Raw genomic sequence first — 55,644 nt, 5'->3', positions numbered from 1 at the left:
GGTCGGGAAGAGGGCCAGGTTGGCGGCCGGCAGCCAATCCTCATAGCTGCGCTTGATCGTGACCGGGATGCCGCCATTGAGGCCGGTCGAGCGCTGGTCGGTCTTGGCATAGCGCATGCCCGCGTTCAGCGCATATTCGAGGCCGAACAGGTCGCCCTTGGCATCGAACTGGAAATAGCCGCCGGTCACTTCCTCGCGCACCGACCGGTTGTTGCCGACGTCCAGCGCCAGCGCGCGGTCATAGAGTTTGGTATAGGCGGTCGCCGCGTCCAGATTGGGGATCAGCCACTGGGTGGTAGTGCCTGACGGCTGGCCCGCCTTGCCCAGGGTGAAGAGTTCGCTCAATTCCGGCGTGGCCTGGAAACCATAGACGGCGCTCGGGCCGAACAGGCTGGTCGGCGAGCAGGTGATGGTGCCCAGCACCAGATCCTTGCCGCCATTGCCGCAGACGGCGGTATCGCGCTGATAGCCGACGGTCTTGAAGTCGAACCGGCGCCACATCGAACCGACCTTCACGGTCAGGCCCTCGGCCGCGTCCCATTCGGTGCGCAACTGCGCAGTCTTGAACCGGTTGGTGGTGTTGGACGGACGGTCGCGGATTTCGGCGAGCTGGAAATTGGCCGGATCGATCACGCTGGTGCCGAAGGTCAGCTTGGGATGCTTCATGTCGCTATAGTCATAGCTATAGCCCTGGGCATCGCGATCATCGAAGACCACCGTGGTTTCGACCGGAATGTCGGCGTTGGACTTGGACAGGCCGCCCAGCAGGGTGAAGCGGAACTTGTCCGTCACATCCTGGTCCCAGGTGCCGCCGACCTGATAGAATTCGGTGCTCGACTTGCGCAGATAATGTTCGGTGCGGACCCAGGCGTCGTTGAGCGTGGCCGAGATCATGTTGCCATTATCGTCATAGACCGGATTGACGACATTGATCGACCGCTCGTTGGAGCGCAGCAGCACCTCGCCCCATTTCTCTTCGCGGGTTTCCTTGAAGCGCGAATAGAGGCCATCGATCGAGATCTTGGTCGCGTCGGTCGGGGCGAACTGTACCGATCCGGTCAGGCCGAGCCGCTCGCGATCATGACGCACCTCGCCATAGCGCGGAATGCGGGGATGGAAGGACAGCGCGGCATCGTTACAGGCTGCGCTCGGAATATAGGAACCGCCCGAATTGGGCTGGGTGAAGCAGGCGGTGCCATTGACATTGTCGAAGCGGGCCTGGGCCCAGCGCACGCTGTTATTGCCCAGTTCCTTGGTATCGAGCGTCGAATAGGCCGCCGACAGGGCAACGCCGAAACGGCCGTCGGCCGATTTCCAGGACGCTATGCCGGCCAGGCGCGGCCCCCAATTCTTGGCCAGGTCATTATAGGAGGCAGTCGCCGAACCGACGAGGGTCAACCCTTCCTTGCCACCAAGCGGGTTGCCGGTGTTGAGATCGACCACGGCGCCGAGCGAGCCTTCGTCCAGCGAGGCCTCGGCGGTCTTGTGTACGACCAGCGAGCTGAACAGTTCGGACGCGAAGACGTTAAAATCGAAGGAGCGATCGCGGTTCGAGCTGGCACCATCGGTCGAGGTGGCGACCGTTTCCAGCCCGTTGACGCGCACGCGGGTGAACTGCGCTCCCAGGCCGCGCACGGTGATCGCGCGCCCTTCGCCGCCGTCACGCTGGATCGAGATGCCGGGGATGCGCTGCAGGGATTCGGCGAGATTCTGGTCGGGGAACTTGGCTATATCCTCCGCCACGATCGCATCGACCGAACTGACCGACTGACGCTTGAGGTTGATCGCCGCGCCCAGCGACTGGCGGAAACCGGTGACGATGATGTCGGATTCCTGGGCTGCGGCATCCGCCTGCCCCTGATCCGGCGCAACCGCGGCATCGCCCTGCACGGACTGAGCCTGTGCCTGAGCGGCGGAAACGCAGGCGATGGCGCATGCCAGGGTCGAGGCTGCGGACAGCCATTTCCGGGCGGACGAAGCCTGTACGAACGCAATCATAGAAACATCCCTCCATATTTCCGCCACGCCTCTTTGGGGGTGCGGCCCGATGTTGTCCCCTTGAAGACACCGGTGTCAGAAACTTGTGACCCGACTGCGGATCAATGTCAATGATCATTGCGGCAATTATGTCTGAAGCTGCCAGGCCAGCGCTCGCGGCGATTTTCCGCACCCTCCTGTAGGAAAAGCGTCCATATCGAGCCATTTTGCACCGCAATATGGGCCACATGACGTAGAATGACGGAGCGCAGCCCGCGCCTTCGCCTCGCTGCCACAATGATTGCAAACAGATTCGACACCGGTGTCAAATTGCTTGCATCATCGCCGTCACGGTGCAAGTCTGGCCAGGAGAGGAGCTTTCGGAAGCATGAAAATAACCGCCAGACTGATCGCCCTGCCGCTTGCCGGCCTTGCCCTGATCCCCCTGCCCGCAACCCTATCCGCCGCCCCGACCAGGACCAGCGCATCCAGCGCAACGACCGCGTTTCCGGGCGCCGTCGGCTGGGCATCGACCACGCCCGGCGGCCGAGGGGGCCGCGTCATCCGCGTGACCACGCTGGCGGCCGATGGCCCCGGCAGCCTGAAGGCGGCACTGGAGGCGAAGGGCCCGCGCATCGTCGTGTTCGAGGTGGGCGGCGTCATCGACATGGCGCGCCAGACCATCACCATCCGCGAACCCTATCTGACCATTGCCGGCCAGACCGCCCCCTCCCCCGGCATCACCCTGATCCGGTCGGGCATCGACATCGCCACCCATGACGTCATCATGCGCCACATCCGCGTGCGCACCGGGGTGGACGACCAGCCGCTGCTGAGCGGATGGGAGGCGGATGCCATGTCGGTGGTCGGCGGCCATGACATCATCGTCGACCATTGCAGCTTCACCTGGGCGATCGACGAGAATATGTCGGCGTCCGGCCCGCGCTTCAACGGCAAGACGCCCGACGAATGGCGCACCAACACGGCGCACAACATCACCTTTTCCTATAATCTGGCGGCCGAGGGCCTGGCCAATGCCAGCCATCCCAAGGGCGAGCATAGCAAGGGGACGTTGATCCACGACAACGCGACCAACATCCTGATTTATCGCAACGTCTACGCCCATAATGTCGAGCGCAACCCGCTGCTGAAGGGCGGCGTCCATGCCGCCGTGGTCAATAATATCATCTATGATCCGGGCGAGCGCGGCGTGCATTACAACCTGATGGCGCTGGAATGGGGCGAACATCCCTATCAGAATGGCAAGCTGGCGGCGGTCGGCAATGTCATGCGCGGCGGCGTATCGACGGCGACCGGCCTGCCCTTCCTGACCTTGGGCGGCGATGGCGACCTGGAATATTATGGCAAGGACAATCTGGCCGTCGACAAGTTCGGCAAGCCATTGCCGATGTTCGGCCGCTATGGCGAAACCAAGGCCAAGCTGATCGAGACGCAGACGCCGCCGACCTGGTGGCAGGGGCTGGACGTTCTGCCGGTCCGCGATGTCGAGACCCATGTGCTGTGGCGTGCGGGCGCCCGCCCCTGGGACCGGGATGCCGATGATCTGCGTGTACTGTTCTTCGTGGCGGAAGGGCGCGGCGAGATCATCGACAATGAGAAGCAGGTGGGCGGCTATCCCAAGTTCGCGCAGACCCGCGCGCCCTTTGTCGAGGGCGACTGGAACCTCGGCACGATGGAGCCGAAATCGGGGCGCTATCCCGGCCAGAAGGACGAAACGACCGAGCATCTGTCGGACCGCGACAAGATGATGCGACAGGAGCCAAAGCCATGAGCCTGGTGCTGTTGCTGGTGGCCGCCGCCGCGCCGCCGATGGTGGTCGTCGACGAGCGCGAGGTGATGCGGAACGAGCCGCCGCCCCATGGCGAGATCGGCATGTCGACCGCCTATCGCATCAGCGACGCCGTGCCGCAGCCGCGCAGCATGGAATTCCGCAAGCGCGTGCTGCATGTCGGCGCGGCGATCGGCGTCCATCCAATCGCCCATGACGAGGTCTATTATGTCCTGTCGGGCGAAGGGGTGGTGACGTCCGACGGCGTGGAAAAGCCGCTGACGCCGGGCATGGCTGCCTATCTCTACAAGGATGCCAAGGTCGGCATCCGGCAGGTCGGCAAGGAACCGCTAGCGCTGATCATCAGCTATCCGGTCGCCCACTGACCCGACATGTTACCAGGCGCGCGGCACATTGCCGATGCGCTTGGCGACATCCGCCTCGATCGCGTTGAGTTCGGCCTGACTGAGCACGCCCGACAGCATCAGCCGGCGCATCAGTTCATCGACCAGGGCAGCGAGAAAATGCAGCTCGCCGCGTTCCGAGACATAATCCACATCCTGCGTATCCATGCGGTTCCTCCAACTGCATGGGCGGACTCAACGCGCCCGCCCCCTTTTGGTTGCGGCCCGGCAACGAACAGCGTTCAGCTACCCGGCTGGATATAGGGGACGCGGGCGAAGAGTTCCCGCTCCCAGCCGCGCGGATCGCTTTCCACATGGCTGTCGACATCGACGATCATCGTCTGGCGCCGGTCCAGCCGATATTGCGGCCAGGGCGCCATTCCGCTGCCATTGGGATCACCGCGCCGGGCGAAGGCCAGGAAGCGCTGCATCAGCGCGCGCGAGGCGGCCTGGGCACCTGTGCCCGTGCCGGTGAAGCTGCCCTGCGCCTCCAGCGTGCCGAAGGCGAGCGCGATGTCCATAGTGTGCGGCGCGCCGCGTTCGGGCTGGGTCGGCGAGGCAAAGTCGACCTGATAGACCCAGGTCGGCGCATCGGCGCGGGCGCGTGCCTCCGCCTCCAGCACCTGCCCCGGCCAGCTGCGCCCGGCCGTGGTCGCGGCGTAGAAGATGCGCTCCGCCGACCAGTCGGGATAGCGCGCGCGATATTGGGCGACGATCCATTCGGGTGACAGGTCCATGCGCAGTTCCGGGGCGATCCGGGCGGCGAGGTTGGACCAATCCAGCCCCTGGAGCTTGGGGCCATGAGGATCGATGAAGGCACGGGTCTCGTCATGGGTGTTGCCCAGCATCATCGGGATCGCCTGTGACTGGGGCGGCGCATCGGGCCAGAAGGGATGGCGCGCAAGATGCGTCATGTCGAGCACCGGGCCCATATAGAGACCGCCACCCAAGATCGGGTCTTGCGCTGCCAGCCCCTCCACCAGTTGCGCGGTCGAAAGTGACAGCAAGGATGACAGGTCATCGGCCTTCACGCCCAGTCGGGCGAGATAGGCCTGCGCCCGCTTCGTCGCGTTGAGCGGGCCGGAAGCCGTCACCTGCTGCCCGCTCATGGTGATGGCGCGATGGAACAGGCCGATAGCGGCCGGCATTGCCATCATCGTCGCGATCTTGGCGCCGCCGCCCGACTGACCGAAGACCAGGATATTGCCGGGGTCGCCGCCAAAGGCCGCGATATTGTCGCGCACCCATTGCAGCGCGAGGATAAGGTCGAGTTGGCCTGCATTGCCGCTGTCGGCGAAGCGCGGATCGAGCCGGGCGAGATAGAGATAGCCGAAGATATTGAGCCGGTGGTTGACGGTCACCACCACGACATCGCCCTGCGCCGCGAGCCGGTCGCCATAGGTCAGTGGATCCACCACAGAGCCGTTGGAATAGGCGCCGCCATGGATATAGAGCATCACCGGCCGCCTGGCGCGCGGGTCCGGACCGGGGGTCCAGATATTGAGGAACAGGCAATCCTCGCTCTCCGGCTCCTGCTTGCCCTGTTGTGGGCAGGAGGGCGCGAAGGCGCCGGCATCGGCCGTCCCGGTCCAGCTATCGGGCGCAAGCGGTGCCTGAAAGCGGCGGGACGCGGTATCCTGGCCGTAGCGCAGGCCGCGAAAGACATGGAGGCCGCCCTCGCGGATGCCGGCAACCCGGCCCTTGCGGGTCGTCACGATGCAGGCGGTGGCGGCATGGGCCGGGCGAGCGAGACTGGCGCCCAACAGGGCCGCAGCCCCCGTCAACGCGCTCCGCCGGTCGATATCGGGCATCCGTCCTCCTGTGGTGAAACGGGAGGCTGAGCCCTCCTCTTTGGTCAAGGTTGTCCTGCACCCACCCGCTGGCAGGCGCAGGACGGGATATCAGCGGGCCAGCCAGCCGCCATCGACGGCGAGGACATGGCCATGGATATAGTTGGCCGCCGGCGACGACAGGAACACGGCCGCGCCGCCAATGTCGCTCGGGTCGCCCCAGCGGCCGGCCGGGATGCGTTCCTGGATCTGGCGGTTGCGGGTCTCGTCGGCCTGCAGCGCGGCGGTGTTGTTGGTGGCGATATAGCCCGGCGCGATCGCGTTGACGTTGACGCCCCTGGCCGCCCATTCGTTCGCCAGCAGCTTGGTGAGGCCGGGGACGCCGCTCTTCGACGCGGTATAGCTCGGCACCCGGATGCCGCCCTGGAAGGACAGCAAGGAGGCGATGTTGACGATCTTGCCGCTGCCCTGTGCCAGCATGTGCCGCCCGGCCGCCTGCGCGAGGAAGAAGGTGGACTTCAAATTGGTGTCGATCACCGCGTCCCAGTCTTCCTCGGTGAAGTCGACGCTGTCGGCGCGGCGGATGATGCCGGCATTGTTGATGAAGATGTCGAGGCCGCCCAGTTTCGCGATCGTCTCGTCGACGACGCGCTGCACCGGTTCGATGCTGGAAAGATCGGCCGAGACGATCTCCGCCTCGCGGCCGAGCGCCCGGACCTTCTCGACGGTTTCCTCCGCCGGGGTGCGGCCGACCGCCGCAATGTCGGCGCCGGCCGCCGCGAGCGACAGCGCGATCGCCTGGCCGATGCCGGTATTGGCGCCGGTGACGATGGCGACCTTGCCGCCAAGATCGAAGATAGTGCTCATATAAGCTCCAAATCCCCCTCCCTTCAGGGAGGGGTTAGGGGAGGGCATGTGAGGGGAGAGGGCGTGACAGCCTCTCCCCCTTCTGGCTTAGGCCAGCTGGCAGATGTCCAGCACGTTCATGTCGGTATAGTCCTGGTTCTCGCCCGCCATCGCCCAGATGAAGGCATAGGCCTTGGTGCCCGAGCCCATATGGATCGACCAGGGCGGCGAGATCACGGCTTCCTCATTGGCCATGACGATGTGACGCATCGCGTCGCCCTCACCCATATAGTGGAAGACGCGGTCGGCATCGCCATCCAGCTCGAAATAGAAATAAATCTCGCTGCGGCGCTCATGGATGTGCGGCGGCATGGTGTTCCACACCGAACCGGGCTTCAGGACCGTGAGGCCCATGACCAGCTGCGCGCTGTCGCAGATGCCGGGGATGACGAGCTGGAAGATGGTGCGTTCGTTGGACTCTTCCAGCGAACCACGTTCCAGCGCATTGGCGTCGGCGATGCCAAGCTTGCGGGTGGTGAACGCCTTGTGGGCCGGGCAGGAGGCGAGATAGAAACGCGCGCCGGCGCCGGCGAACTCCACGTCCTTGGCGCCCATGGTGACATAGAGGCAATCCTTGTTGCCGAGCGTGAAGACTTCGCCATCGACGGTCACACTGCCTTCCACGCCCGAGACATTGACGATCGCCAGTTCGCGCCGCTCCAGGAACGGATGGCCCGCCGCCGAGGCCGGCTCGGTCTGCGCCGGCAGCTTCACCGGTGCGTCAGCCACCGCCACGCCGCCGATCACGAAGCGTTCGGCATGGGTGTAGTTCAGCACGCATTCGCCGTCACGGAACAGCCCGCCGATCAGATAGCGATCCCGCAGCTCCTCGTTCGACACGCACTCCATCATGTCGGGGTGGGTCGCATAATAGGTCTTGTCGAACATCGGGAATCTCCATCTAAACTTTGGCCAAGCTTATAACGGCGCAGGCGGCGAATGTAAGCCTGTTTTCCCGGAATGTGGACTATTGTTCCGACATATGAGGGAAATCGCCGCGCAGCAGGATGACATGCAGGAAGCGGGGACCATGGGCGCCGCGCACATAGGTGCCCTCGATATCGGTCGTGCCCGACACGCCGGTGATCCAGTAATGGGCGCGCGGTTGCGGCCCGGCCAGTGGCGCTTCCTCCAGCCAGGGGGCGATGTCGGCCACGCGCAGCAGCACCAAATGATGCAGCGTCAGGAAATTGGGCAGCATCGGCGCCTGCGGGCTGGTCTCGAATATCAGCGACCCGGTCTCGGCAATGCCCTTGCGCGCAATCGCCAGCGTCGCTGCCTCATCGGGTGCGGCATCCTGATGCAGGGCAAAGCCGCTCCAGTCGCAGCCCGACAGGCGCGGGTCGGGCGGCAGACACAGCGCGCGCGCCTCGCCCTGCGCATCCAGATAGCGCGCGACGGCGGCGGGCAGGTCCGATATCGTTTCGATAACGTCATGACTGGCGCTGACGCTGGGCAGGGCCAGCCGCGCCACAAACTCCGCCTCGACCTGGGCGCCATCGACCGCCGGCCGCTCCGGCGTGCCGAGCAGCGCCGCAGCCTCCGCCGCTATGTCAATGTCGCTGTCATCTTTCAGCCGACCAAGGATGGCCTCGCGCGCATTCATCGGCCGTTTTCCTTGCGATATTGGTCCATGAAGGTCTGGGCCGCGGGCTTGGGCATGTCGCGATAGCGGGTCCAGCCGCCCGCCAGCGGCAGCGTGCGGACCCAGCCCTTGCTGCCCAGCAACCGCATCGCCCGCACCGCCATGCTGGTGCCGATCCGATAGAGGCGCGGCCGGGTCGCGACCCAGGCCCATAGGCCCAGCCCCGCGCGCAAGGATTGCGGCTCCAGCCCCTCGCGCCAGCTCTTCTCGCGCCAGCCGCGCAGCAGCGTCGGCAGCGGAATGCGCACCGGGCACACTTCCTGGCACTTGCCGTTCATGGTGCAGGCATTGGGCAGATCGCGGCTCTGCTTCAGCCCGTCCAGCACCGGGGTCAGCACCGCGCCCATCGGCCCCGGATAGGTGCCGCCATAGGCATGGCCGCCAATCTGGCGGAACACGACGCAATGGTTCATGCAGGCGCCACAGCGGATGCAGCGGAGCATCTCGGCCAGCCCCTCCTCGCGCATCCAGGTGCGGCCATTGTCGACCAGCACGATATGCATCTCTTCCGGCCCGTCCCGGTCGCCGGGGCGCTTGGGGCCGGTGTAGAAGGTCGTATATTGGGTCAGCGCCGCGCCGGTCGCCGATCGCGCCAGCATCCGCAGCATATGCACGGCATGCGGCATGCTCGGCACGATCTTCTCGATCCCGGCGGTCACGATATGGACGCGCGGCGGGACGAGCGACAGCTCGGCATTGCCCTCATTGGTGACGGTGCAGATCGCGCCGGTGTCGGCGATCAGGAAATTGGCGCCGGAAATGCCGACATCCGCGCCCAGCATCTGGGTGCGCAGCTCGCGCCGCGCGCTTTCCGCCATGGCGGCGATCGTCTCTTCCTCATGCGGGGTGCGATGCTTCGCCTTGAACAGGGCGGACACCTGTTCGCGGGTCTTGTGCATTGCCGGCCAGATGATGTGCGAGGGCCGCTCGTCGGCCAGCTGGATGATATGTTCGGCAAGGTCGGTCTCGACCCGGCCGATGCCCGCTTCGGCCAGCGCATGGGGCAGGCCGATCTCCTCGCCCAGCATCGACTTGGACCGGGCGACGCTCTTGGCCTTGGCCGTCTTGCACAGGGCGATGACGATGTCGCAGGCCTCGTCGGCGGTGCGCGCCCAATGGACCTTCGCCCCGGCCGCGGTCGCGTTCGCCTCGAACTGCTCCAGATAATGGCCCAGATGGGCGACGACATGGTCCTTGATCGCCGCCGCGCGGGTGCGCGCTGCCTGGAAATCGGGAAAGGCGTCGACCGCGACCGCGCGCTTGGCCTCGGCCGTGCCTGCCGTTCGTTCGACCGCGACCTTCAGGATGCGGTCGGCCAGCGCCGCGTCGGCGCGGTCCTTGAAACTGGTCGCTTCGGCCGGTGCGCCGCTCATGCCTCTTCCCCGATCGCCGGGCCATCGCCCATGCCGGCGATCAGCTCGATCGCGTGGAAGGCGCGCACCTTGCTGCCCTGCCGGTTGAGCTTGCCCGCCATGTTCATCAGGCAGCCCAGGTCGCCGGCCAGCAGCAGGTCGGCGCCGGTCGCCTCGATCGCGTCCGCCTTCTCGCCGACGATCGCGTTGGAAATGGCCGGATATTTGACGCAGAAAGTGCCGCCAAAGCCGCAACAGGTCTCCTCGCCCGCCAGCGGCGTCAGCTCCAGCCCGGCGATGGGTTTCAGCAACCGGCGCGGCTGCGCCTTGACGCCCAGCTCGCGCAGCCCCGAGCAGCTGTCATGATAGGTCGCCTTGGCCGTGACCTCCACGCCCTCGGGTTTCCACCCGCATATCTCGTCCAGATAGGCCATGATCTCCCATGTTTTGCCCGCCACCGCCTGCGCGCGCGGCAGCCATGCGGGATCATGCTCGAACAGCTCGGGATAATGGCAACGGATCGTGCCGCCGCACGACCCCGACGGCACCACCACCGCCTCATAGGGTTCCAGCGCGACGATCGTCTGCTTGGCCAGCGCGATCGCATGTTCGGTATCGCCGCTGTTGAGCGCCGGCTGACCGCAACAGGTCTGGCCCTCGGGCACGACCACGTCGCAACCAGCCGCCTCCAGCGCGCGGATCGCGGCAAAGCCGATGCGCGGGCGCATCATGTCGACCAGGCAGGTGACGAACAGGGCAACCTTATGCTGGGTCACACGCCATGCCTCTTGGCAAAGGCCAGGAACAGGTCGGGCCAGGGCGCGGCCGACTGGGCCTGCGCCGTAATGCCGAAACCATGGCCGCCATTTTCGAACAAATGGCATTCGGTCGGAATCTTCTGCGCCCGCAGCGCCGCCAGCATGGCGATGCTGTTGTCGACCGGCACTGCCGGATCGTCGATCGCATGGGCCAGGAACACCGGCGGCGTCTGCGCGCTCACATCCTGGTCCAGCGAATAGGCGCGTATCCGCTCGGGCGACGGATTCTCGCCCAGCAATTGCGTGCGCGATCCCTTGTGGACGAAAGGCCCCTCCATCTGGATCACCGGATACATATAGGCGGCGACGGCGGCCTTGATCGGCTCGCGATCGGCGGCATCGACCGGCTTGTAACTTTCCACCGGCGTCCGGCTGGTCAGCCAGGCGGCCAGGTGCCCGCCGGCGGAAAAGCCGATCACGCCCACCCGATTGGCGTCGAACTTCTCCTTGCCCGCCAGGCTGCGCACCAGCCGCAGCGCGCGCTGCGCATCCTGCAGCGGCGCTTCGGCCCCGGCGGCCCAGCCATCGGCCGGCAGGCGATAGAGCAGCACGAAGCAGACATAGCCCGCCTCGGCAAAGCGGCGCGCGATCGAATAGCCCTCATGGCCGATCGCCACCCGGCTGTATCCGCCGCCGGGGATCAGCATGATCGCCGCGCCATTGGGCTTTGCCGGCCGCAACAGGGTCAGGGTCGGGGTGACGATATGGGCGAACACGCCATCGTCCGGCCCGCTGTCGGGCCGGCGCAGCGTCTCCACTTCCTTCACCGTCACATGCTCGCTGCCCGGCGCCTTGCCCGGCCAGATCGGAAAGCGGACAAACCCCTGGGGCAGCGGAAAGCTCTGCGCCAGCGCGTCGCCCATCGGCGCAAGGGCGGCAGCAACGGCAGCACCGGTCAACAGGCCGCGACGGTCAAGCATGGTCATTGGCATTCGGTCCTTCCCAGCGGCGTGGTCCGATTGAGCGCCGGCCGGCTCGTCAGCACTTTGGCCGAAATCGGCAGGTTCAGCGCCTTGAGGCCGCCGGCGACCAGATCGGCGACATTGCGCGCGCCCAGTTCGCTGAAATGGGTATCGTCGTCGATCCCCTTGGGGAAGCCGGGCATCTTGTCCTCCGCCTTGTAGTGGAGGAAATAGGCTTTCGCCTTGTCCGGCCCGGCCCGGTCGACCCAGGCACGCGACAGCGCTTCCAGGTCGATGATCGGCACATGGGCGCTCGCCGCCAGTTCGCGCATCACGGCGGAATATTCGGCGAAGTCGGCCTTGGCCTTGCCATCGGCGCCAAAGCTGCGCCGCGTCACCGGCGTCACCAGCACCGGCGTGCCGCCCGCGCCGCGCACGTCCCAGATGAAGCGCAGCAGATTGTTGCGATAGTCGGTCTGCGCCGGCGCCCAGCGCTGCGGCTTGGCGCGATAGGCGTCATTATGGCCGAACTGGATCAGCACCGTGTCGCCGGGCATCAACTCGCTCATCAATTTCGTCCAGCGCCCTTCCTCGATGAAGGTACGGGTCGATCGGCCGCCCATCGCATGGTTGGACACCCGCACCTCGGGCGACAGGCCGCAACCCAGCATCATGCCCCAGCCGGTCTGGGGATAATTGCCCTTCTTGTAATTGGCCGCGGTCGAATCGCTGGCGATCAGGATCGTGTCGCCCGGCTGCGTCGCCAGCGCCGGCAGGGGCGTGGCCAGCAGGGCGAGGGCGGCGGCGGCTTTGGTGGCGATCCTCATCGGCGATGTCCTGATTCCTCAATACCGTCATCCCCGCTTTCGCGGGAATGACGGCGCTCAATATCTTATTGCAGGTTCACATACATGCCGCCGTCGACCAGCAGTGCCGCGCCGGTGACATAGGCGGCCATGTCCGACGCCAGGAAGACGATCGGCCCGGCCAGGTCTTCGGGCGCGCCGAGGCGGCCGAGCGGCGTGCGCTTTTCCATATATTCGCGCTTCTCGACATCGGCCAGGTCATCCTTGTTGATCTCGGTCAGGATGGTGCCGGGCAGCACGCTGTTGCAGCGGATGCCATATTTGCCGAGCGCAATCGCCGTCGACTGCATCAGCGAATGCACGCCGGCCTTGGTCGGGGTGTAGTGCGTCTGAAATTCGCCGCCGACCAGCGCCGAGATGGAGGAGACCGCGACGATCGACCCGCCATGGCCCTGCTTCACCATCTGCTGCGCGGCCGCCTGCACCATGAAATAGGCGCCGTGCAGATTGACCTTGAAGGTGCGCTCCACCACGTCGACCGGCATGTCGAGGAAGCCGTGGAACGGGCAGATGCCGGCATTGCTGACCATCACGTCGACCTTGCCGAACGCCTCGACCGCCTTGGCGACGAAGTCCTGCGCGGTCTGCGGATCGGCGACATCGCCCTTCACCGCGATCGCGCGCTGGCCCAGCGCCTCGATCTCGGCGACACAGCTGGCGGCCGGGCCGTCGCTATGGGCATAGTTGATGACGACGTCGGCGCCATGCTGGGCGGCGCCGATGGCGGCCGCCCGGCCGATGCCGGTCGATGCGCCGGTGACGAGGACGGTCTTGCCTTCAAGCAGCTTCATGGGAGCATTTCCTTGGATTAGCGCCGCACCGGGCGGCGGGGGGATTTGACGCCGGGGGTCCAGCCCAGGTCGGCGCTGACCTTCTGCGCGGCGGCGCGGACCTCGTCGCTCAGCGATGCCATGCGCTCATCGTCCATATATTGGGCGGCGCTCGACAGGCTGATGGCGGCGACGATCGCGCCCGACGCATCGCGGATCGGCGCGGCAACGCAGCGTATCTGGTCCTCATTCTCTTCCAGGTCGAACGCGCGGCCGGCCGCAACATAGCCGCGCATCCGCTCCAGCCATGTGGCCGGGTCGGCATCATGGGTGCCGTTCTCCCGCTCGCTTTCCAGCAGCCGGGTCCAGCCCGCCTCGGGATCGTCCAGCATCAGCGCCTTGCCAAGGCCCGTCGACGTCAGCGGATGGCGATCGCCGATGCGGCTTGAAATCTCGACCCGGCGGCGGCCGGGAATCTTGTCCAGATAGAGCGCCTGGTCGCCGTCCAGCCGGCCCAGATGCACCACATCCTCGCTCGCGGCGGCCAGCGCTTCCAGATGGGGGCGGGCAATCTGCACCACGTCGGCCTGACTCTGCGCCAGGAAGCCGAGCTGCAGCAGCTTGGGGCCAAGCTGATAGCCCTCGCGCGGCAGGAAGGTCAGGAAACCGCGCTCGACCAGCGCATTGGCCAGGCGATGGGTGGTGGAGCGCGTCAGGCCCATGCGCTCGGACAGGTCGGCGAGCTTCACCGGCCCGTCGATCACCTGGTCGAGCAGGTCCAGCCCGCGCTGAAGGGTCTGCGACCCCTGCGTCTTCGACTTTTCCTCTCGCGGACCCGATTCCGGGTTTGACGTATTTTGTCTCATCTACTAACACTCTATCCCACAAAATGAGAAAAACAAGGGTGTAGGAGAGGCCGGACGCGATTCTTCCCCTCAATTGCCCCACGTTGTGCGCATTTTGTCCATATGGTGGAAGTGTTATTGCCCATCCCCTTGCGATGGGTCTGGCCCAAGGGAGTTTCAGCGTGCCCATCGTGACGTTGCCGAAGATCAAGCATGTCCGCGCCTTCACCGTGCGCGGCGGCGGTGCCGATTATCATGACCAGGGCGAAGGCCACTGGATCGACGATCACATCGCGACGCCGATGTCGAAATATCCCGAATATCGCCAGTCGCGGCAGAGCTTCGGCATCAATGTGCTCGGCACCTTGGTGGTGGAGATCGAGGCGGAAGACGGCACCGTCGGTTTCGCCGTGACGACGGGTGGCGAGCCCGCCGCCTATATCGTCGAAAAGCATCTCGCCCGCTTCCTCGAAGGCCGGTCGCCGACCGACTATGAGAAGATCTGGGACCAGATGTATTTCTCGACCCAATATTATGGCCGCAAGGGCCTGGTCATCAACGCCATCTCCGGCGTCGACCTCGCGCTCTGGGATCTGCTTGGCAAGCTGCGCCAGGAACCGGTCTATCATCTGCTCGGCGGCGCCGTGCGCGACGAACTGCAATTCTACGCCACCGGCGCGCGCCCGGACAAGGCGAAGGAATTCGGCTTCATCGGCGGCAAGATGGCGCTGCACCACGGCCCGGCCGAGGGTATCGAGGGCCTCAAGAAGAATATCGCCGAACTGGCCGACATGCGCTCGAAGGTCGGCGATGATTTCTGGCTGATGTGGGACTGCTGGATGGCGCTCGACGTCGACTATGCCACCCGCCTTGCCATCGCCGCGCATGAGCTGGGTCTCAAGTGGATCGAGGAAGCGATCAGCCCGGATGATTATTGGGGCTACCAGCAGCTCAAGCGCAACGTGCCCAAGGGCATGCTGGTCACCACCGGCGAGCATGAAGCGACCCGCTGGGGCTTCCGCATGCTGATGGAAATGGACTGCTGCGATATCATCCAGCCCGATGTCGGCTGGTGCGGCGGCGTGACCGAATTGCTCAAGATCAGCGCGCTGGCCGACGCCCATGGCAAGATGGTCGTGCCGCATGGCTCGTCGGTCTACAGCTATCATTTCGTCATCACCCGCCACAACTCGCCCTTCGCCGAGTTCCTGATGATGCATCCGGGGCCGACGGAAGTGGTGCCGATGTTCCACCCGCAATTGCTGGGCGAACCGGTGCCGGAAAATGGTCGCATGAAGGTGACCGCGCTCGACAAGCCGGGCTTCGGCGTCGACCTCAACCCCGACATCGCGATGCACCGCCCCTATACCCACTGATCGCCTGAACAGAGAAAGACTGATCCCATGAAATTTGTTCGTTTCGGCCAGCGTGGCCAGGAAAAGCCCGGCGTGATCGATGCCGAAGGCAAGATTCGCGACCTGTCCGGCGTCGTCGCCGACCTGACGATCGAGAGCCTTGCCGCCGCCAGGGGCGTCGACATCGCATCGCTCCCCGTCGTCGATGGCGACCCGCGCTATGGCGTGCCGGTCAAGGGCATTGGCAAGATCGTCGCCATCGGCCTCAACTATGAGGACCATGCGATCGAATCCAACCTGCCGATCCCGACCGAGCCGATGATGTTCATGAAGGCGCTGTCGTCGCTCAATGGTCCCAATGACGAAGTGATGCTGCCCAAGGGCGCGACCCATGGCGACTGGGAAGTCGAACTGGGCGTCGTCATCGGCGAAACCTGCCGCTTCGTGTCGGAGGAAGACGCGCTGTCGAAGGTCGCGGGCTATGTCCTCGTCAACGACGTGTCGGAACGCTTCAACCAGAAGCAGCGCGGCACCCAGTGGAGCAAGGGCAAGGGCCATGACACCTTCTGCCCGGTCGGCCCCTGGCTGGTGACCGCCGACGAAATCGGCAACCCGCAGGATCTCGACATGTATCTCGACGTCAATGGCGATCGGATGCAGACCGGCAACACCAGGACGATGATCTTCAACGTCGCCCAGCTCATCTCCTATGTCAGCGAATATATCACCCTCTACCCGGGTGACCTGATGATCACCGGCACCCCTCCGGGCGTGGGCGAGGGCAAGAAGCCCGAAGCCGTCTATTTGAAGGCCGGCGACGTCATGGAGCTGGGCATCGCCAAGCTCGGCAGCCAGAAGCAGAATGTCGTGGAATGGCGCCACCTTGGCGACGAGGTGCTCGGATGAGCGTCTTTTCCGGACGCTATGCAGGTCGCTGCGCTATCGTCACCGGTGGCGCCTCCGGCCTGGGCAAGCTGGTTGCCAAGCGCATCGTCGAAGAAGGCGGCAAGGTGGTCCTGTGGGATCTGAATGCCGACGCCCTCGCCGCTGCAAAGGATGAAGTCGGCGCGACCGATGTGGTGGCGCTCGACGTCTCCGATCAGGCCGCCGTCGCCGCCGCCGCCAAGGCCAGCGCGGATGCGCTGGGCAAGATCGACGTCCTCGTCTGCTCGGCCGGCATCACCGGCGCGACCGCCACGGTGTGGGACTATCCGGTCGACAGCTGGCAGCGGGTGATCGACATCAACTTGAACGGCCTCTTCTACTGCAACCGTGAAGTCGTGCCCTTCATGCTCGAAAACGGCTATGGCCGGATCGTCAACCTTGCCTCGGTCGCAGGCAAGGAAGGCAATCCCAACGCCAGCGCCTATTCGGCCAGCAAGGCGGGCGTCATCGGCTTTACCAAGAGCCTGGGCAAGGAACTGGCGGGCAAGGGCGTGATCGCCAATGCCCTGACCCCGGCGACCTTCGAAAGCCCGATCCTGGAACAGCTGCCGCAGAGCCAGGTCGACTATATGCGCTCGAAGATCCCGATGGGCCGGCTTGGCCTGGTCGAGGAATCGGCCGCCATGGTCTGCTTCATGGCCAGCGAGGAATGCAGCTTCACCACGGCGTCGACCTTCGACACCTCGGGCGGCCGCACCACCTTCTGACCCAAGCCTATCCGCGGCGCGACCGGCCATTCAAGAGCCCGGCGCGCCGCGATTTACGCCAGTCTCCCCCGTTCGCCCTGAGCCTGTCGAAGGGCAGGCTGAGCGAAGTCGAAGCCTTCGCCACGCTCGGCCCAAACGGAAAAGAGGCTGCTGAACTGTTCATGGGAGAGGACGCATGATCCCCTTTGTCGACGCCCATATCCATCTGTGGGATCTCCACCATATCCGCTACGACTGGCTGAGCCCGCCCTTTTCGGACGATGGCCCCAATGGCAGTGTCGAGCCGATCGCCCGCAATTATGGCGTCGCCCAATATCGCGAAGACCTTGCCCGTTGGAACGTCATCGGCGCCGTCCATGTCGATGCCGGCGCGGCGGCGGAAAGCGCGCTGCGCGAGACCCAGTGGCTCGACACGCTCGCCGCCGTGGATGGCCTCCCCACCGGTTTCGTCGCCTTCGCCGCCCTCAATGACCCGGATGTCGATGCGCTGCTGGCCGCGCAGGCCGCCCATCCCCGCGTCAAGGGCATCCGCCATATCGTCAACTGGCATGCCGATCCCCAGCGCACCTATGGGCCGGTCGACCTCACCGTCGATCCGCAATGGCAGGCGGGCTATGGCCTGCTCGCAAAGCATGGCCTCTCCTTCGACCTGCAATGCTATCCGGGGCAGATGCCCGGCCTCGTCCCGCTGATCGAGCGGCATCCCGACATCCCGGTCATCATCAACCATATGGGCATGCCGGTGCTGACCGACCCGGATGGCCTCAACGACTGGCGCCGGGGCATGAAGGCGCTCGCCGCGCTGCCCCATGTCGCGGTCAAGCTGTCGGGCATGGGCTTCATCCGCCGCGACTGGACCATGGCTGGCATCGCGCCGCTGGTGCATGAGGCGATCGACATGTTCGGGGTCGATCGTTGCGCCTTCGCCAGCGACACGCCGACCGACAAGCTGTTCGGCCCGATCGACCGTTACATGGAATCCTATCACGCCATCGTGTCGGATTTCCCCGAAGCCGATCGCCGCGCGATGTTCGCCGGCAACGCCAATCGCCTCTATCGTCTGGGACTTGCCCTATGACCCCCAATCCCCTGCTCGGCGTCCTCTTTCACTGGCTCGGCGGCTTCGCCTCGGCCAGCTTCTATGTCCCCTTCCGCGGCGTGAAGCGCTGGAACTGGGAGATTTTCTGGCTCACCGGCGGCATCTTCTCCTGGGTGATCGCGCCCTGGTTCTTCGCCTCGGTCCAGACCAATGACCTGATGGGCGTGATGGCCCAGGTACCCTCGTCCGTCGTCGGCTGGTGCATCTTCTTCGGCTTTCTCTGGGGCTTTGGCGGCCTCACCTATGGCCTTACCATGCGCTATCTCGGCCTCTCGCTCGGCATGGCGGTGGTGCTGGGCCTCTGCACCGTCTTCGGCACGCTGATCCCGCCGATCTTCGACGGCACCTTCATGACGGAGATTGCCGGCACCTTGCACGGCCAGATCGTCCTGTTGGGCCTCGCCGTCACGGTGCTCGGCATCGTCGTCGTCGCCCGTGCCGGCGCGCGCAAGGATGCGGCGCTTTCGGCCGATCAGAAGGCAGCGGCCGTCGCCGAGTTCGATTTCAAGAAGGGCATCGCCGTCGCCATCTTCTCGGGCATCATGTCGAGCTGCTTCGCCTTCGGCCTTGCCGCCGGTGAGCCGGTCAAGGCGCTGTCGGCCGCCGCCGGCACTGGCCCCTTGTGGACCGGTCTTCCCACCCTCTGCCTCGTCATGTTCGGCGGCCTCATCACCAACGCGCTCTGGTGCGGCTGGCTGATCGCCAGGAACAAGTCGGCGGGCCAGTGGGCCGGCGCGCCTGACGCCAGCGGCCAGCGCCCCAAGCTGCTGCCCAATTTCCTGCTCTGCGCGGTGGCGGGCACGGCCTGGTATTTCCAGTTCTTCTTCTACACCATGGGGGAAAGCCAGATGGGCCGCTTCGGCTTCTCCAGCTGGACGCTGCACATGGCCTCGATCATCATCTTCGGCACCTGCTGGGGCTTCGCCTTCCGCGAGTGGAAGGACGCCGCGCCGGCGGTCCGCCGCATGGTGTGGAGCGGCGTCGGTCTGCTGATCCTCGCCACCCTCATCATCGGCTATGGCAACAGGCTGGCCAGCTGATGCGTCGCTGGCTCGCCGCCCTGCTGCTGACGCTCGCCGCCCCGGTGGCGGCGGCCGAAGCGCCGCTGCTGACCTCGCATCTGCGCATCCATGACCCCTTCGTCGTGGCGGAGCAGGCGAACCGAACCTATTGGCTCTTCTCGAAGAATGATCCGGCCGTCACCGGCGATCCACGCATCGGCATCATGGCCTATGCCAGCAGCGATCTCGCCCATTGGCAGACACCCAAACTGGTCTTCGCCCTGCCGAAGGACAGCTGGGCCAATGACGGCGGCTGGGCGCCGGAGGTGCATCGCTGGAAGGGGCGCTATTATCTCTTCGCCACCTTCCACAATGACAAGGCGGCGATCCCGGCCAGCGGCAAGCGCCCCAATTATCGCCGCGCCACCTTGCTGGCGGTGTCGGACCGGATCGATGGTCCTTACCAACTTATCCACAAGGGTGAGCCGGTCACTACGCCCAATGACATGACGCTCGACGGCAGCCTCTATATCGACCCGGCCGGCAAGCCCTGGATGGTCTATGCCCATGAATGGCTGCAGATGGGCGTCGGCACGATGGAGGCGCTACCGCTGAAGGATGATCTCTCGCCCGCCGGCAAGCCGCAATTGCTGTTCCGCGCCAATGACGCCGACTGGGTGATTGGCCAGAAACAGCCCGAAGGGGACATGGGCTATGTCACCGACGGCCCCGAACTCTATCGCACCAAGACCGGCACCCTGCTGATGCTCTGGTCGAGCTGGGGGAAGGGCGGCTATGTCCAGGCGCAGGCCCGCTCCACATCCGGCACGCTCGCCGGCCCGTGGGAACAGCTTGGCCCGCTCATCATGCAGGACAGCGGCCATGGCATGCTGTTCCATGCTTTTGATGGCCGGCTGATGCTGGTCCTCCACCGCCCGTTCAAGCGGGCGATCGCCAAATTCTACGAAATGCGCGACGCCGGCGATCGGCTGGAGGTCGTGCGCGAGGCCGTGGAACTGGATGGCGAAGCCTATCCCACCCATGGCTGCCCGATGGGAGTATCCGATGCTCGCTGCTGATCTGGTCTGGCCGCTGCGCGACGCGCCAAGCGGCGCCTTCGCCCTGGAAGACGCCAATGCCGCGCCCGAACAGGCGGTCGTCACCGCCGTCGATCGCCCGGTGCTGCTCGGCTATGCGCCCGACAAGCCCAATGGCCGCGCCATGCTCATCCTGGGCGGCGGCGGCTATGTCGCGCTGATGGCCGGACGCGAAGGGGTGCAGGTCGCGCGCTGGCTGACATCGCTTGGCTATCATGTCTTCGTCCTCATCCACCGCTTCCCCCATGTCGGCACCGGTCCCTCCGCGCCGCTCGACGATGCGCTCGCCGCGATGCGGATGATCCGCGCCTCCGATCTGGCACCCGATGGCGTCGGCGTCGTCGGTCTTTCCTCGGGCGGCCATCTCGCCGCCTGCCTCGCCGCGCATTATCCGGCGGACTGGGGCGATGTCGCGCCACAGCGGCCCGACGTCATGGTCATCGGCTATGCGCCCATCTCGACCAATGCCAAAGGGCGCACCATCGTCGCCGACAAGCCGCCACTGCCGCCGGTGGAAAAGCAGGCGCTCTACGACGTGCTTCAGCCGGACGCGCAACTATTGGCCGGCCCGCCGCCGGCCTTCATCGTCTATGCCGGCAATGATCCGGTGGTGCCGGTCGAAAACGCCCATCGCCTAACTCGCGCCTGGCAGGATGCGGGCGGCAGCGCGGAACTGCACATCTTCGCCGACGCCCCCCATGGCTTCGCGCTCGACACGCAGGATCAGCCCGTCTCGCTCTGGCCGCGCCTGTGCGAAGCCTGGCTCAGGCAGGTCGGCTTCCTGTAAACTTCGCTGTCACCCTGCACGGGCTTTGATCAGCCCGCGCGGCGCCTGAGCGTTTCAAGCTGCCGATGCGTCAGCATCCTGGCAGCTTGTAATCAATGCCGTGAGGGCACGGCATCCGACTGGCGCCGGATCAGCTGATAATCCAGCTTCACCCGGCCCAGCGCCTCTTCGCCGGCGCCATCGTCCTGGCTGCTGAAATGGGCGCCCAGCAGGCCGATCGCCTCGCGCGCCATGTCGCGGATCGGCTGGCGGATCGTCGTCAGCGCCGGCCAGATCGCGCTCGCCAGCGGCGTGTCGTCGAAACCGCAGATGGTGATGTCGCCCGGCACGTTGATCCGGCGCTGATGCGCCACCGTGATCGCCGCCGCCGCCATATCGTCATTGCAGGCAAAGATGGCGCTGGGTGGCGTATCGAGGCTCAGCAACTGCTCGGCCGCGTCTAGCCCCGATCGATAGGAAAAGTCGCCCGGCACGATCCAGCGCTCGTCCAGCCTTATCCCCCGGTCGGCCAGGCAGTCGCGAAAGCCCTGCAGGCGCCGGGCGCTGGCGCGGTGGCGGATATTGCCGGAGATGAAGCCGATCTGCCGATGGCCAAGGTCGATGAGGTGCCGGGTCAGGTCATAGGCGGCATGGCGGTCGTCGGTCCCCACCGCCAGCATGCCGGGCACATCGCCATCGGGCGCGATGCCGACCACGGCGATGTCGCGCGCCTGCAATGCCTCGACCAGCTCGGCCCAATCGCACAGCGGCGGCGGCAGGATGACGCCGGCAACATGCGCTTTCGACACCTGATCGACGATCTCCTTGGCAAAGGCGCCGGGCGCGCATTGCTCGACCACCAGATGCAGATGGCGCTGCGGCGCCTCGCCCAGCGCGCCGAGCAGCAGTTCGCCCAGATAGGCCGATGTCGTCGAATTGCTGTGCAGCAAGGCCACCCGCCGGTCGGCGCTGCCCACCAGCGCGCGCGCCGACGCATTGGGCACATAGCCCAGATCCTTGACCGCCTGCTCGACCGCCTGTTGCGACTTGGCGCTGACCAGCGCCTTGCCGTTGATCGCGCGCGATGCGGTCATCATCGACACGCCGGCACGGGCGGCGACTTCGCGGATCGTGGGCGGCTTCTTCTTCGCGGCTTTCTGCATCGTCCATCTTCCTAGCCACTTTTACGGGCAAGGAAAATCGCGGCGATCAGGGCTTTAGTCGTATATGCGCCGGCGCATCGCGATCGACGCTGACGATCCCGTCCTTCTCGGTCAGTTCGGCGATCTGCAGCACCGACCGCCGTTTCCAGTCGGGATTGGCCTTGGCTTCATCCTCGCCCTCCTGATGGACGAAATAGATGATATAGGCGCGGTCGCCCGACACGATGATGTCGGGATGCTGGCCCTTGGCCCGGTCGGTCGGCGCCTTGCCCGGCGTCGCCAATATATAGTCCGGCTGGCGCGTCCAGTGCGTCCCGTCGTCGGAGCGCATCACCAGCAGCCCCTTCCACGCGTCGGAGATCAGCCAATATTTGCCCTTCCAGCGAAACGCCTTGGGCCCTTCGCCCGGCGTGTCGGTCAGCCGGTCCTTGACGCTCCAGTGAACCAGGTCGCTGCTGTCGGCAGTGCGGATCGCCTTATTCATCCGCTCGTCGTTGAAGAACAGCCGATAGCCGCCGCCCGGTAACGCCAATACGCTGGCATCGATGACCCGGTCGGAGCCGAGGTCGAGCCGCTCGCCACAGGTCCAGCTCTTGAGGTCCGGGCTGGTCAGATGGACGATGAAGCGCGGGGCATTCCAGTCGCGATAGACGCCCGGCACCACCGTCAGCCACATATGCCACTGGCTTTCCAGCCACTGCACTTCGGGGGCCCACAGCGTCTCGCCGGTGCAACTGGTCGGGATCGTCGCGGTGCCGCTATAGCGCCACCTGGCACCGTCCTTAGACCGCGCCGTGCCGATCGCCGTGCCATGGACCCAGCGGACATCCTTGGCGTCTTCCATGGGCAGGTCGGCGCGGCGATTGGTGTAGAACATCACCCATTCGCCGCTCTTGCGATCATAGACGGTCGACGCATCGGCCGCGCCATCATGCACCGGGTCGCGCAGCAGCGGCTTGGGCGCCACCGGCCCACTCGCGGCGGCGGCCATCAACAGCAGCGATGCGATCATTTGAACAGCCTCAGGTCGAACGCATCGGCCATGACGCGGAAGCCTTCGTCATTGGGGTGCAGCGCGTCGCCGACATCATAGGGCTTGGCCATGCGCGACGGATCGGCCGGATCTGCCACCGCCCTGGCCAGGTCGACGAAGCCGTCGGCCTCCTTGGTCGTGCGGATCCAGTCGTTGACGGCGATGCGCACCGCATCGCCCTCCGCGCTCCAGTAACCCGCGCCCTTGTATGGCAGGATGGTCGCCAAGATGACCTTGATATTGCGGTCATGCGCCCGCGCGATCATCTGGCGATAGGCGCCGATGACGGTCTGCGGCGTCAGCATCGGGCGCTTGTCGCGCGCCGCCCCGCCCAGGTCATTCACCCCTTCCAGGATGACGACATGGGTGACGCCCGGCACCGCCAGCACATCGCTGTCGAACCGGGCCAGCGCATTATAGCCGTCCGCCTCGCTCAGCAGCCGGTTGGCGCTGATCCCGGCATTGGCGACGCCGACGCTTTTACGCCCGGCTTTCTGCAGCCGCTCGGCCAGCAGGTCGGGCCAGCGCCGGTTGCTGTCGGGGGTGGCGCGCACGCCGTCGGTGATGGAATCGCCCAGCGTCACGATCGCCGTGCCGCGCTTCGCATTGTCGACTTCGACCGCGGAAATCACCACGCGCGGCCCGATGACGGTCGGGCTGGTCAGCGTCTGCGCACCGGTCTGGTCGCCCGGCGCGGTCCAGGTCGTCGCCGCCGAATAGCTGTGGACGGTCGCATCCGCCGCGCCCTGCGGCAAATGGATGGAAATGCTGATGCGGGTCAGCGGCTTGACCGCCAGGTCGATCGGATCGCTCAGCAATGGCGCGCGTGCGGGAATGGTCGCACCCTGCGCCTGGTTGAAGGTCACGACATGGTCGCTGCCCGGCACGATCGCGCCATTCTCGCCGGCTAGCGCGACATGCACGCTGCCCACCAGCAGCGGATTGACCGACATCTCGTTCGACAGGCGGATGCGGATGCGCTGCCCGCCGCTCGACAGGCGCACCACCTGGCGGACGGTGCGGTCGTTGAGGTCGGGATGCTTCTCGGGCGGGGCACGGTTGATCAAAGGCGCCGCCATCCAGCTGCGCGACCAATATTGGGCCTGCGCCGGCGTCGCGGCGACCATCGCCAGCAGCGCCGCACCCAACAGCATCCTCTTCGCCATGCCTCTCCCTTTCTTATTGCGCGACCGGGTTGCGGCCCCACAGCTGGTCATAGCGCCAGCCCGACAGATCCTCGACCACTTCCGCCGCGACCGGCGATGTCGGCGTGCGCGCGCCGCTGCGCAGATGCTCGATCTCGCGCATCAATATGTCGTGCGTCGCCGGGCTCAGGCGGAATTTGGTCGACACCCAGATGCCCAGCCCCAGGCAGCCGACCGTGCCGACGCCCAGCAGCAGCGCCATGGTCAGGATCGCGCCATGGCTCTGTTCCGCCGCGCCCGACACGAAGCCGCCGGCCTGCATGATGAAGCCCACGCCCGCGACGGCCGCCGCCTGCGTCGCCTTGCGGACGAAGGTCATGACCCCGGCAAAGCTGCCTTCGCGGCGCTGGCCGGTCACGATCTCGTCGACATCGGCCATATAATTATAGGTCGCCCAGGGAATATAGTTGAGCGCGCCGCGGCCCAGGCCGCACAGGATGATCGGCAGCCAGATCCACGGGCTGGTCGCCGGCACGCCGGCAAACCATAGGCCGATCAGCGTCAGGCAGCCAACGGCGAAGTCGGCGGCGGCAACCTGATAGGCCTTGGCCGGCGACGCCCGCAGCGCCAGGTTGATGGCGATGATCACCGCCACGAACTGGACGATATACATGGTGCCCAGCAGGCCCGATGCGATCGCCGTCGATCCGGCCAGCGCGAAGATCACGAAGAAGGTGAAGGCCGCGTTGAAGATGTCCTGGCTGATATAGCCGCCCAGATACATGCCCAGATGCAGGCGGAAGGCGCGAATGCGCATGGTGGAAAAGAGGTTGCGGTAGAGCGCCTTCAACGCCTGTCCCGGTCCGCCCGCGCCGACCGGATGCTGGCCGATCGCCTCGGCCGATCCGGGCAGATGCCGTTCCCAGCTGAACAGATAGAGCAGCCCGGCCGTCATCATGAACAGGGCGGCAAAGATGATGCCCATGTAGAAGAAGGTGTCGGCGCTGTCGCGGCCCAGCGCGTTGATCAGCCACAGCGGCAGAAAGCCGGCCAGGATCGCCGATGCCTGGCCGAACAGGATGCGCGACCCGGCGAACTTCGCCTTGGTGCGATAGTCGGTCGACATTTCAGCCGCCAGCGTCTCGAACGGAATGATCTCCATCGCATAGACCAGCTCGAACAGCACATAGCTGACCAGATAATACCAGAAGCCCTGACCCGGCAGCCACATCAAGGCGAAGCTTGGCAGCAGCGGGATTGCGGCCAGAATGAAGAAGCGGCGGCGGCCAAACTTGCGGCCCAGCCAGGTGCCGCCGAAATGGTCGGAAATATAGCCGATCATCGGCGAGGCGAAGGCGTCCAGGATGCGCGCCACGGCAAAGATCGTCGCCGCCTGCCCGGCGCTAAGGCCACAGAATTGCGTGTAGAAGATCAGCACCCAGCCGGAAATGACCGCCATCGATCCCGCGCCCAGCACGTCGTTGGAGCCATAGGCGAGGTAATTTTGCAGGCGGACGGGACGCGCGGTGGATGGGGCAGTCTCGGGCAATTCAGGTCCTCCGCCTAGGGCAATGATCGGCGCTTGGGCTCTTGTTCTGACGCGCGCGGGCATATGAGATATATGCCACATAGTGAACGGCTATCACACGATATGAGACTAATGCAAGCCGCGATCGGCCTTTTCTGCGGTTGCCGGCACGAAGCGGATTGCCTCGATCAGCACGCCGGGATCGGCGCGCTCCAGCGTCACGACATGGCGCCCGCCGCTCAGTCGTTGCGTTAACGTCATGGTCGCCCGATTGTCCAGCACCCCCATCGCCCAGTCGCGACTGCCGGTCTCGCGCCGACTCTCCAGCGCCTGCGTCACGCCATCAATGCCGACGGTCAGGCGCAGCGCATCGCCATCCCGGTCGGCATAGGTCGGCAAGATATCCACAAGCGCGGTCCACTCACCCGGCGGCAGGTCGATCGTCGCGCGGCTCGTCCCCGCCTTCTCACTTGGCGCCAGCATCGCGCCATGGCGGCCCAGCCCCTCCACGCGCGTCCATCCGGCGAATCGGTCCGGCGTCAGCAGCGGCAGGGCAGGGGCGGCTGGCTGCGCCGTCGCCGGCCCGGCCGGCGGCGCCAGCGCATCGACCGGCGGCAGGATCACCGGCGTCAGGCGATAGCTGCGCCATTGCCCGTCCGCCGGCTCCACCGCCATGATTCCGTGCCATTTTCCGCCCGCCAGTTCGCGGTTGTAATAGGTCGTCAACCTGTCAATTTCGCTGTCCGCTTCATGCGCGATCCTGCCTCGCCGCGTCGCCTCGGCCAGGTCGCTGTCACGCAGCCGGTCATGCGCTTCGGCCGCGAAGAAGCGCCGGTTGGCCGCCGCCGATGCCCGCACCGGATAGGCCAGCAATTCGTAGAAGGCGTCGCGCCGCTCGGCCGGGATCGTTGGCTCCACTTTCGCCGTCGCCGCCTCCATCGCCGCGAACGCCGCCAGCCGTGCATCCGCCTCGTCGATCGTCAGCGGGCTTTGCCGATACTTATCCACAGGCAGGTTCCACTGCAGATGCTCGGGCCGCCGGGCGAAATTCAGCCGATGATAATCGCGCAAAATCCCCGCAATGGCGGGTGCCTGCGCGGCATCGACATTCTCCGTCGCCCAGTCTTCCACAAACTTATCCACAGGCTTTGCCCGCACCTTATCCACAGCCCAGGCAAGGCTCAGAAAATAGTCGGTGGCCAGCTCCGCCGGCTTCAAATCGCCGACATTGGCGACCTAGACCTGCCGCGCGCCGGCATCCCAGGCGCGACCCATCTCCTCGCGGATCAGCGCCGGCGGGGTTGTGGATAACCATAGGTAGGAGAGCGGCGCACCCAGATAGGAGAGGTGATAATAGACGCCCGACCCACCCTTGCGCGCCCGCTCGGCGGCATCCGGGAAGTGGCGGATATAGCCGAAATTATCGTCCGGCCACATCAGCGTCACATCGTCCGGCACCTTGAGGCCGGCGCGATAGACGTCCAGCACTTCCTTATAGGGGGTGAAGACCTGCGGGGCGTCGGCCGCGCCCGCCCTGGCCAGCATCGCCCGCTGGTCGGCAAAGATGGCCTCCAGCGTGGCGCGCCGTTCCTCGACCGTCTTGGGCCCGACCATGCCGCTGTCATGGATGCCGCGCATCCCCAGCGTCCAGATGCTCTCATAACGGGCATTGCTGCGCACCCGCGCATCCCAATAGCACCGTACCCCGTCGGGGTTCTTCAGATAATCGAAATCCTCGGCCGGCGCGGTCCATTCGCCGACATTGTTGCGCAGCATCGGCTCGGCATGGCTCGACCCCATGATGATGGCATAGCGATCGGCCATCGCCGCATTGGCCGGGTTGGCATTGAAGGGCGTCGTCACCTTGTGCATCGCCGGCCACAGCAGATTGGCCTTCAGCCGCAGCAGCAGCTCGAAAACCTGTGCATAAGTTTTCGGCCCCAGCGGCTTCTCGTCCGGCGCATGACGGCCCGCTGCCCAGGGCACCAACCCCCAATCCTCGTCATTCAGGAAAATGCCGCGATATTTGACAGAAGGCGGCCCGAACCGCCGGGCATCCTTCGCGACATAGAGCGCATCGCGATGCAGCGGCGTCACGTCCGCCCACCAGTGCCAGGGCGACACGCCGATCGCGCGCGACAGTTCATAGGCGCCATAGGCGGTGCCGCGCCGGTCGCTGCCGATGATCAGCAGCGCGCGCGCCACGCCGGGTGCCGGCCGCTCGACCGGCAGGATCAGGAAGCTCTCCCACGCGCCTTTCAGCTTCGCGACATCGATCCGCCGGTTCGCCACCAGTCGGTCGATCGCTGCATTATGCCCCAGCGTGCCGATCCAGACTTGCGCCTGTCCGCCCTCGGCCGCCCCGGTGACCCGGCCAATATCCTGCTTCAGATCCTCGGCGGCGATTTGCACCACGGCGTTGTCGGCCGGATCGGTGACGATCCGCGCCGCCTGTCCCTGCGCCACCAGCGGGAAATCCCCCCGCTGCGCCACCGATCGCACCCAGTCCGCCGCCTGCGCCGGCGTCGCGCCGAGCAGCAGCAGCGCCAGCCACCAGCGCATCAGAAACGCACCATGCCGACCGTGTCGATCCGCCGGTCCGGCAAATCGCGGATCGCGCTGCTGCGAAAGCCGGTCACATGCTCCAGCCGGAAGGCATCCGCGCTGCCCGGCATCTTCAGATAGGACCCGTCAAATCCCTCGACATGTTTCAGCCAGAAGGCCGGCCGCGCGTCCGCCGCCCGCGTCCGCACCTCGACATGGCTCAGGTCCACATTGCGGGCATGACGGATGAAGAAGCCACTTGCCGGCAGGGGGCCGAACCGGTCGGGATCGGGATAATCCTCTTCCTTCGCCGGTGGGTCGATCGCGGCCATCGCCGCGTCACCGCCGCCCGGCTGGTCGATGAAGATATTGCTGATTTGGACGTCCTCGACCGGATGACCGGCCACCCCCGCGATGATCGACGGCAGCATCGACCCGCTCTGGCAGGTGACATTGTCTATCAGCACCCGCCGCATCGATCCCACCGCCGCGCCGGCCGGCCCGCGCATCCGCCGGCCCAGCCGCAGGAACAAAGCCGGGCTGTGACAGCCGCGCATGGCGATGTTGCTGATCGTCACATCCTCCATCACCGCGCCGTCCACCGTTTCCAGCGCCAGCCCCCAGCATTGGTCGAACACGCAATTGCTGATCGTGATGTTCTTGAACCCGCCATTGCTTTCGGTGCCGCACTTGATCCGGCCCAGCAGCCAGGTGTCGCGATTGCGCGCCAGCGGCCGGAACGTCCCGTCCAGCAGCGTGCCGACGACATAGGATCCGCTGACATGGCAGTTGGTGATGGTCACATTCTCGGTCGCGCGCGGATAGCCCAGCGCATAGCTGGACTTGGGCACGATCGCGTCGTCATAGGGGGTGTTGAGCGTGCAGTTGCTGACCCGCACATTGCGGCAGCAGTCGATGTCGAACCCGTCGCGGTTGGTGTCGACGGTGAGGTTGTCGATCAGCAGATTGTCGACCCCGGTGGCCAGCAGCGCGAAATGCCCGCCCTCGAGGATCGAAAAATCGCGCAGCGCGACATTGCGGCAGTTTTTGAGCGCGATCGCCTTGTTGCCGACGCCGGGCAGTTCGGCGGCCGGCCGATCCGTGTCGGGATGGCCCCGGCTCAGCCCCTTGCCCCAGATCAGCCCGTCGCCGCAGATCGCGATATCATGCAGCCCTTCGCCATGGATCAGGCTGTTGCGCCAGTGATTATGGCCATAATCCTGATAGGGGGCGATTGCAGGATCCTGCGGCTCGGCCGCGTCATAGCCGCCGCTGGCGAGGCCCGTCAGCGGCACTGATGCGGCCAGCAGGGTGGCGCCCCGGTCCAGCCACAGGGTGATGTTGCTCTTCAGGTGTATGGTATAGCAGGCATAGCGGCCGGGCGGGACATAGACGGTGCCGCCGCCGCGCTCCGCGGCAAAGGCGATCGCCCGGTCGATCGCGGGGCTGTCGATATGGCCACCATCGCCCTTCGCGCCGAAATCGCGGACATTCGCTATGCCCTGCGGCAGGGCGCGGCCAAAGGCGGGCAGTGCCGCCAGCATGGATATGCCGGCGGCACCTTTCAGCAGGAAACGGCGATCGAACGGTCCTTCCATTTACCCCTCGATCCCCGTTTCCCGTGACTCAGATATAGGTGCGCAGGAACTCGCCGAGCGCACACATGGCCAGGCTCTGGCCATAGGGCATGGAGGTGAGCGCGATGTCCTTGTAGAATTGCATCGTGTCGCCCATCGCGGTGCCGAAGCTCACCTGCTGCAGCTCGCCGGTCTCGTCGATATTCGCCAGCACGCCGCGCACCGCCTTGATGCCGACCTCTTCATAATGGCGCGGCAGATAGCCCTTCCGCACGGCCTTCAATATGCCATAGGCAAAGCCGGCGGTGGCCGATGCTTCCAGATAGCTGGTCGGATCGACGATCAGCGTGTGCCACAGGCCGGTTTCGGCGTCCTGCGTCTCGGCCAGCGTCTTCACCTGGGCGGCCAGCGTGTCGATCAGGAAGGTGCGGAAGAAGTCGCCGTCCTTCAGGTCCAGGATCTCGATGATCTCGGGGATGGCGATAGTCACCCAGCAATTGCCGCGCGCCCACAGCGCTTCGGCGAAATTGTGGCGACCGTTGAAGTCCCAGCCGTGGAACCACAGGCCGGTCTTCGTATCATAGAGATATTTGATATGGACCAGGAACTGGCGCTTGGCTTCCTCGACATAGGCCGGGCGATCGAGCAACAGGCCGATCTTGGCCAGCGGCAGCACCGACATCATCAGCGTGTCGTCCCACATCTCGCCGGGATTGACGTCATTATAGACGATGTGCTGGAACCCGCCTTCCTCGGTCTTGGGCAGGCCATCGGCCGCCATCAGCCATTCGGCCCAGACGTCCAGATAGGGGATGTAGCGCGGATCGGGCTCATATTCATACAGATAGGCCAGCGTGATGAACGGGGCCATCGTGTTGATATTCTTGGTCGGCGTGCCTTCGGCAAAGCGATCCTCGAACCACTGCTTGATGATGCCCAGCGCCTTCTTGTCGCCGGTCTGTTCAAAATAGCGCCACATGCCGAACAGGCCGACGCCATGGGTCCATTCCCATCCGGCCCAGCCCTTGGTGTCGATGATGCGGCCATCTTCCAGATGGAGCAGGAATTCGCCTGTCTCGTCCTTGATATTGACGAGATTGTCCATCAGCCGGTCGATGGATTCGACGACCTGCTGGCGCGGTACATCATGGGTGAGAGCGGCCACTTACTTGGTCTCCTTGAGGTCTGAAGGTGCGTTTGGCGCGGTCACCATCTGCACCGGCAGACCGCCTTTCACATTGCGTAGGGTGACGAGGCGCACGGCTTCGAGCGCATCGCCTGGCTGACCGTCGGATGTGACGGCCAGCGCGACATGGTTCTGGCCCCTGTGGTTCAGGATGCCTTCGGGAATGGGGAAGGTCCGCTGCGGCCCGACATGGGCGATGAACTGCCCCATGTTCCAGCCATTGACGAAGACCAGCACACGGTACCGGACCGGCGAACGCGGCTTGCTGGCGTCGCCGAAGCTGAGGCCAATGGTCGCGTCCTGCCCCTTGGGGACGTTGAGGGCAAAGCTGGTGCGATACCAGCTCGTCCCGGCCGCCGCCTGGGTCGCGGGCATGCTGGCCTTGGCCCAGCCGGCATCGTTGAAGCCTGGCAGGTGCCAGCCCATCCGCTCGCCATAAAGGCCGCCATTGTTCGCGGGGCCACGGGCGACATCGGGCAGATCCTCGCCGCCCTGCTTGCCCTGGATCTTCCAGTTGATTGGCACCGCGAAGCTGCGTCCGCTCGGGCCGCCCTCCAGCGATGCGGACACCAGGCCGCGCGCCTCCTTGTGGAAGTCGTCGCTGTCCAGATCCCAATTATGGCCATTGTTGCGGACCATGACGGAGAGGACATGCTCGCCCGCCGCCTGCGCCTCCGCCGGCAGGGCGAAGCGTGCCGTGCCGGTGGTGATCGGCCGCGGCAGGCCGCCCGGCGTTTCGCCTTCGCCCAGGAACTTGCCGTCGACCCAGGCCTGCACCAGTCCCGAACCGCCAGCGCCATAATAAAGCGACAGCGCCTTGGCATCGGGCGACCCGGTGAAGCGGCCGCGATACCAGACATCGCCGTCATGGAAGCCATAGGCGTCCATCAGCATATTGGGCTGGCCGTCGGGCTTGGCGGTGGTGCTGGCATAGGATCGGTTGTCGATCGTCTGCCAGCGGCTGTCGTCGAAACCGGGCTGCGCTTCGGGCGAACCCTGCGCCATGCGCCAGTCGTTGAGCGCCGGCAGCGCGACATCGGCCGGGCCGGCAAGCGGCTGGACCGCGGCGATGCTGCCGATGGCTGTCGCCTTCGTCGTCACCTTCGCGCCGTTCCAGCTAACCGAGCGGACCGCCTTGGGCGCCCAGATTTCGAGCGGGCTGGCCGCACTTGTGTCACCGGTCAGCGCCAGCGCACCGCCCTTGGCGACAGTGCTGCGCACCAGCGCCGGCCCGCGCACCAGCATGCCCTTCTCGCGCCAGTAACGCGCACCCTCTGCCTCGTCGGCCAGGATCAGGGTCAGCGGCGGACGCCCGCCCCCCTCGATCCGCACCACGGCGCGGCCCTGATGATTGTAATCCAGCTTCAGGTCGCCCTTGGCGGCATCGAACGCGCTGTTCGCCTGCCCCTCAACCACCGTCACCTTGGGTGCGGATGCATAGCGCAGCACCGTCTCGCCCGGCTCGCCGGCGCGGCCATAGAGCAGGATCAGGTCGTTGCCGTCGATCTGCTGCGCCGATTGCAGTTCGGAACTGGAATAGACCAGCCGCTGCCCGCCCAGCGTGACGCCCGCGACCAGCCATTTGGCGTCGAAGCCATTAAGCTGCATCGGCACGGTATAGCGGCCATCGGGCAGGTCGGCGGTGAAGCTGAAAGCGTCGCTCGTCTGCCCGTTGGACGGCTTGTGCGTCACCATCAGGAAGCGCGCGTCCGTTTCCGGGCTCTTGTTGTGATAGACCTGGATATTGGGCGAGCTGATCTCCGGCGTCCCGGCCGGGATCATGCCGGCCATGTCGGGGACGGAGGCGATCAGGCCGCCCAACTGCTTCATCTCCAGCGCCTTTTCGCGAATCTCGCGCGGCTCGGAAATGGCGGAGCCATAATCATAGCTGCTGAACACTACCGGCGCGGGCAGCCAGCCCCAGCTGGTGCCACCATAGCCCATGTAGAAGCTCTGGATGCCGATGCCATTGGCCAGGTTCGTGCCATAGAAGACGCGCTGGAACCGCTTGCCCCGCTGGATCGCGTTGCACTCATAGCCGCCGTTCGATCCCCAATAGTCGAACCAGCCGCCGCCGAATTCGGCCAGGAAGCCGGGCGTGTCGGGCGAAGCGGAGGCGCCGCCCTTGGCGCCGCCCGGACCATAATAGCCCCAGTCGGGTGCGGCCGACCCACGCGTCGGCTTGCCATCCACGGTACAGGTGCCACCGGGATAGCCGTCGAACGCATACATGTCGTTCGGGCCATGGACGACCTTCTCCACCTTGCTGCTCTCGGGCGCCCAATAGCCGTTGCGGCCCTGGTCATTGTGGAACAGCGGCACGGTGATGCCGTCGGCGCGCGCCTTGGCATAGAGATGATCCATGTAGCGCCGCTGGGCCGGCGTGGTCATCGCCAGCTCATTCTCGATCTGGTGCAGGATCACGCCATATTTGCGGCTCGGATCAGTGTTGATCTGGTGCTTGGCGATGATCGCGTTGACCTTTGTCAGCCATTCGTCGGCCGCCGCCATATAGTCGGGATCATCGGTGCGGGCGCGGGCGCGCTGGTTGACCAGCCAGCCGGGAAAGCCGCCGCGCGACAGCTCCGCATTCACATAGGGACCGGCGCGGGTGATGACGTAGAGGCCTTCCTCTTCCGCCATGGTCAGCAGCCGGTCGATGTCGCGAATACCGCTGAAATCATACACGCCCTTTTTCGGGCTGTGGAAACCCCAGTCGAAATAGACGGCGACGCTGTTGAAGCCGCTCGCCTTCATCTTCTGGAGGATGTCGCGCCACAGATCGGGCGAGGGCAGGCGGAAATGATGGAATTCCGACGACCAGATCACCATCCGCTTGCCGTCGATCATCAGCGATCGCGCATCATAGGATACGCGGCCAAACGTCTTGACCGGCGCGGAGAGGTTGGCGGTCGGCTTGGCCTGCTGCGCCAGGACGGGCGTGGCCAGCATGGTGCCAAGGGCGAGGGCGGCGATGAAGCTACGCATGGGTGTCAGCCTGTTCCTGCACTCAATCCATGTGGAACAGCAGCGACAGCGGCCATTCCTTGGGCTGGTTGCTCGGCTGCACTTCCATCAGCGGCGCCATATAATCCCACCAGCGCTTCATGATCGGATGGTCGGGCAGGCTGTCGCGGCTGTTGTCCTCGCGCAGCTTCAGCACCGCGAACAGGCTCAACGTCTCTTCGTCCAGGAAGATCGAATAGTCATATATGCCCGACTCGGTCAGCAGCGCCGACAATTCGGGCCAGATCTCGTCATGGCGCTTGCGATATTCCGCGACCACGCCGGGCTTGAGCTGCATCTTGAAGGCGTGGACGGACATCGGCTCTCCCCTGTGAACCATATTATGGAACTCGAAACCGATATTTGGGTAACATCGTCCCACATGTTCGTCAAATGCTAAGAATGGGTGGGACGATGTCCGTTTCAGCGCGCCAGGATCGGGCTGTTGCGGATCGTCAGGCCCGCCACATCGTCGAACAGCGCGGGCGGCCGCGCGTCGGGCGTCGCCGTTTCGGCCGTAAAGCGCTCGATCGTCAGCCGCTCGGCATGGCGCGCCCAAAGCGCCCAGCTTGGCAGCACGCCGAACATGCTGGGTTCGGGATAGGCATCGGCCAGTTCGGCGGGCCTGCGCGCCGCATCCTGCGCGGTGCCGCCGCCCTGATAGACCAGATGTACGTCGCGCAGCGTCACGTCGCGCACCGGATGGTCCGGCAGGCCGGCAATGCTCGCGGCAAATCTGTGGTCGATCCCGCGTGCATCCACTTCGCTGATCTCCACGCCGCTGATCGCGCCGATACCGGTGCCATCCGGCCCGCGCCGCCGATCGCCGATGCGCAGGAAGATCGGCGCGGTCGTCACCTCGCGCATGGTCAGCCGCCGCGCGACGATATTCTCCATCACCCCGCCATCGACCGTCTCCAGCGCCAGCCCGCGGCAACGGGTGAAGCGGCAATCCTCGATCCGGATATTGCGATATCCGCCATTGCTCTCGGTGCCGAGCTTGATCCGGCCGGTGACCCGGTCCTGGTCAGGCGCGATCTGCTGGCTGGTGCGCTTCGTGCCGTCCAGCATCGATCCCATGTCATAACCGGACACGTCGCAGTCGCGGATCAGGATATTCTCCGATGCGATCGCCCGGCCCAGCGCATAGCTGCTCTTGACGACGATGCCGTCATCATTGGGCGAATTGACCCGGCAGCGTTCCACCAGCACGTCGCGCACGCAGTCCAGGTCTATGCCGTCGCGCTCGGTGTCGATCGCCAGATTGTCGATGCGCAATTGCTGCGTGCCGGTCGCGATGATCGCGAAATGCCCGCCTTTCAGGATCGAAAAGCCGCTCAGATGAATGTTGCGGCCATTCTTCAGCGCGATCGCCTTGTTGCCCAGGCCGTTCATCCTGGCGGCATCGGGCTCCAGCTCGGCAATCTGCGCGTCGCTCAAGCCGCGCATCGACAGCGGCCGTTCGCCCGCCTGCTTCTTCCAGCGCGCGCCCGGTCCGTCGCGGGTCAGGCCCAGGCCATGGATCATGCCGGGACCAAGAATCGCGACCTCGACCAGATCCTCGCCCCAGATCAGGCTGTTGTGCCAATGGCTATGACCAAAATCCTGATAGAGCTGGTCGATCCCTGTCTCGGGCAAATCATAGCGGCCGGCATGGCGCGCCGGATCGGCCGCCTCGATCACCGCGCCTTCGCCGATGACCAGGGTGACATGGCTTTTCAGCCGGATCGAGAAGCAGAGATAGCGGCCCCGCGGCAGCAGCACCGTGCCGCCACCTGCCTGCGATGCGGCCAGGATCGCCGCATTGATCGCATCGCTGTCGATCGCGATGCCGTCGCCCCGCGCACCATGATCGCGCACGTCGAACCGCCGCGCCGCATGACCGGCAAAGGGGAAGGCGGTGCCGGGCGTCAGCAGCGCACTAGCGGCAAGGCCCAGGCTCATCTCACGCCGGCTCATCCGCAACATGGCTCAGTTACCTGCCGGACGCACATCGCTATGCGCCCGGCTCGGCACGATCGCCACCTGCGGGGCGCTCGGCGGTTGGGCCGGCATAAAGGGTGCGGCGACGATATGCGGCGCCAGTTCGGGAATCTGCGTCCTGATCCGCTCGGCCACCGCGCTCGCCAGCAGCCAGGCGCCATAATTATTATGATGGGTCTTGTCCTTGCCGCCATCATTGAAGGCGGTGGGTGCGACCTGCGGCCCCAGCGCTTCGTAGATGGCACGGCTGTCGGCATTCAGGTCGATCAGCGGCACCCGTTCCTCGGCCGCCAGCTTGCGCACCGCATCGGCATAGCTGCCCAGCGTATCCTTGATATGGCCGCTCTCGTCGAAATTGCGCCGTTCCGGCGACGTCACCAGCGCCGCATGGGCGCCGCGCCGCCGCACCTCGGCGATATAGGCGCGTAGATAGGCGGGGTAGGTAGTGGCCGCATCGGCATAGGTTTGCGGCCATTCCTGCTTCTGGTCATTATGGCCGAACTGGATGAACAGCCAGTCACCCGGCTTCACCGCCGACAGCAGCTTGTCGAAGCGCAGGTCGGTGAGGAAGGATTTGAGCGTTGCGCCCGACTTGGCATGGTTGGCGACCGCGATGCTGCCGTCCAGCATTACGGGGAGCATCTGGCCCCAGCTCGCCGCCGGTTCGGCCGCCTGATCGGTCACGGTCGAATCGCCAGCGAGGAAAATCGTGGGCGCGCTCACCGGCTCGATCGTCACCGAAGCGACCTGCGGCTTGCCCAGAAATTCCAGCGTCAGCCGGTCGTCCCACGTATATTCGCGCGCATCGCCCGCAGTGATCCGCACGGCCGTTCCGCCCGGTGCATTGGCGGGCGGCGGCGGCAGGGCAGGGCTGCGGACATTGACCAGGAACTGCCGTTCGACCAACTGCCCCTTCTTGGTCGCGACATTGCGTAGCATCAGCCGCCGCGCTTCGGCCTTCACCGTGGTTTCGCCGGCTGCCTTGCGGTCGCCCAGCTTCAGCGTCACCCGATAGGTGCCGTCGGGCACCGCCACCGAAAACAGGAAATCGCCGTCCGTGCTGCCCGGCTCCATGCCATGGCCGCCAGCCTGATAGGGCGTCTGCCGTGTGGCACTGCCCGACGACAGGTCGAAGGATTGCGGCGCCGCGATGGAGGATCCTGCCATCAGGATCAGGGCAAGGCTGGTGCTGAGCGGCATGACGCAAACATCCTGAGCGAGACAAATAGGGGAGCGCGCCAAGACGCGCTCCCCCAAGAAAACCGCCCGTGCAGAGGCGGAAGCAGGAATCCGGTCGCGATCACGATGGGATCGGTCTCATAAATTGATAGCATGATCCATATATAGGGAAAAAATTCCGGTCAATCCCTCCCAGCATCCAATGCGATCAGCGCCTTCGTGATCCACATCGTGGAACTTGCGGTCATATTATGATTTTTATGGAAATGTCGTGAAATATAATATAGTGTGACACAAAATTTCACATAGTGGGAATGCCGGCGAGGGCCGGCACATTGGGGAGGAAGTCATGATCGAGCATTACAGCCGTATTGCGTCCGCGCGCCGTTCGTCGGTGATCGCGCTGGCCGTCGCCATGATGGCGGGCGCGCCGGCCTTTGCGCAGGACCAGGCGCCGCAGGCGCAGCCCGACCAGGAAAATGCCGACATCGTCGTCACCGGCTTCCGCGCCTCGCTCAACAGCGCGCTCAGCATGAAGCGGCAGGAAGCCGCCGCGATCGACTCGATCGTCGCCGAAGATATCGGCAAGTTCCCCGACTCCAACCTTGCCGAATCGATGCAGCGCGTGCCGGGCATCGCGCTCCAGCGCGGCGACGGCGGCGAAGGCCGCAACATCTCGGTCCGCGGCCTTGGCCCGGCCTTCACCCGCACCCGCATCAACGGCATGGAAGGCACGTCGCAGACCGGTTCGTCGGACATTTACGGCGCCGGCAATAATGGCCGCAGCTTCGACTTCAACGTCTTCCCGACCGAAATCTTCTCGGCCCTGTCGGTGCGCAAGACCCCCTCGGCCGATGTCGAGGAAGGCTCGCTCGGCGCGACGGTCGATCTGAGCGCGCCCAAGCCGATGGAACAGAAGGAGGATTTCGTCCTCTCGATGACCGCGCGCGGCGTCTATAACGAGCTGTCGAAGGAGGTCGATCCGCGTGCCTCGCTGCTGGTATCGAAGAAGTTCGGCGACAGCGGCTTCGGCATCCTCGGCTCGGTCGCCTATCAGAAGCGGCACATCCGCGAAGTCGGCTATTCGGCCGTGGACATCCTGTCGGCCAATACCAATGGCGGTTTCTGCTCGCCGGTCGGCTTCGCGCCGCAGAACCCGGCCGACAATGCTGCCAAGGGCGCCGATGCGCTCAATTGCTCGACCGGCAATCCGCGCACCAGCACCAGTGCCGCCTATCAGGCCATCTATGATCTGCGTCGCGACGACCTGCCCAATACGCCGGGCAGCGGCGCCTTCCTGCCGCGCATTCCGCGCTACCTCAATTCGGAACAGAATCAGGAACGGATCGGCGGGTCGCTGACCCTGCAGTTCAACCCCGACGACGACACCGACATCTCGCTCGACATGCTCTATTCGCGGTTCGAGGTGACCCGGCGCGACAATTATATCGCTGCCATCTCCTTCGCCCGCTCGGCCGCCAATAACGGCCAGCCGATGACCTCCGTGCGCGATATCGAGTTCGACGAGAATGGCTCGCTGGTCCAGGGCGTGTTCGACGGCGTCGACGTCCGTTCCGAAGGGCTGGTCGATCATTTCGTCTCGACCTTCAAGCAGGCCAACCTCAACTTCCGCCGTCGCCTCAACGACAGTCTGGAACTGAGCGGCATCGTCGGCTTCAACCGCTCCATCTGGGACGGCAAGAAGCGTCTCCAGACCTTCATGGACGCGATCGACACCGATGGTTTCTCGATCGACTACAGCAAGGGCGGCACCACCCCAACCTTGGGCTTCGGCATCGACGTCAATGACCCCGCCAGCTTCAACTATGCGCCGGGCCGCGCCGATGGCACCGTGCTGGGCGGCTTCAGCTATCAGGGCAAGCCGTCGAAGAACACCACCGACAATATGACCGCCGACATCAACCTCAAATGGACGGTCAGCGACGCCTTCTCGATCAAGGGCGGCGCGCAATATCGGCGCAGCAATTTCCTGTCGACCTTCCTGCGTCCCTATAATGCCGATACCGTGGTGCGGGCGCTGCCGGCCGGCACGACGCTGGCCGATATCACCACCACCATCACCGGCGTCGACAAGCTGTGGGGCCATGGCGCCCCGTCCAGCTGGGCGGCGATCGATCCCGAGAAATGGGCCGACACCTTCGGCTTCGACGATGTCCGCTATTGCGGCGTCGAATGTGGCGGCGGCCGCAGCCGCGTGCGCGAAGAGGTCATGAGCAGCTATCTCATGGCCAATTTCGATCTCAGCGATGCGATCGGCTTCGGCATTCGCGGTGACGTCGGCGTGCGCTACGTCAAGACTGACATGCTGTCGTCGGGTTACATCGCCGTGGCGCAGGCCAGTTCGCCGACGGGTCTGACCGGCCAGTTCGCGGCCGCCAGCAACAGCTATGACGACTGGCTGCCCTCGGCGAACATCGTCGTCGAACCGGTCGAGAATGTTCTGGTCCGCTTCTCTGGTGCCAAGGTCATGGCCCGTCCAGAACTCGGCCTGCTGACCCCGACCAGCGGCGTCAATCCGGTCACCCGCGTCGGTAATGTCAACAACCCGTTCCTCGACCCGATTCGCGCCAACACCTTCGACGTCGCGGTCGAATGGTATTTCCGCCCCGGTTCGCTGCTCTCGGCTGCCTTCTTCTACAAGGACATCAAGAGCTTCATCCAGAATGTGAACAGCCAGATCCCGTTCAACCAGCTCGGCTTGCCCAACGCCCTGTTGGAAAACAGCAACACCTTGCCGGATGAGCTGTTCACCGTGTCGCAGCCGTTCAACACGCCGGGCGGCAAGCTCAAGGGGATCGAGCTCAATGCCCAGATTCCCTTCACCTTCCTCGACGGCTTCTTCAGCAATTTCGGCGTGCTGGCGAACTACACCCACGTCACGTCGAAGATCGACTATATCCTCGCCAGCGTGAACGGCGTGCCGACCGTGACGACCACGGCGGACCTGGTCGGCCTGTCGCCCAACACCGCGTCGGGCACGCTCTATTATGAGGATGACAAATTCTCGATCCGCACCACCGGCAACTTCCGCGACAAGTTCATCCGCGGCATTCCGGCCTCGCCGGGCAGCGACCTTCAGGGCAATGCCAAGACCTTCTACATGGATGCGTCGGCCAGCTATAATGTCACCGATCGCCTGAAGATCATCGTCGAGGCGCAGAATCTGACCGACGAGCAGAACCGCCTCTATATCGACAGCCAGCGTCAGGACACGCTGTTCGAAACCCGCATTGGTCGCACCTTCACCTTCGGCGTGACCTACCGGATGTAATTTCCCAGTCCTCCCCAACCTCAAAGGGCGCGGCTACCTACGGTGACCGCGCCCATTTTCTTGTCAGGAATGAAGGGAAATTCAGCGCTGGCCGCTGAAGCCCACCGCGGCGCTGATCTGTTCGGCCGACTTCATCACTTGCTCGGCCAGCGCCGGGCGGACATCGTCGGTCAGATAATGGGCCGCGCTCGCGATCGAGATGGCGACGCAGATCTGCCCCTTGGCATCGCGCACCGGCACCGCGATCGACCGCACGCCATCGCCCAGTTCGCTGTCGTGCAGCACTTCGCCGCGCGCCTTGTGGACCCGCATCTCGGCAATATAGGCGTCGATATGCTTGCGGCTGGCCTCGCCACCCTTGGCCTCGACATAGAGCCGTTCCCAGGTCGCCTCATCCTCGTCCAGCAGCAGCGCCTTGCCCAGGCCCGTTTCGGCGACCGGGCGGCGATCGCCCGGCGCGGTCGCGACGCGCAGCCGCTGGTTGCCGGTTACCCGGTCCAGATGGCGCGACCAGTCGCCCTCGCGCTTGCCCACGAACACGCAGAAGCCGGTCTTTTCCGACAGCAATTCCATGAACGGGCGGGCGACACGGACATAGTCGATCTGCTCGGTCGCCAGCACGCCCAGCTGCAACAGCTTGGGGCCGAGCGCGAAGCCGTTGCGCGTCACCGCCAGATAGTCGCGCGATTTCAGTGCCTGCACCAGCCGGTGCGCGGTGGTCTTGCTCATGCCCAGCTTGCGGGCCAGATCGGCGGCACGGATCGGCCCGTCGATCACCTCGTCCATGATATCGAGCGCGCGCATCAGCGTCTGCGTGCCCTTAACGCCCTGTTCCTGCTTCTCTTCGCCATCTTGCATATGTTTTTTCGCTTCCTGTTTTCGTCCCATATATAGGGTCGTCCCACATATCGGAAACGAATTTCGCAATGACGGAGTGAAGATCGTGGCCGGCCCAAAAACATAAGGGCCCGCCGATCGAAATCGGCGGGCCCATAGCCGTCAGTCGCGACCCGACGGGGATCAATATTGGACGGTAACGGTCACTGCGCGGCGGTTCTGCGCCCAGCTTGCCTCGTCCGAACCCAGAGCCGCCGGCCGTTCCTTGCCATAGCTCACGGTGTTGATGCGGCTGGGCGAAATGCCCAGCGAAGCGAGATAATTTTTGGCCGCATTGGCGCGACGGTCGCCCAGCGCGATATTGTAATCGCGGGTGCCGCGTTCGTCGGCATGGCCTTCGATGGTGATGCGGACATTGGGGTTCTGCTGCAGCCAAGCGGCCTGGCTTTGCAGCGTCGCCTGATCCTCGGCATCGACATCATATTGGTCGAGGCCAAAGAAGATGCGGTCGGACGACACCGACGCGACGAAATCTTCCTGGCTGCCCTTGACCGGGCCGGTCTGGCCGATCGGACCGCCCGTCTGGGTCGTGTCGCTGCCACCCGGCGCCGGCGGCAGTTCGGCCGGCGGCTTCTTCGAGCAGGCGGCGAGGGCCAGGACGGCGGTTGCCATGAGCAGGGGCCGGGTGATCTTCATCGGGGTCTCCTAAGGATATCGCCATTCTGCCATCCGGACGGGCAACAGCATGGTTGGTAAAAATCGTTACGCTGTCAAGACGATAGGGTTCCCTATCGCGTCGAAAAGCTGTGGAAAACTTATGGCAGCAACGGACCCCAGGCTGGGTCGGAGCCGCTGAGCGGCGTCGGGATGCGCCGTTCGTTCACGCCGGTCAGGTCGACCTGCCACACCTGGCTGCTGCCCTGGCGACCCGGCGTGGTGCGGAAGAATTGCAGCACGCGGCCATTGGGCGACCAGGTCGGCTGCTCGTCCTGCCAGCCATTGGTCAGGATGCGCTCATTGTCGCCGCTCGGCGTCATCACCGCGATCTTGAAATCGCCCGACAGCTTGGTGAAGGCAATGAGGTCGCCGCGCGGGCTCCATTCGGGCGTCGCATAGCGGCCGCCGCCATGGCTGATGCGGCGCTGGTTCGACCCGTCGGCATTCATCACATAGATTTGCTGCCCGCCCGACCGGTCGCTTTCGAACACGATCTGGCGGCCATCGGGCGAATAGGAACCGCCGACATCGATGCCCGGCGAATTGGTGAGGCGCACCGGCGCGCCGCCCTGGGCGGACACGCGATAGATATCGGTATTGCCCGACACCGCCATCGAGAACAGGATGTTGCGGCCATCGGGCGACCAGCGCGGCGCGAAGGTCGTGTTGTTGCTTTCGGTCACCAGCCGCTGCTGCCCGGTGCCGATGTCATAGACATAGATGCGCACCCGGCTGCCCAGATAGCTCACATAGACGATCGACTTGTAATCGGGCGAGAAGCGCGGGGTGAGGGCGATCGACTGACCATTGGTGATGAAGCGGTGGTTGGCGCCGTCGGAATCCATGATGGCGAGGCGCTTGACGCGGTTATCCTTGGGGCCGCTTTCGGCGATATAGGCGATGCGGCTGTCGAAGAAGGGGCTCTCGCCCGACAGCCGGGCATAAATGGCGTCGGCGCATTTGTGCGCGGCGCGGCGCCAGTCGCGCGGGGCGACGACATAGCCCTGGCGCGTCAGTTCCTGCTTCAGCGCCACGTCATAAAGGTAGCAGCCCACGGTGATGTCCGCTTCGCCGCCGGTGGTGCGGACAAAGCCCTGCACCAGCGCCTGATAGGCACCCCATTTGTCATAGACGGGGTTGGTCACTTCCGGGAAAGCGAGCGCGGGCATGCCGGCCGGGCCGGACGGATCGAACAGGCCCGATCCCTTAAGGTCGGTGGCGATCACCTCGGCGATCTTGCGGCCCAGTTCATTGGCGGTGCCGGCCGGGGTCGCGACATCCTGCTGCGCCGGCAGCGCGGGCACCGCGATCTTCAAATTGCTGTCGATATCGCCGGTCACGTCGACCGACAGCTGCGCCAGCGCGGGCATGGCGGTGAAGGCGAGCAGGGCGGCGGTCGCCGCGGCCAGGCGGCGGAGCAGGGTCGTCGTCATCGGTTCAGCCTCGCGTCAAAGCGGAGTGGCCGCAGCCATTTCCATTGTTCATAATATTCGGGCGGCAAATTGCGGAAGGGCGAAGCGAGCTTCACCGCCTGGATCGCGCGCTCCGCGTGCAGCTTGGCCTGGGGCCGGTTGCTGGCGGTGACGCCCAACTGGTCGATCACTTCGGGCGTACCGATCACCGCGCCATTCTTGTCCAGCCGCACTTCCAGCAGGGTCACCAGCTGGTCGGCATCCGCGCCTGACGGCGGGCGCCAGTTGGGCTTGAGCTGCCGGCGGATTTCGGCGTCGAGCGCCGCCTTCTGCTGCGGCCCCATGGCGGCGGCCTGCGGCGCGGCGGCCGGCTTGCGCGGCGCGTCGGCGCTGGTGTCGATGCCTTTGAGGAAATCATTGCCCAGCAGCGATCCCTTCGGCTTGGCTGCGGCCTTGCCCGATCCCGATGCTGCGGCCGGCTTGGCGGCCTTGGGCGCGGGCTTGGCGCTGGCCTTGGCCGGCGCGGCGGCCGCTGCCTTGGGCTTCTCCGGTGCCGGCTTCGTCTTGGGCTTTTCCGCCGGCTTTTCGGGCGCCGGCTTGGGCTTGGGCGCCGCCTTGGGCGTTTCCTTCTTCGGCGGTGTTGGTTTCGGCTTGGGCGGCGCGGGTTTCGCGACTTCCTTGGGCGGGACCGGCTTTGGTTTGGGCGGCGCCGGGGTCGGCTCGGGCACGGGGGCCGGCTCGGGCTGGGCAGCGGGCGCAGCGTCCTCGGTCGGGCCCTTCTCAGGCGCGACGCTGGGCGGTGGCGGCTCGGTCGAGATGCGCGGCGCGGTCGATTGCAGCGCCACTTCGTCCACCAGGCTGACATCCATCGGCGGGCTGTTCAGCTTCAGCGGATTGGGCGTCGCCAGGAACCCGGCCGACAGCAGGCCGAACAGCAGGACATGTCCTGCCGTCGCAACGCCAAGGCCGATTTTTTCCGCGCGTTCCATCGGTTTGACCTATGGCCCCTATTCTGAACCTGCGCTGACATCGTCGGCGCCGTCCTGCCCGCCGGTGCTGACCAGCGCCACCTTGTTGAGGCCGGCCCGGTTGAGCTCGCCCATCACCCGCATCACCCGGCCATAATCCAGCGCCGTGTCCGCTCGCAGGAAGATCTGCGGCGCGTCGGGCTTGCCGGCATTGGCCGACACGATCTCGGCCAGCCGGTCGGGCAGGTCGGCGTCGCTGACCACATCCTCGTCGACATAGATGGCGCCGTCGCGATCGATCGACACCACGGTCGGCTTGGCATCCTGGTCCAGCCCCTTGGCGCGCGTCTCGGGCAGGTTCACCGGCACGCCGGTCACCAGCAGCGGCGCGGTCACCATGAAGATGATCAGCAGCACCAGCATGACGTCGACCAGCGGCGTCACGTTGATGTCTGCCATCGGCGCGCGATTGCGCCCGCGCCGACCGGATGGAGGACCAGACATCGCCATCAGCGTTGGGCCTCAAGCTCGCGGCTCAAGGTCGCGTAGAAGCCATCGGCAAAGCGGTTGAGGCGCGATTCCATCCGGTTGATGCCATGGCTGAACCGGTTGTAGGCGATCACCGCCGGGATGGCGGCGAACAGGCCGATCGCGGTCGCGAACAAGGCCTCGGCAATGCCCGGCGCGACGACGGCGAGCGAGCTGTTCTGCGCCGCGGCGATTGAGGTGAAGGCGCGCATGATGCCCCACACGGTGCCGAACAGGCCGACGAAGGGGGCAACCGAACCGACCGTCGCCAGGATGTTCAGCCGGTCCGACAGCCGGTCGACCTCGGCCGCGATCGTGCTCGACATGCTGGTCGCCAGCCGGTCGCGCGTGCCGTCGCGGTCGATCACCTTCTGCGCGGTGGAGCGGCGCCATTCGGTGACGCCGGCGGCCATCACCTTGGCGGCCGGGAATTCGGCCTTGCCGCGGGCTTCATAGAAGCGGTCGATATCGTCCGCCTTCCAGAAATCCGCCTCGAACGCGCGGCTCTGCTTGCTCGCCTTGCGCAGGGTGAAGCTGAAGCCGATGATGATCGCCCAGGTCCAGATGCTGGCCAGCAACAGGCCCAGCATCACCCCCTTCACGACGATGTCGGCCTGCAGGAACAGGGCGAGCGGCGAAATGGTGGCGGCGTCGGCAGCGGCGCCAACGGCGGCGCCGACGTCAGGCATGGACAGGTTCATGGGTGGATGTCTTCCCCTCGCATCAAACGGCTGAAAATCTCGATCCAGGGGCGCGGCTGGCGCTGCGGTCGTCCCTGGGGTGTCAGATAGGCGACGGTGATGACGCCGTCGGTCAATATGTCCTCGCCGCGCATGACTCTTTGCTGAATGACGCAGCTGGCGGCGCGCACCTCCATCACCTGGCTGACGACCATCAGGTCATCGTCCAGCCGGGCGGGGCGGCGATAGGCGAGTTTCAGGTCGGTGACGGCATAGACGCCTTCGCCGCCTTCATGATTGGCGCGCTGGTCGATGCCGGCGATGCGCAGCATGTCGGACCGGGCGCGCTCCATATAGCGCAGATAATTGGCGTGATAGACCAGCCCCGACAGGTCCGTATCCTCGAAATAGATGCGCAGCGGGAAATGATGCACGGCGGCGATGAACCGTCCGGATGCGGGCGCTGGCAGGGGATCGGCAAGGGGCATGGGCGGCTATTAAGCATGGCGTGCGGTTCGCGCAAAGGCGGAAAATAGCGCGGGCGAACCATCCATCCGTCGCGATGGCCCGTTCGCCGCCCGCGAAGGGGCTTGGCGCGCGGCCTTACTTGTCGGTAGGGGTGACTGGAACGAACATTTGGTGAGGAGAATGGGACATGACCGACATCAAGACCGTGGGCGTGATCGGCGCCGGCCAGATGGGGGCGGGCATTGCCCAGGTCGCCGCCCAGGCCGGTTATGACGTGATCCTGTCCGACATCGACCTGCCCCGCGCCGAAAAGGGCAAGGCCGGCATCGCCAAGCTGCTGGCCCGCGCGGTCGAAAAGGAAAAGATCAGCCAGGCCGACGCCGATGCCGCGCTCGCCCGCATCACCCCGGTCGGCGAGATCGCGCCGCTCGCCGGCGCTCAACTGGTGATCGAGGCCGCGACCGAGCGGGAAGAGGTCAAGCGCACCATCTTCACCAATGTCGGCAAGATCCTGGCGCCCGGCGCCATCCTCGCCACCAACACCTCGTCCATCCCGATCACCCGCCTGGCCCAGGCCGCGCCCGATGCCAGCCGCTTCGTCGGCGTCCATTTCTTCAATCCGGTGCCGGTGATGGTGCTGGTCGAGGTCATTCGCGGCCTTGCCACGTCGCCCGAAACGGTCGCCGCGGTCGAGGGTTTCGCCGCGAAGATCGGCAAGACCACGGTCCATGCCTTCGATGCGCCCGGCTTCGTCGTGAACCGCATCCTGCTGCCGATGCTGAACGAGGCGGTGTTCGTGCTGGGTGAGGGCGTCGGCAGCGTCACCGACATCGACCAGGGCTGCAAGCTTGGCCTCAACCATCCGATGGGGCCGCTGACCCTGCTCGATTTCGTCGGCCTCGACACCGCGCTCGAAATCCTCAACGTCTTCCTCACCACCACCGGCGATCCCAAATATCGTCCGGCGCCGCTGCTGGTCAAATATGTCGAGGCCGGCTGGTATGGCCGCAAGACCGGCAGGGGCTTCTATGATTATTCGGGTCCGGAACCCGTCCCGACCCGCTGAACCTGTCCGGTAGGGCGGCCCCGTGCCGCCCTATCCCGCGCTCAGCCCATGTTTCTTCATGCAATGGCGCAGCTGGTCATAGGTTAGGCCCAGCCCCTTGGCGGTGGCGCGCTGATTATAGCGGAACCGCTCCAGCGCCGCCCGCACGATCGCCGCCTCATGCGCATCGACCGCCGATTTGAGATCGGTGACATCGCCATGGCCGTTCATCACCGATGCAGCCGCAGGTGCCGGCGCCGCGCTTTCCGGTGAAACTGCCGCAGTCCCCGGCATCAACGGGCGTGGTTTCCAGGGCGAGGCGAAGGGGTCGAACACAATGGACGAGATCGGCCGCCCCGGCTCGGGCCAGCGATAGACTGCCCGCTCCACCACATTGCGCAGTTCGCGCACATTGCCCGGCCAGCCATGGCCTTCCAGTTCGGCCGCGCAGGCGGCGGAGAAACCCGGCCATTGCGGCCAGTTGAGTTCCGCTGCCATGCGCCGGCCGAAATGGTCGGCCAATACCGTTATGTCGCCTTCGCGCGCGCGCAGCGGCGGCAGGGTGATGACCTCGAAGCTCAGCCGGTCGAGCAGATCGGGGCGGAAGCGCCCGGCATCGGCGGCGGCGGGCAGATCCTCGTTGGTGGCGGCAACGATGCGGACATCGACCATCACCGGCCGCGACGATCCGATCCGCGTCACTTCGCCATATTCGATCACCCGCAGCAGCCGCTCCTGCGCCGCCATCGACAATGTGCCCAGTTCGTCCAGGAACAGGGTGCCGCCATCGGCCTCCTCGAACCGGCCCGGCCGCGCCTTGGTCGCGCCGGTGAAGGCGCCCTGCTCATGGCCGAACAATTCCGCCTCGATCAGCGTCTCGGGCAGGGCGGCACAGTTCATCACGATCAGCGGCTCGCCCCAGCGTGGCGACAGATGATGCAGGCGCTCGGCAATCAGCTCCTTGCCGGTGCCGCGTTCGCCGATCACCAGCACCGGGCGATTGAGTTCGGCGGCCCGCCCGGCCAGTTCGACGGCGTCAAGAAAGGCCAGCGACTGGCCGACAAACTGGGTATTTTTCTCCATGCGCCAAAATATGGGGAAATTTCCCAACTTTCAGCAAGTGAAATCTTTGCGCAGCCGTGCCAAATCATCAAAAAACGGCTGTTTTCTGCGCTTTTCGAAAATTGGCACGGGCTCTGCAATGTTAGGAACGAAGCCGCTGCACAGACAGGCGGCACCTTTAGAAGGCCAGGTTCAAGGAGTGTTGAAGATGGAAAAGAACAGCAACAGCGTTCGCGAAATCGGTCAGCTGATGTCGGTCGCCATTGCCGCCGTCCTGTTCGGATCGACCATGATCCTTTCGGCGGTCGGCCCGGCCCGCGCCAGCGAAGCCCCGGTCCTCGCGACCCAGGATACCCCCGCGACCCTGCGCTATCTGGCGTAAGGCCGCACGACCCAGGCCGGGGCGGAAATGCCCCCTCTCGTCCGCCCCGGCCCCCTTGAAGAGAAGACCAGGAGCACCGTTAAAATGGGTATTTTCTCCCGCACCCGAGACATCATCGCCGCCAATGTCACCGACCTGCTCGACAAGGCCGAAGACCCGGCGAAGATGATCCGCATGATCATCCTCGAAATGGAGGAGACGCTGGTCGAGGTGCGCGCGTCCGCCGCCCGCACGATCGCCGACCAGAAGGAAATGCGTCGCCACATCGGCAAGCTGCAGGCTTTGCAGGATGGCTGGACCGAAAAGGCGCAGCTCGCTCTCAGCAAGGATCGTGAGGATCTCGCCAAGGCCGCGCTCGTCGAACGCCAGAAGGCCGCCGACATGGCCGAGCATCTCTCCCACGAGATCGAGGTGCTGGACGAGGCGCTGAAGGCGTCGGAAGAGGACATCGCCAAGCTGCAGGGCAAGCTGCGCGAGGCGCGTGCCCGCCAGAACAGCCTGGTCAGCCGCATGGAAAGCGCGCAGAACCGCCTGCGGGTGCGTGAAGCCTATGCCGGCGAGAAGGTCAACGAAGCCTTTGCCCGCTTCGACATGCTCGAACGCCGCGTCGACATGGCCGAAGGCCGCGCCGATGCCATGGGTCTGGGCGCGCAGCCCAAGACGCTGGAAGAGGAAATCGCGGAGCTGAAGTCGGCCGACAAGGTCGATGCCGATCTCGCCGCGCTCAAGGCCAGCATGAACAAGGGAGCCTGATCCGATGGAAGACGTACTGGTCCCCATCGCCGTGGTCGGCATGCTGTTCATCGGCATGCCCTGGCTGATCTTCCACTATGTCACCAAGTGGAAGCAGGCGCCCAAGATCACCGACGAGGATGAGCGGCTGCTGGATGAACTCCACCTGCTCGCCCGCCGTCTCGAAGACAGGCTGCAGACGGTCGAACGGATCGTCGCAGCCGACAATCCCGACTTCCGCCCGCAACGTCCGGCACAGGACGATAATTACGACTTCGACCGGAGGAACTGACATGAGCGCCCGCCGCACCAAATTCTATCTCGACAAGCAGAATGGCAAGTGGATGGGCGTGTGCTCCGGCATCGCCGACTATACCGGGATCGACGTGGTCTGGGTTCGGGTCGGCGCGGTGCTGGTGACCCTCATGGGCGCCTTCCCCTGGACGCTGATCGCCTATTTCGCCGCCGCCTATTTCGCCGATGCCAAGCCCCAGGGCCTTTATTCGGATCGGGACGACGAGAAATTCTGGCAGGGCGTCCGCACCAACCCGGCGCGCTCCACCCGCGACGTCCGCTCCAAGTTCCGCGATATCGACCGCCGCCTCGCCGACATCGAGGTCTATTATACCAGCCGCAACACGCGCCTCGCCGACGAGATCGACAGCCTGCGCTGAAGCATAGCCAGGACAGGGCAGCAATAACGGGGAGTTAAGGCCATGAATTTCGCAGGACCGACCTTCGTTCTGGCCATCATCGCCATGTCGACGCTGGGCTGGATGTTCACCACCTGGGTCCGTGCCCGCCATGGTTATCCGGTTGAAAATGAATGGACGGGCACCGTTCATCGAACAGATCCCGACGCCGGTCGAAAAATCGACCTTCTTTCAAGTGAAAACGAAAAGCTGACTGGCCGCATCAGCCGCCTCGAAGAACGCATCGCAGTCCTCGAACGGATCGCCACCGATCCCGCCGCCCGGACCGCGCGCGATATCGACGCGCTGCGCTGACGCTGACCAGGCAAGGGGAGTAAAGATCATGGTTCCAGTTGAAGTTCTTGCGCCTGCTGCGGTCATCGTCGGATCGCTGGGTGTCGCGGGTTGGGTTTTTACCACCTGGCTTCGCATCCGGCACGGCTACCCGCTGGAAAATAGCTGGGGCAAGGCGGTCTATCCGCAGAAGAATGAGGAAATGGTCGAGCGCATCAAGCTGATCAGCCAGGAAAATGCGCAGCTGCGCGCCGAAATCGGCTCGATGAAGGACCGGCTCGCCGTGGTCGAGCGGATCGTCACCGACGAAAGCCATCAGCTCAATCGCGAAATCGAGCGGCTGCGCGGTCCGGCGAACTGATCGCCCCGCACGCCCAAGGGAGGACAATATGGATCCGTTTCAAATGGTCGTCGCCATCGTCGGGATTACCGCCGTCGCCAGCGTCGTCCGCGCCAAATATGGCGTCGTCCGCCGCCACAAGGGTGAGGAATTCATCCAGCGCGGTCCCGATCCGGAGGCTGAACGTCTCCGCGCCGAAGTGAAGGCACTCAAGGACCGGGTCGCCGTGCTGGAACGGCTCGCCACCGACAGTTCGACCGCGCTGGAGCGCGAATTCGAGAAGCTCAAGGACCGCGACTGATCGCGGCAAAGGACACAGGGAGGACATCATGCAGGATCCCCTCTTCTACCTCACCATGGCCACCGCCGGCCTCGCCGGCCTCACCATCGTCGCCTTCGCGTCGCTGCGCGGCTGGAACGGCTGGCTCGACCTCAAGCGGGCGGAATTGAGCCGCCGCAGCGAGGAAGCCGCGCCGCCCTCGGCCGCCGCCCGTATCGAGGTCGCCGACCTCAAGGAACGCATCCGCAAGCTCGAAGCCATCGCCGCCGGCGTCGATCTCTGATCCGCCGGCGGGGAAAAGCGGCTTTCCCGCACCGCTTTTCCCCCTATATGGGCGGCATGACCGATCAGCCCGCCCCGATGCCCGTTCTGGCCGACCTCCAGGAAGAATATGAATTTCTCGACGCCGATGATCGCTATCGCCTGTTGATCGATCTGGGCCGGGGGCTGGAGGATATGCCCGACGCGCTCAAGACCGATATGACGCTGGTGCGGGGCTGTTCGGCGGCGGTCTGGGTCTATCCCACGGTGCTCGACGATGGCCGGCTCCATTTTCTCGCCGACAGCAATGCCGCCATCACCAAGGGGATCATCGCGCTGGTGCTGCTGACCGTGCAGGACCGCGCCCCAGCACAGATTGGCGCGACCGATATCGAGGGCGCGCTGGCTCCCTTCGACCTCAAGAACCAGCTCAGCTCCAACCGCACCCAGGGCATTCCCAACATGATCGCCCTGATCCGCGAGACCGCTGCCCGCTACGCCTGACGGAAACTCCCGCGCATCCCCGCGTTCTTGCCTGACAAGGAGAATGCGACAATGCGCCATATCATGCCCCTCGCCATGCTCGGCCTGTTGGCCGCCTGTTCGGGCGGGGACAAGAAGGAACCGACCCAGCGCGATCAGATCGGCCAGGTCTGGAAATATGAAACCGCCGGCGCCAGCCAGAAGGTCGCCTATATCGGCAGCGCCAACAGCGTGCAGACCATGACCGCCGCCGACACCTTCTCGGTGCTGATGGTCCAGCCCATGTCCAATGGCGAAAAGACGGTGACGGTGAAGCTGGTCGGCGCGCCCTTCCAGTGCGACCTGTCCGACTGCGCGGTCGATGCGAAGACCGATGATGGCAAGGCCCATCGCTGGAAGGGCCGCATGACCGAGGCGAAGGACGGGATCGAGATCATGCCTTCGCAAAATGCCTATGAGGCGATCGCCAAGGCGAAGAGCCTGAAGGTTGACCTCGCCGTCGGCCCCAAGGATCAGCGCTTCCCGTTCGAATTCAACGTCGCCGGGCTCGACCTCAAGAAGGGCGCCTGACGCGATCATGGCGAGCGCGACGCTGCGCTCGCCATGATCGCCTGCCTTATTCCTGCAGCGACACGCCGGGGCTGCGCGGGTCGGCGGCGCCGATCCAGTGGCCGTCGGCGGTCCGCTCGGCCGCATTGGCCTTGAGGCCCAGGCGCGAGATGGTGACGCGGTGGCCCAGTTTCTCCAGCGGCGCCTTCATCGCCTCCAGCGACGTGCCCTGTTCCAGCACCAGTCCATCACCATTGAAGAATTCCAGGCCCAGCGCGATCGAATCCTGCGCCGACAGGCCCCAGTCGAAATGGGCGATCAGCGCCTTGGCGACCTGCATGATGATGGTCTTGCCGCCGGCCGCGCCGACGGTGAAGATCGGCATGCCCTTTGCGTCATAGACGATGGTCGGCGACATGGACGACAGCGGCCGCTTGCCCGGCTCCACCCGATTGGCGACCGGCGCGCCATTCTTCTCGGGCGTGAAGCTGAAATCGGTCAGCTCATTGTTCAGCACCACGCCATTGGCGACCAGCTGGCTGCCGAAGAAGCTCTCGATCGTCGATGTCCAGGCCGCGATGTCGCCATTGCGGTCCACCGCGACGAAATGGCTGGTGCCGCTTTCCGGCTGGGGCAGGGCGCTGGTGCGCGGCTGCGCCCCGGCGGGCAGACCGGGCTTATAGGAGTTGAGCGCCTTGTTCAGCCGGATCTCGCCCGACCGCTGCTTGAGGTAAGCGGGATCGATCAGCCCGGCGATCGGTACATGGACGAACTCGGGGTCGCCCAGCCAGGTGTCGCGGTCGGCATAGGCCAGTTGCATCGCTTCGCCGATGACGTGCCAGGAGCGCGGGTCATCCTTGCCCCACTGCGCCAGCGGGAAACGCTCGACCATGCCCAGCACCTGCAGCACGGTGATGCCGCCGGCCGACGCCGGCCCCATGCCGCATACCGTATAGGCGCGATAATGGCCGCATACCGGCTTGCGGTCCTTGACCTGGTAATTGGCCAGATCGTCGGTCGTCATCGGCACCGGGTTCCGCGGCGCAGTGGTGACCGCCTTGGCGATCGCCTGCGCATTCTCGCCCAGATAGAAGGCGTCCGGCCCTTCCGCCGCGATCCGCTTGAACAGGGCGGCGAGCGGCGGGTTCTTCAGCGTCGTGCCGACCGCCGGCAACTGCCCGTCGATCCAGTAATAGCTGCGGATCTCGGGGAAATCGGCCCAGATATTCTGCAACGCCTTCAGCGCCGTGGCGGTGCGCTCGCCCAACTGGAAGCCATCGTCGGCCAGCCGGATCGCGGGCTGGAACAGGTCGGCCCAGGGCAGCTTGCCCCATTTCTTGTGGGCTTCCCACGCCATGCGCAGATTGCCCGGCACGCCGACCGAATAGCCGCCCGGCCAGGCCTGGACGAAGGGCAGGGGCTTGCCGTCGGCGCCCATGAAGCGGTCGGGCCGGGCAGCGGCCGGCGCGGTCTCGCGCCCGTCGATCGATTCCAGCACGCCGCTCGCGCCGTCATGATGCATCAGGAAGCCGCCGCCGCCGATGCCGCTATTATGCGGCTCGACCACGTTCAGCGCCAGCATCATCGCGATCGCCGCGTCGGTGGCGGTGCCGCCCTTGCGCAATATTTCCTGCCCCGCTGCCGCCGCGCGCGGATCGGCGGCGGATACGGTGGCATTCAATGCCACCGGCTCGCGCGCCAGGGCGGTTACGGGCGGCAGGGCAAGGGGGGCAATCAGGGCGAAGGGGGCCAGCAGGCCGGTCAGGCGGGAGGTCATGGCCGGCACCCTAAAGCTCGCATTTCGTTTCGCAACCCGTCTTGTTTCGATCATGTGCGGGAAGGACGGATCAGGCGTCGATCCCCACCACCTCGCCGATATGCCGCACGCCATCGCGCGCCATCAGGACCTTGAGGCCATCATTGATCCGCCTGGCGAGATAGGGGCCTTCATAGACCAGCGCGCTATAGACCTGCACCAGCGAGGCGCCGGCACGGATGCGGGCATAGGCCTGCTCCGCATTGGCGATGCCACCCACGCCGATCAGCGGCAGCCGGTCGCCCAGCAGCCGGCGGAAGTCGCGCAGCTTGCCCAGCGACAGGTCGGTCAGCGGCGCGCCCGACAGGCCGCCGGTCTCGCCCGCATGGGGCGATTGCAGCGCCGGGCGGGTGATGGTGGTGTTGGACACGATCAGCGCGTCGATCCGGTGGTCGATGCAGGCGGCGGCAATATCCTCGATATCGGCCGGCTCCAGGTCGGGTGCCACCTTCAGGAAGATCGGCGGGCCGCCGGCTGGCCGTGCCGCCATCACCGCGCCCAGCAGATCGTCCAGCGCCGCCCGGCCCTGCAGCGCGCGCAGCCCCGGCGTGTTGGGCGAGGAGATATTGACGGTCAGATAATCGGCCAGCGGCGCCATGCAGGTAACGCCGGTGGCATAATCGGCATTGGCGCGCCCGGCCGCCGTCGCTTCCTTGTTCGCGCCGATATTGATGCCGATCACCGGCCCGTCACCCACCGGCCGGCGATAGCGGGCGATGCGGTCGGCGGCGGCGCCCTGGCCGCCATTGTTGAAGCCGAAGCGGTTGATGACCGCCTTGTCCTCGACCAGCCGGAACAGGCGCGGCTGGGGATTGCCCGGCTGTGCCAGCGGGGTCAGCGTGCCCAGTTCGGCAAAGCCGAAGCCCAGCCCATGCATCTTGTGCGCGACCCGGCCATCCTTGTCATAGCCTGCCGCCAGGCCCACCGGATTGGGAAAGGCGATGCCCGCCACCGTCTGCGCCAGCATCGGGTCGGCCTTCAGCGGGGCCGGGGTCGGCATCATCCGCAGCAGCGCGATCGACAGATTATGGGCGCGCTCGGCATCGAGCGCGAAGAAGAGCGGACGGATCAGGCGATAGGACATGGCCGCGCTATGCCAGCGGTGCCTGCGCAGGTCGAGTCGTGTTGCGTTATTGCAACAACATATTCCCTTGCGTCATTTCATGACAGAAAACGTCATGAATGCGATCCTTTTCGGTCGTCAGATGTCCGATCTGTCCAATAATCTTCCACCGATTCGGGCTTAAAGCCGTCTTGCGACCCGAAGGCTCTAGGCCATTTTGGCTGATGAGACCTTTTCCTGACCCGGCAGTGAAAGCTGCCGGGTCATTTTTTTGTTGCAACGCTGTGGCGAAAAATCGTCATGGTGACGTCATGGCTCTTGCACGGTCGCTGGCCGCGCTCATAATGCCGCCACTGGGGTGAAAC

Annotated in this window: 53 protein-coding genes and 1 pseudogene (1 of these 54 cut by a window edge); 21 read left to right on the top strand and 33 right to left on the bottom strand. The window is 65.3% G+C overall.

The features are described 5' to 3' along the window. On the bottom strand, positions 1-1,998 hold the 5' portion of the coding sequence (locus AC13EK_RS14975) for a TonB-dependent receptor (RefSeq protein WP_069338710.1). Its footprint begins 876 nt before the window's first position; the window shows 1,998 of its 2,874 coding nt (coding positions 1-1,998); it begins with the start codon at positions 1,996-1,998; the stop codon falls past the left edge of the window. 367 nt (positions 1,999-2,365) lie between these two features. Between AC13EK_RS14975 and AC13EK_RS14970 the strand changes: the two genes are divergently transcribed. Next, a complete protein-coding gene (locus tag AC13EK_RS14970) occupies positions 2,366-3,769 on the top strand; it encodes a pectate lyase family protein (RefSeq protein WP_069338711.1) in 1,404 nt (467 codons plus the stop codon). Next, a complete protein-coding gene (locus tag AC13EK_RS14965; protein WP_069338712.1) occupies positions 3,766-4,152 on the top strand; it encodes a cupin domain-containing protein in 387 nt (128 codons plus the stop codon). The genes AC13EK_RS14970 and AC13EK_RS14965 overlap by 4 nt, the downstream gene beginning before the upstream one ends. A gap of 9 nt (positions 4,153-4,161) precedes the next feature. On the opposite strand, the gene AC13EK_RS14960 is transcribed toward AC13EK_RS14965, so the two are convergent. From AC13EK_RS14960 to AC13EK_RS14910, 11 genes are all read right to left on the bottom strand, one after another. Beyond that, complete coding sequence (locus AC13EK_RS14960) at positions 4,162-4,338, bottom strand: hypothetical protein (protein ID WP_164488846.1); 177 nt, start codon at positions 4,336-4,338, stop codon at positions 4,162-4,164. Between the two features lie 74 nt (positions 4,339-4,412). Next, entirely contained in the window at positions 4,413-5,981 is a 1,569-nt protein-coding gene (locus tag AC13EK_RS14955) for a carboxylesterase/lipase family protein (RefSeq protein WP_069338713.1), read from the bottom strand. Between the two features lie 90 nt (positions 5,982-6,071). After that, positions 6,072-6,827: a 2-dehydro-3-deoxy-D-gluconate 5-dehydrogenase KduD gene (gene kduD, locus AC13EK_RS14950; protein WP_483022260.1), complete on the bottom strand. Its 756-nt coding sequence runs from the start codon at positions 6,825-6,827 to the stop codon at positions 6,072-6,074. A gap of 87 nt (positions 6,828-6,914) precedes the next feature. Further along, positions 6,915-7,754, bottom strand: a complete 840-nt coding sequence (kduI, locus tag AC13EK_RS14945) for a 5-dehydro-4-deoxy-D-glucuronate isomerase (RefSeq protein ID WP_097384064.1) — start codon at positions 7,752-7,754, stop codon at positions 6,915-6,917. Positions 7,755-7,833: 79 nt separating this feature from the next. After that, positions 7,834-8,472, bottom strand: a complete 639-nt coding sequence (locus AC13EK_RS14940; protein ID WP_069338785.1) for a LutC/YkgG family protein — start codon at positions 8,470-8,472, stop codon at positions 7,834-7,836. Continuing rightward, on the bottom strand, positions 8,469-9,884 hold the full coding sequence (locus AC13EK_RS14935; RefSeq protein WP_069338786.1) for a lactate utilization protein B: 1,416 nt from the start codon (positions 9,882-9,884) through the stop codon (positions 8,469-8,471). The genes AC13EK_RS14940 and AC13EK_RS14935 overlap by 4 nt, the downstream gene beginning before the upstream one ends. Then, entirely contained in the window at positions 9,881-10,639 is a 759-nt protein-coding gene (locus AC13EK_RS14930; RefSeq protein WP_069338787.1) for a (Fe-S)-binding protein, read from the bottom strand. Before AC13EK_RS14930 ends, AC13EK_RS14935 begins: the two co-directional genes overlap by 4 nt. Beyond that, positions 10,636-11,607, bottom strand: a complete 972-nt coding sequence (locus AC13EK_RS14925; protein WP_069338788.1) for an alpha/beta hydrolase — start codon at positions 11,605-11,607, stop codon at positions 10,636-10,638. The genes AC13EK_RS14930 and AC13EK_RS14925 overlap by 4 nt, the downstream gene beginning before the upstream one ends. Further along, complete coding sequence (locus AC13EK_RS14920; protein WP_069338789.1) at positions 11,604-12,410, bottom strand: rhamnogalacturonan acetylesterase; 807 nt, start codon at positions 12,408-12,410, stop codon at positions 11,604-11,606. Before AC13EK_RS14920 ends, AC13EK_RS14925 begins: the two co-directional genes overlap by 4 nt. Positions 12,411-12,475: 65 nt before the next feature. Continuing rightward, positions 12,476-13,240, bottom strand: coding sequence for an L-rhamnose 1-dehydrogenase Lra1 (gene lra1 / locus AC13EK_RS14915; RefSeq protein WP_004209342.1), 765 nt, complete (start codon positions 13,238-13,240; stop codon positions 12,476-12,478). Positions 13,241-13,257: 17 nt separating this feature from the next. Further along, positions 13,258-14,085 carry an IclR family transcriptional regulator gene (locus tag AC13EK_RS14910; RefSeq protein WP_004209343.1) on the bottom strand — a complete coding sequence of 276 codons (828 nt, stop codon included), beginning with the start codon at positions 14,083-14,085 and terminating at the stop codon, positions 13,258-13,260. Positions 14,086-14,219: 134 nt separating this feature from the next. Here AC13EK_RS14910 and rhmD point away from each other — a divergent pair, with 134 nt between their 5' ends. The 7 genes from rhmD (at position 14,220) to AC13EK_RS14875 (ending at position 21,055) form a co-directional block, all read left to right on the top strand. Further along, the gene (gene rhmD / locus AC13EK_RS14905) at positions 14,220-15,440 is read left to right on the top strand and encodes an L-rhamnonate dehydratase (protein ID WP_017500963.1); all 1,221 of its coding nucleotides are present in this window, start codon (positions 14,220-14,222) and stop codon (positions 15,438-15,440) included. A 27-nt stretch (positions 15,441-15,467) separates the two neighbouring features. Beyond that, complete coding sequence (locus AC13EK_RS14900; protein WP_069338790.1) at positions 15,468-16,325, top strand: 2,4-didehydro-3-deoxy-L-rhamnonate hydrolase; 858 nt, start codon at positions 15,468-15,470, stop codon at positions 16,323-16,325. Then, complete coding sequence (locus AC13EK_RS14895) at positions 16,322-17,071, top strand: SDR family NAD(P)-dependent oxidoreductase (protein ID WP_069338791.1); 750 nt, start codon at positions 16,322-16,324, stop codon at positions 17,069-17,071. The genes AC13EK_RS14900 and AC13EK_RS14895 overlap by 4 nt, the downstream gene beginning before the upstream one ends. A gap of 175 nt (positions 17,072-17,246) precedes the next feature. Further along, positions 17,247-18,149 carry an amidohydrolase family protein gene (locus tag AC13EK_RS14890; RefSeq protein ID WP_069338792.1) on the top strand — a complete coding sequence of 301 codons (903 nt, stop codon included), beginning with the start codon at positions 17,247-17,249 and terminating at the stop codon, positions 18,147-18,149. Then, positions 18,146-19,210 (top strand): L-rhamnose/proton symporter RhaT, encoded by a 1,065-nt coding sequence (gene rhaT, locus AC13EK_RS14885; RefSeq protein WP_010339259.1) that lies wholly within the window; start codon positions 18,146-18,148, stop codon positions 19,208-19,210. Before AC13EK_RS14890 ends, rhaT begins: the two co-directional genes overlap by 4 nt. Beyond that, a complete protein-coding gene (locus AC13EK_RS14880) occupies positions 19,210-20,250 on the top strand; it encodes a glycoside hydrolase family 43 protein (RefSeq protein ID WP_069338793.1) in 1,041 nt (346 codons plus the stop codon). Before rhaT ends, AC13EK_RS14880 begins: the two co-directional genes overlap by 1 nt. Further along, positions 20,237-21,055, top strand: coding sequence for an alpha/beta hydrolase (locus tag AC13EK_RS14875; protein ID WP_069338794.1), 819 nt, complete (start codon positions 20,237-20,239; stop codon positions 21,053-21,055). The genes AC13EK_RS14880 and AC13EK_RS14875 overlap by 14 nt, the downstream gene beginning before the upstream one ends. Positions 21,056-21,147: 92 nt before the next feature. Here AC13EK_RS14875 and AC13EK_RS14870 read toward each other — a convergent pair whose 3' ends face one another. From AC13EK_RS14870 to AC13EK_RS14820, 11 genes and pseudogenes are all read right to left on the bottom strand, one after another. Next, positions 21,148-22,197, bottom strand: coding sequence for a LacI family DNA-binding transcriptional regulator (locus AC13EK_RS14870; protein ID WP_004209352.1), 1,050 nt, complete (start codon positions 22,195-22,197; stop codon positions 21,148-21,150). A gap of 46 nt (positions 22,198-22,243) precedes the next feature. Then, positions 22,244-23,209 carry a glycoside hydrolase family protein gene (locus AC13EK_RS14865; protein WP_069338795.1) on the bottom strand — a complete coding sequence of 322 codons (966 nt, stop codon included), beginning with the start codon at positions 23,207-23,209 and terminating at the stop codon, positions 22,244-22,246. Then, positions 23,206-24,396, bottom strand: a complete 1,191-nt coding sequence (locus AC13EK_RS14860) for an SGNH/GDSL hydrolase family protein (RefSeq protein ID WP_069338796.1) — start codon at positions 24,394-24,396, stop codon at positions 23,206-23,208. The genes AC13EK_RS14865 and AC13EK_RS14860 overlap by 4 nt, the downstream gene beginning before the upstream one ends. A gap of 13 nt (positions 24,397-24,409) precedes the next feature. Beyond that, positions 24,410-25,924 carry an MFS transporter gene (locus AC13EK_RS14855; RefSeq protein ID WP_069338797.1) on the bottom strand — a complete coding sequence of 505 codons (1,515 nt, stop codon included), beginning with the start codon at positions 25,922-25,924 and terminating at the stop codon, positions 24,410-24,412. A gap of 108 nt (positions 25,925-26,032) precedes the next feature. After that, positions 26,033-28,465, bottom strand: a pseudogene (locus tag AC13EK_RS14850) (glycosyl hydrolase 115 family protein). Then, positions 28,465-30,045 carry a rhamnogalacturonidase gene (locus AC13EK_RS14845; protein ID WP_069338798.1) on the bottom strand — a complete coding sequence of 527 codons (1,581 nt, stop codon included), beginning with the start codon at positions 30,043-30,045 and terminating at the stop codon, positions 28,465-28,467. The pseudogene AC13EK_RS14850 and the gene AC13EK_RS14845 overlap by 1 nt, the downstream one beginning before the upstream one ends. Positions 30,046-30,073: 28 nt before the next feature. Then, entirely contained in the window at positions 30,074-31,189 is a 1,116-nt protein-coding gene (gene bglB, locus AC13EK_RS14840) for a beta-galactosidase BglB (RefSeq protein WP_069338799.1), read from the bottom strand. Next, positions 31,190-34,198 (bottom strand): glycoside hydrolase family 35 protein, encoded by a 3,009-nt coding sequence (locus AC13EK_RS14835; protein WP_069338800.1) that lies wholly within the window; start codon positions 34,196-34,198, stop codon positions 31,190-31,192. It abuts the gene before it with no gap. A gap of 22 nt (positions 34,199-34,220) precedes the next feature. After that, positions 34,221-34,535 carry an L-rhamnose mutarotase gene (locus AC13EK_RS14830; protein ID WP_069338801.1) on the bottom strand — a complete coding sequence of 105 codons (315 nt, stop codon included), beginning with the start codon at positions 34,533-34,535 and terminating at the stop codon, positions 34,221-34,223. Between the two features lie 104 nt (positions 34,536-34,639). Then, positions 34,640-36,175 (bottom strand): rhamnogalacturonidase, encoded by a 1,536-nt coding sequence (locus AC13EK_RS14825; RefSeq protein WP_069338802.1) that lies wholly within the window; start codon positions 36,173-36,175, stop codon positions 34,640-34,642. Positions 36,176-36,187: 12 nt separating this feature from the next. Further along, positions 36,188-37,399 (bottom strand): rhamnogalacturonan acetylesterase, encoded by a 1,212-nt coding sequence (locus tag AC13EK_RS14820; RefSeq protein WP_069338803.1) that lies wholly within the window; start codon positions 37,397-37,399, stop codon positions 36,188-36,190. Positions 37,400-37,727: 328 nt separating this feature from the next. Between AC13EK_RS14820 and AC13EK_RS14815 the strand changes: the two genes are divergently transcribed. Then, entirely contained in the window at positions 37,728-40,670 is a 2,943-nt protein-coding gene (locus AC13EK_RS14815; RefSeq protein ID WP_069338804.1) for a TonB-dependent receptor, read from the top strand. Positions 40,671-40,751: 81 nt separating this feature from the next. Here AC13EK_RS14815 and AC13EK_RS14810 read toward each other — a convergent pair whose 3' ends face one another. The 7 genes from AC13EK_RS14810 to AC13EK_RS14780 form a co-directional block, all read right to left on the bottom strand. Continuing rightward, positions 40,752-41,528, bottom strand: coding sequence for an IclR family transcriptional regulator (locus AC13EK_RS14810; RefSeq protein ID WP_069338805.1), 777 nt, complete (start codon positions 41,526-41,528; stop codon positions 40,752-40,754). 162 nt (positions 41,529-41,690) lie between these two features. Then, entirely contained in the window at positions 41,691-42,203 is a 513-nt protein-coding gene (gene pal / locus AC13EK_RS14805; protein WP_069338806.1) for a peptidoglycan-associated lipoprotein Pal, read from the bottom strand. 119 nt (positions 42,204-42,322) lie between these two features. Further along, positions 42,323-43,657 (bottom strand): Tol-Pal system beta propeller repeat protein TolB, encoded by a 1,335-nt coding sequence (gene tolB, locus AC13EK_RS14800; protein WP_037519409.1) that lies wholly within the window; start codon positions 43,655-43,657, stop codon positions 42,323-42,325. Then, a complete protein-coding gene (locus AC13EK_RS14795) occupies positions 43,654-44,625 on the bottom strand; it encodes an energy transducer TonB (RefSeq protein WP_069338807.1) in 972 nt (323 codons plus the stop codon). The genes tolB and AC13EK_RS14795 overlap by 4 nt, the downstream gene beginning before the upstream one ends. 18 nt (positions 44,626-44,643) lie before the next feature. Then, a complete protein-coding gene (gene tolR / locus AC13EK_RS14790) occupies positions 44,644-45,114 on the bottom strand; it encodes a protein TolR (protein ID WP_004209369.1) in 471 nt (156 codons plus the stop codon). Further along, positions 45,114-45,833, bottom strand: coding sequence for a protein TolQ (tolQ, locus tag AC13EK_RS14785; RefSeq protein WP_004209370.1), 720 nt, complete (start codon positions 45,831-45,833; stop codon positions 45,114-45,116). The genes tolR and tolQ overlap by 1 nt, the downstream gene beginning before the upstream one ends. Further along, positions 45,830-46,300: a YbgC/FadM family acyl-CoA thioesterase gene (locus AC13EK_RS14780; RefSeq protein WP_004209371.1), complete on the bottom strand. Its 471-nt coding sequence runs from the start codon at positions 46,298-46,300 to the stop codon at positions 45,830-45,832. The genes tolQ and AC13EK_RS14780 overlap by 4 nt, the downstream gene beginning before the upstream one ends. 167 nt (positions 46,301-46,467) lie before the next feature. On the opposite strand from AC13EK_RS14780, the gene AC13EK_RS14775 reads away from it, so the two are divergent. Further along, a complete protein-coding gene (locus AC13EK_RS14775) occupies positions 46,468-47,346 on the top strand; it encodes a 3-hydroxybutyryl-CoA dehydrogenase (protein ID WP_069338808.1) in 879 nt (292 codons plus the stop codon). Positions 47,347-47,376: 30 nt separating this feature from the next. On the opposite strand, the gene pspF is transcribed toward AC13EK_RS14775, so the two are convergent. After that, entirely contained in the window at positions 47,377-48,408 is a 1,032-nt protein-coding gene (gene pspF, locus AC13EK_RS14770) for a phage shock protein operon transcriptional activator (protein ID WP_069338809.1), read from the bottom strand. Between the two features lie 187 nt (positions 48,409-48,595). Between pspF and AC13EK_RS14765 the strand changes: the two genes are divergently transcribed. The 10 genes from AC13EK_RS14765 (at position 48,596) to AC13EK_RS14720 (ending at position 52,421) form a co-directional block, all read left to right on the top strand. Continuing rightward, the gene (locus tag AC13EK_RS14765) at positions 48,596-48,769 is read left to right on the top strand and encodes a hypothetical protein (RefSeq protein ID WP_007708701.1); all 174 of its coding nucleotides are present in this window, start codon (positions 48,596-48,598) and stop codon (positions 48,767-48,769) included. 84 nt (positions 48,770-48,853) lie between these two features. Continuing rightward, on the top strand, positions 48,854-49,522 hold the full coding sequence (pspA, locus tag AC13EK_RS14760) for a phage shock protein PspA (protein WP_004209375.1): 669 nt from the start codon (positions 48,854-48,856) through the stop codon (positions 49,520-49,522). Positions 49,523-49,526: 4 nt separating this feature from the next. Beyond that, positions 49,527-49,793: an envelope stress response membrane protein PspB gene (gene pspB, locus AC13EK_RS14755; RefSeq protein ID WP_017500988.1), complete on the top strand. Its 267-nt coding sequence runs from the start codon at positions 49,527-49,529 to the stop codon at positions 49,791-49,793. Position 49,794: 1 nt separating this feature from the next. After that, positions 49,795-50,175, top strand: a complete 381-nt coding sequence (gene pspC / locus AC13EK_RS14750) for an envelope stress response membrane protein PspC (RefSeq protein ID WP_004209378.1) — start codon at positions 49,795-49,797, stop codon at positions 50,173-50,175. A 42-nt stretch (positions 50,176-50,217) separates the two neighbouring features. Further along, positions 50,218-50,508: a hypothetical protein gene (locus tag AC13EK_RS14745; protein WP_004209379.1), complete on the top strand. Its 291-nt coding sequence runs from the start codon at positions 50,218-50,220 to the stop codon at positions 50,506-50,508. A gap of 28 nt (positions 50,509-50,536) precedes the next feature. Beyond that, positions 50,537-50,848 (top strand): hypothetical protein, encoded by a 312-nt coding sequence (locus AC13EK_RS14740; RefSeq protein ID WP_017500990.1) that lies wholly within the window; start codon positions 50,537-50,539, stop codon positions 50,846-50,848. A 28-nt stretch (positions 50,849-50,876) separates the two neighbouring features. Beyond that, entirely contained in the window at positions 50,877-51,128 is a 252-nt protein-coding gene (locus AC13EK_RS14735; RefSeq protein WP_037519415.1) for a hypothetical protein, read from the top strand. Positions 51,129-51,156: 28 nt separating this feature from the next. Next, a complete protein-coding gene (locus AC13EK_RS14730) occupies positions 51,157-51,390 on the top strand; it encodes a hypothetical protein (protein ID WP_010339237.1) in 234 nt (77 codons plus the stop codon). 47 nt (positions 51,391-51,437) lie between these two features. Continuing rightward, entirely contained in the window at positions 51,438-51,872 is a 435-nt protein-coding gene (locus tag AC13EK_RS14725) for a SufE family protein (protein WP_010339236.1), read from the top strand. A gap of 51 nt (positions 51,873-51,923) precedes the next feature. After that, complete coding sequence (locus AC13EK_RS14720) at positions 51,924-52,421, top strand: hypothetical protein (RefSeq protein ID WP_037519418.1); 498 nt, start codon at positions 51,924-51,926, stop codon at positions 52,419-52,421. Positions 52,422-52,467: 46 nt separating this feature from the next. Here the strand turns inward: AC13EK_RS14720 and ggt are convergent, their stop codons facing one another. Together ggt and AC13EK_RS14710 are read right to left on the bottom strand one after the other, a co-directional pair. Beyond that, entirely contained in the window at positions 52,468-54,177 is a 1,710-nt protein-coding gene (gene ggt / locus AC13EK_RS14715) for a gamma-glutamyltransferase (RefSeq protein ID WP_069338810.1), read from the bottom strand. A gap of 70 nt (positions 54,178-54,247) precedes the next feature. Then, on the bottom strand, positions 54,248-55,300 hold the full coding sequence (locus AC13EK_RS14710; RefSeq protein WP_069338811.1) for a quinone-dependent dihydroorotate dehydrogenase: 1,053 nt from the start codon (positions 55,298-55,300) through the stop codon (positions 54,248-54,250). Positions 55,301-55,644: the final 344 nt, after the last annotated feature.

This window comes from Sphingobium sp. L-44, from assembly GCF_056859495.1.
The sequence above is the reverse complement of the archived record's forward strand: the minus strand, read 5'-3'. Positions and strand labels throughout refer to the sequence as shown.

What these genes read in the sequence shown, in the direction of transcription:
- pspB (WP_017500988.1), top strand. Translation starts at nt 49,527, where the DNA reads ATGGAAGACGTACTGGTCCCCATCGCCGTGGTCGGCATGCTGTTCATC.
- AC13EK_RS14900 (WP_069338790.1), top strand. Translation starts at nt 15,468, where the DNA reads ATGAAATTTGTTCGTTTCGGCCAGCGTGGCCAGGAAAAGCCCGGCGTG.
- pspC (WP_004209378.1), top strand. Translation starts at nt 49,795, where the DNA reads ATGAGCGCCCGCCGCACCAAATTCTATCTCGACAAGCAGAATGGCAAG.
- AC13EK_RS14765 (WP_007708701.1), top strand. Translation starts at nt 48,596, where the DNA reads ATGGAAAAGAACAGCAACAGCGTTCGCGAAATCGGTCAGCTGATGTCG.
- AC13EK_RS14725 (WP_010339236.1), top strand. Translation starts at nt 51,438, where the DNA reads ATGGGCGGCATGACCGATCAGCCCGCCCCGATGCCCGTTCTGGCCGAC.
- AC13EK_RS14720 (WP_037519418.1), top strand. Translation starts at nt 51,924, where the DNA reads ATGCGCCATATCATGCCCCTCGCCATGCTCGGCCTGTTGGCCGCCTGT.
- AC13EK_RS14835 (WP_069338800.1), bottom strand. Translation starts at nt 34,198, where the DNA reads ATGCGTAGCTTCATCGCCGCCCTCGCCCTTGGCACCATGCTGGCCACG.
- AC13EK_RS14890 (WP_069338792.1), top strand. Translation starts at nt 17,247, where the DNA reads ATGATCCCCTTTGTCGACGCCCATATCCATCTGTGGGATCTCCACCAT.
- AC13EK_RS14740 (WP_017500990.1), top strand. Translation starts at nt 50,537, where the DNA reads ATGGTTCCAGTTGAAGTTCTTGCGCCTGCTGCGGTCATCGTCGGATCG.
- AC13EK_RS14775 (WP_069338808.1), top strand. Translation starts at nt 46,468, where the DNA reads ATGACCGACATCAAGACCGTGGGCGTGATCGGCGCCGGCCAGATGGGG.
- tolR (WP_004209369.1), bottom strand. Translation starts at nt 45,114, where the DNA reads ATGGCGATGTCTGGTCCTCCATCCGGTCGGCGCGGGCGCAATCGCGCG.
- AC13EK_RS14920 (WP_069338789.1), bottom strand. Translation starts at nt 12,410, where the DNA reads ATGAGGATCGCCACCAAAGCCGCCGCCGCCCTCGCCCTGCTGGCCACG.
- kduI (WP_097384064.1), bottom strand. Translation starts at nt 7,754, where the DNA reads ATGTTCGACAAGACCTATTATGCGACCCACCCCGACATGATGGAGTGC.
- AC13EK_RS14825 (WP_069338802.1), bottom strand. Translation starts at nt 36,175, where the DNA reads ATGAGCCGGCGTGAGATGAGCCTGGGCCTTGCCGCTAGTGCGCTGCTG.
- AC13EK_RS14880 (WP_069338793.1), top strand. Translation starts at nt 19,210, where the DNA reads ATGCGTCGCTGGCTCGCCGCCCTGCTGCTGACGCTCGCCGCCCCGGTG.
- AC13EK_RS14965 (WP_069338712.1), top strand. Translation starts at nt 3,766, where the DNA reads ATGAGCCTGGTGCTGTTGCTGGTGGCCGCCGCCGCGCCGCCGATGGTG.
- AC13EK_RS14780 (WP_004209371.1), bottom strand. Translation starts at nt 46,300, where the DNA reads ATGCCCCTTGCCGATCCCCTGCCAGCGCCCGCATCCGGACGGTTCATC.
- AC13EK_RS14895 (WP_069338791.1), top strand. Translation starts at nt 16,322, where the DNA reads ATGAGCGTCTTTTCCGGACGCTATGCAGGTCGCTGCGCTATCGTCACC.
- tolQ (WP_004209370.1), bottom strand. Translation starts at nt 45,833, where the DNA reads ATGAACCTGTCCATGCCTGACGTCGGCGCCGCCGTTGGCGCCGCTGCC.
- AC13EK_RS14830 (WP_069338801.1), bottom strand. Translation starts at nt 34,535, where the DNA reads ATGTCCGTCCACGCCTTCAAGATGCAGCTCAAGCCCGGCGTGGTCGCG.
- AC13EK_RS14710 (WP_069338811.1), bottom strand. Translation starts at nt 55,300, where the DNA reads ATGTCCTATCGCCTGATCCGTCCGCTCTTCTTCGCGCTCGATGCCGAG.
- AC13EK_RS14730 (WP_010339237.1), top strand. Translation starts at nt 51,157, where the DNA reads ATGCAGGATCCCCTCTTCTACCTCACCATGGCCACCGCCGGCCTCGCC.
- AC13EK_RS14865 (WP_069338795.1), bottom strand. Translation starts at nt 23,209, where the DNA reads ATGATCGCATCGCTGCTGTTGATGGCCGCCGCCGCGAGTGGGCCGGTG.
- AC13EK_RS14875 (WP_069338794.1), top strand. Translation starts at nt 20,237, where the DNA reads ATGCTCGCTGCTGATCTGGTCTGGCCGCTGCGCGACGCGCCAAGCGGC.
- rhmD (WP_017500963.1), top strand. Translation starts at nt 14,220, where the DNA reads ATGGGTCTGGCCCAAGGGAGTTTCAGCGTGCCCATCGTGACGTTGCCG.
- AC13EK_RS14940 (WP_069338785.1), bottom strand. Translation starts at nt 8,472, where the DNA reads ATGAATGCGCGCGAGGCCATCCTTGGTCGGCTGAAAGATGACAGCGAC.
- kduD (WP_483022260.1), bottom strand. Translation starts at nt 6,827, where the DNA reads ATGAGCACTATCTTCGATCTTGGCGGCAAGGTCGCCATCGTCACCGGC.
- AC13EK_RS14935 (WP_069338786.1), bottom strand. Translation starts at nt 9,884, where the DNA reads ATGAGCGGCGCACCGGCCGAAGCGACCAGTTTCAAGGACCGCGCCGAC.
- AC13EK_RS14820 (WP_069338803.1), bottom strand. Translation starts at nt 37,399, where the DNA reads ATGCCGCTCAGCACCAGCCTTGCCCTGATCCTGATGGCAGGATCCTCC.
- AC13EK_RS14960 (WP_164488846.1), bottom strand. Translation starts at nt 4,338, where the DNA reads ATGGATACGCAGGATGTGGATTATGTCTCGGAACGCGGCGAGCTGCAT.
- AC13EK_RS14910 (WP_004209343.1), bottom strand. Translation starts at nt 14,085, where the DNA reads ATGAGACAAAATACGTCAAACCCGGAATCGGGTCCGCGAGAGGAAAAG.
- AC13EK_RS14815 (WP_069338804.1), top strand. Translation starts at nt 37,728, where the DNA reads ATGATCGAGCATTACAGCCGTATTGCGTCCGCGCGCCGTTCGTCGGTG.
- AC13EK_RS14970 (WP_069338711.1), top strand. Translation starts at nt 2,366, where the DNA reads ATGAAAATAACCGCCAGACTGATCGCCCTGCCGCTTGCCGGCCTTGCC.
- tolB (WP_037519409.1), bottom strand. Translation starts at nt 43,657, where the DNA reads ATGACGACGACCCTGCTCCGCCGCCTGGCCGCGGCGACCGCCGCCCTG.
- rhaT (WP_010339259.1), top strand. Translation starts at nt 18,146, where the DNA reads ATGACCCCCAATCCCCTGCTCGGCGTCCTCTTTCACTGGCTCGGCGGC.
- pal (WP_069338806.1), bottom strand. Translation starts at nt 42,203, where the DNA reads ATGAAGATCACCCGGCCCCTGCTCATGGCAACCGCCGTCCTGGCCCTC.
- AC13EK_RS14745 (WP_004209379.1), top strand. Translation starts at nt 50,218, where the DNA reads ATGAATTTCGCAGGACCGACCTTCGTTCTGGCCATCATCGCCATGTCG.
- AC13EK_RS14810 (WP_069338805.1), bottom strand. Translation starts at nt 41,528, where the DNA reads ATGCAAGATGGCGAAGAGAAGCAGGAACAGGGCGTTAAGGGCACGCAG.
- pspA (WP_004209375.1), top strand. Translation starts at nt 48,854, where the DNA reads ATGGGTATTTTCTCCCGCACCCGAGACATCATCGCCGCCAATGTCACC.
- AC13EK_RS14795 (WP_069338807.1), bottom strand. Translation starts at nt 44,625, where the DNA reads ATGGAACGCGCGGAAAAAATCGGCCTTGGCGTTGCGACGGCAGGACAT.
- AC13EK_RS14870 (WP_004209352.1), bottom strand. Translation starts at nt 22,197, where the DNA reads ATGCAGAAAGCCGCGAAGAAGAAGCCGCCCACGATCCGCGAAGTCGCC.
- pspF (WP_069338809.1), bottom strand. Translation starts at nt 48,408, where the DNA reads ATGGAGAAAAATACCCAGTTTGTCGGCCAGTCGCTGGCCTTTCTTGAC.
- AC13EK_RS14925 (WP_069338788.1), bottom strand. Translation starts at nt 11,607, where the DNA reads ATGACCATGCTTGACCGTCGCGGCCTGTTGACCGGTGCTGCCGTTGCT.
- AC13EK_RS14955 (WP_069338713.1), bottom strand. Translation starts at nt 5,981, where the DNA reads ATGCCCGATATCGACCGGCGGAGCGCGTTGACGGGGGCTGCGGCCCTG.
- AC13EK_RS14860 (WP_069338796.1), bottom strand. Translation starts at nt 24,396, where the DNA reads ATGGCGAAGAGGATGCTGTTGGGTGCGGCGCTGCTGGCGATGGTCGCC.
- AC13EK_RS14735 (WP_037519415.1), top strand. Translation starts at nt 50,877, where the DNA reads ATGGATCCGTTTCAAATGGTCGTCGCCATCGTCGGGATTACCGCCGTC.
- ggt (WP_069338810.1), bottom strand. Translation starts at nt 54,177, where the DNA reads ATGACCTCCCGCCTGACCGGCCTGCTGGCCCCCTTCGCCCTGATTGCC.
- AC13EK_RS14845 (WP_069338798.1), bottom strand. Translation starts at nt 30,045, where the DNA reads ATGGAAGGACCGTTCGATCGCCGTTTCCTGCTGAAAGGTGCCGCCGGC.
- lra1 (WP_004209342.1), bottom strand. Translation starts at nt 13,240, where the DNA reads ATGAAGCTGCTTGAAGGCAAGACCGTCCTCGTCACCGGCGCATCGACC.